General features: G+C 39.9%; 49 protein-coding genes and 1 pseudogene. 34 read left to right on the top strand and 16 right to left on the bottom strand.

Translation table 11 applies throughout. The features are described from left to right. Window positions 1-561: 561 nt before the first annotated feature. Both J8L98_RS21330 and J8L98_RS21325 read left to right on the top strand, forming a co-directional pair. Entirely contained in the window at window positions 562-843 is a 282-nt protein-coding gene (locus tag J8L98_RS21330; RefSeq protein WP_210998113.1) for a hypothetical protein, read from the top strand. Window positions 844-912: 69 nt separating this feature from the next. Further along, window positions 913-1,071 (top strand): annotated as a pseudogene (locus tag J8L98_RS21325) (transposase); the annotation flags it as partial. A 219-nt stretch (window positions 1,072-1,290) separates the two neighbouring features. On the opposite strand, the gene J8L98_RS21320 reads toward J8L98_RS21325, so the two are convergent. Beyond that, a complete protein-coding gene (locus tag J8L98_RS21320) occupies window positions 1,291-2,349 on the bottom strand; it encodes a hypothetical protein (protein ID WP_210998112.1) in 1,059 nt (352 codons plus the stop codon). A gap of 661 nt (window positions 2,350-3,010) precedes the next feature. Here J8L98_RS21320 and J8L98_RS21315 point away from each other — a divergent pair. Then, the gene (locus J8L98_RS21315) at window positions 3,011-3,367 is read left to right on the top strand and encodes an MmcQ/YjbR family DNA-binding protein (protein ID WP_210998111.1); all 357 of its coding nucleotides are present in this window, start codon (window positions 3,011-3,013) and stop codon (window positions 3,365-3,367) included. 342 nt (window positions 3,368-3,709) lie between these two features. Here J8L98_RS21315 and J8L98_RS21310 read toward each other — a convergent pair whose 3' ends face one another. Continuing rightward, window positions 3,710-4,177, bottom strand: a complete 468-nt coding sequence (locus J8L98_RS21310; protein ID WP_192507691.1) for an Lrp/AsnC family transcriptional regulator — start codon at window positions 4,175-4,177, stop codon at window positions 3,710-3,712. A 153-nt stretch (window positions 4,178-4,330) separates the two neighbouring features. On the opposite strand from J8L98_RS21310, the gene J8L98_RS21305 reads away from it, so the two are divergent. Next, window positions 4,331-5,308: a hypothetical protein gene (locus tag J8L98_RS21305; protein ID WP_210998110.1), complete on the top strand. Its 978-nt coding sequence runs from the start codon at window positions 4,331-4,333 to the stop codon at window positions 5,306-5,308. A gap of 146 nt (window positions 5,309-5,454) precedes the next feature. On the opposite strand, the gene J8L98_RS21300 is transcribed toward J8L98_RS21305, so the two are convergent. Further along, window positions 5,455-6,351 carry a hypothetical protein gene (locus J8L98_RS21300; protein ID WP_210998109.1) on the bottom strand — a complete coding sequence of 299 codons (897 nt, stop codon included), beginning with the start codon at window positions 6,349-6,351 and terminating at the stop codon, window positions 5,455-5,457. A 501-nt stretch (window positions 6,352-6,852) separates the two neighbouring features. On the opposite strand from J8L98_RS21300, the gene J8L98_RS21295 reads away from it, so the two are divergent. Beyond that, complete coding sequence (locus tag J8L98_RS21295; protein WP_210998108.1) at window positions 6,853-7,800, top strand: helix-turn-helix domain-containing GNAT family N-acetyltransferase; 948 nt, start codon at window positions 6,853-6,855, stop codon at window positions 7,798-7,800. 281 nt (window positions 7,801-8,081) lie between these two features. Here J8L98_RS21295 and J8L98_RS21290 read toward each other — a convergent pair whose 3' ends face one another. Further along, complete coding sequence (locus tag J8L98_RS21290) at window positions 8,082-8,504, bottom strand: BLUF domain-containing protein (RefSeq protein ID WP_210998107.1); 423 nt, start codon at window positions 8,502-8,504, stop codon at window positions 8,082-8,084. Between the two features lie 224 nt (window positions 8,505-8,728). Between J8L98_RS21290 and J8L98_RS21285 the strand changes: the two genes are divergently transcribed. After that, entirely contained in the window at window positions 8,729-9,952 is a 1,224-nt protein-coding gene (locus tag J8L98_RS21285) for an FG-GAP repeat protein (RefSeq protein ID WP_210998106.1), read from the top strand. A gap of 109 nt (window positions 9,953-10,061) precedes the next feature. Here the strand turns inward: J8L98_RS21285 and J8L98_RS21280 are convergent, their stop codons facing one another. Then, the gene (locus J8L98_RS21280; RefSeq protein WP_210998105.1) at window positions 10,062-10,439 is read right to left on the bottom strand and encodes a helix-turn-helix domain-containing protein; all 378 of its coding nucleotides are present in this window, start codon (window positions 10,437-10,439) and stop codon (window positions 10,062-10,064) included. Window positions 10,440-10,580: 141 nt separating this feature from the next. Between J8L98_RS21280 and J8L98_RS21275 the strand changes: the two genes are divergently transcribed. Further along, window positions 10,581-11,123 carry a nuclear transport factor 2 family protein gene (locus tag J8L98_RS21275; protein WP_210998104.1) on the top strand — a complete coding sequence of 181 codons (543 nt, stop codon included), beginning with the start codon at window positions 10,581-10,583 and terminating at the stop codon, window positions 11,121-11,123. A 176-nt stretch (window positions 11,124-11,299) separates the two neighbouring features. Here J8L98_RS21275 and J8L98_RS21270 read toward each other — a convergent pair whose 3' ends face one another. From J8L98_RS21270 to J8L98_RS21245, 6 genes are read right to left on the bottom strand one after another with little or no spacing between them, the layout of a single operon-like run. Continuing rightward, window positions 11,300-12,415, bottom strand: coding sequence for an alanine--glyoxylate aminotransferase family protein (locus tag J8L98_RS21270; protein ID WP_210998103.1), 1,116 nt, complete (start codon window positions 12,413-12,415; stop codon window positions 11,300-11,302). Between the two features lie 27 nt (window positions 12,416-12,442). Continuing rightward, a complete protein-coding gene (locus J8L98_RS21265; protein ID WP_210998102.1) occupies window positions 12,443-13,969 on the bottom strand; it encodes an FAD/NAD(P)-binding protein in 1,527 nt (508 codons plus the stop codon). Next, window positions 13,959-15,446 (bottom strand): CoA-transferase, encoded by a 1,488-nt coding sequence (locus tag J8L98_RS21260; protein WP_210998101.1) that lies wholly within the window; start codon window positions 15,444-15,446, stop codon window positions 13,959-13,961. The genes J8L98_RS21265 and J8L98_RS21260 overlap by 11 nt, the downstream gene beginning before the upstream one ends. A 1-nt stretch (window position 15,447) precedes the next feature. After that, window positions 15,448-15,852 carry a cupin domain-containing protein gene (locus tag J8L98_RS21255; RefSeq protein WP_210998100.1) on the bottom strand — a complete coding sequence of 135 codons (405 nt, stop codon included), beginning with the start codon at window positions 15,850-15,852 and terminating at the stop codon, window positions 15,448-15,450. Then, window positions 15,842-16,243: a hypothetical protein gene (locus J8L98_RS21250; protein WP_210998099.1), complete on the bottom strand. Its 402-nt coding sequence runs from the start codon at window positions 16,241-16,243 to the stop codon at window positions 15,842-15,844. The genes J8L98_RS21255 and J8L98_RS21250 overlap by 11 nt, the downstream gene beginning before the upstream one ends. 22 nt (window positions 16,244-16,265) lie before the next feature. Beyond that, on the bottom strand, window positions 16,266-16,787 hold the full coding sequence (locus J8L98_RS21245) for an HPP family protein (RefSeq protein WP_210998098.1): 522 nt from the start codon (window positions 16,785-16,787) through the stop codon (window positions 16,266-16,268). Between the two features lie 139 nt (window positions 16,788-16,926). Here J8L98_RS21245 and J8L98_RS21240 point away from each other — a divergent pair, with 139 nt between their 5' ends. The 10 genes from J8L98_RS21240 (at window position 16,927) to J8L98_RS21195 (ending at window position 27,224) form a co-directional block, all read left to right on the top strand. Continuing rightward, window positions 16,927-17,466, top strand: coding sequence for a TetR/AcrR family transcriptional regulator (locus J8L98_RS21240; protein WP_210998097.1), 540 nt, complete (start codon window positions 16,927-16,929; stop codon window positions 17,464-17,466). Between the two features lie 113 nt (window positions 17,467-17,579). Beyond that, entirely contained in the window at window positions 17,580-17,981 is a 402-nt protein-coding gene (locus J8L98_RS21235; RefSeq protein ID WP_348771921.1) for a DUF4267 domain-containing protein, read from the top strand. Window positions 17,982-18,120: 139 nt separating this feature from the next. Further along, on the top strand, window positions 18,121-18,972 hold the full coding sequence (locus J8L98_RS21230) for an alpha/beta hydrolase (RefSeq protein ID WP_210998096.1): 852 nt from the start codon (window positions 18,121-18,123) through the stop codon (window positions 18,970-18,972). A gap of 416 nt (window positions 18,973-19,388) precedes the next feature. After that, the gene (betI, locus tag J8L98_RS21225; RefSeq protein WP_210998095.1) at window positions 19,389-19,979 is read left to right on the top strand and encodes a transcriptional regulator BetI; all 591 of its coding nucleotides are present in this window, start codon (window positions 19,389-19,391) and stop codon (window positions 19,977-19,979) included. 1 nt (window position 19,980) lies between these two features. After that, window positions 19,981-21,456, top strand: a complete 1,476-nt coding sequence (betB, locus tag J8L98_RS21220) for a betaine-aldehyde dehydrogenase (RefSeq protein ID WP_210998094.1) — start codon at window positions 19,981-19,983, stop codon at window positions 21,454-21,456. Window positions 21,457-21,467: 11 nt separating this feature from the next. Next, entirely contained in the window at window positions 21,468-23,135 is a 1,668-nt protein-coding gene (betA, locus tag J8L98_RS21215; RefSeq protein ID WP_210998093.1) for a choline dehydrogenase, read from the top strand. A 188-nt stretch (window positions 23,136-23,323) separates the two neighbouring features. Further along, window positions 23,324-24,541, top strand: coding sequence for a BCCT family transporter (locus J8L98_RS21210; protein ID WP_210998092.1), 1,218 nt, complete (start codon window positions 23,324-23,326; stop codon window positions 24,539-24,541). Window positions 24,542-24,551: 10 nt separating this feature from the next. Further along, entirely contained in the window at window positions 24,552-25,250 is a 699-nt protein-coding gene (locus J8L98_RS21205) for a TorF family putative porin (protein WP_192507669.1), read from the top strand. Window positions 25,251-25,410: 160 nt separating this feature from the next. After that, on the top strand, window positions 25,411-25,830 hold the full coding sequence (locus tag J8L98_RS21200; RefSeq protein WP_210998091.1) for a tetratricopeptide repeat protein: 420 nt from the start codon (window positions 25,411-25,413) through the stop codon (window positions 25,828-25,830). Between the two features lie 401 nt (window positions 25,831-26,231). Beyond that, entirely contained in the window at window positions 26,232-27,224 is a 993-nt protein-coding gene (locus tag J8L98_RS21195) for a questin oxidase family protein (RefSeq protein WP_210998090.1), read from the top strand. A 377-nt stretch (window positions 27,225-27,601) separates the two neighbouring features. On the opposite strand, the gene J8L98_RS21190 is transcribed toward J8L98_RS21195, so the two are convergent. Continuing rightward, complete coding sequence (locus tag J8L98_RS21190; protein WP_210998089.1) at window positions 27,602-28,366, bottom strand: carboxymuconolactone decarboxylase family protein; 765 nt, start codon at window positions 28,364-28,366, stop codon at window positions 27,602-27,604. Window positions 28,367-28,379: 13 nt separating this feature from the next. Beyond that, window positions 28,380-29,150, bottom strand: coding sequence for an SDR family oxidoreductase (locus J8L98_RS21185; protein WP_210998088.1), 771 nt, complete (start codon window positions 29,148-29,150; stop codon window positions 28,380-28,382). Between the two features lie 86 nt (window positions 29,151-29,236). On the opposite strand from J8L98_RS21185, the gene J8L98_RS21180 reads away from it, so the two are divergent. The 5 genes from J8L98_RS21180 to J8L98_RS21160 all read left to right on the top strand — a co-directional run bounded on the left by J8L98_RS21180 (window position 29,237) and on the right by J8L98_RS21160 (window position 34,292). Then, on the top strand, window positions 29,237-30,157 hold the full coding sequence (locus tag J8L98_RS21180) for a LysR family transcriptional regulator (protein WP_210998087.1): 921 nt from the start codon (window positions 29,237-29,239) through the stop codon (window positions 30,155-30,157). Window positions 30,158-30,292: 135 nt separating this feature from the next. Next, window positions 30,293-31,414: a serine hydrolase domain-containing protein gene (locus J8L98_RS21175; protein ID WP_210998086.1), complete on the top strand. Its 1,122-nt coding sequence runs from the start codon at window positions 30,293-30,295 to the stop codon at window positions 31,412-31,414. A gap of 16 nt (window positions 31,415-31,430) precedes the next feature. Further along, window positions 31,431-31,874, top strand: coding sequence for a GNAT family N-acetyltransferase (locus tag J8L98_RS21170; RefSeq protein ID WP_192507666.1), 444 nt, complete (start codon window positions 31,431-31,433; stop codon window positions 31,872-31,874). A gap of 249 nt (window positions 31,875-32,123) precedes the next feature. After that, entirely contained in the window at window positions 32,124-32,627 is a 504-nt protein-coding gene (def, locus tag J8L98_RS21165) for a peptide deformylase (RefSeq protein ID WP_192507665.1), read from the top strand. Between the two features lie 420 nt (window positions 32,628-33,047). Further along, complete coding sequence (locus tag J8L98_RS21160) at window positions 33,048-34,292, top strand: MFS transporter (protein ID WP_210998085.1); 1,245 nt, start codon at window positions 33,048-33,050, stop codon at window positions 34,290-34,292. Window positions 34,293-34,905: 613 nt separating this feature from the next. Here the strand turns inward: J8L98_RS21160 and J8L98_RS21155 are convergent. After that, window positions 34,906-36,123, bottom strand: a complete 1,218-nt coding sequence (locus tag J8L98_RS21155; RefSeq protein ID WP_210998084.1) for a DUF418 domain-containing protein — start codon at window positions 36,121-36,123, stop codon at window positions 34,906-34,908. A gap of 232 nt (window positions 36,124-36,355) precedes the next feature. Here J8L98_RS21155 and imuA point away from each other — a divergent pair, with 232 nt between their 5' ends. From imuA to J8L98_RS21110, 9 genes are all read left to right on the top strand, one after another. After that, complete coding sequence (gene imuA / locus J8L98_RS21150; RefSeq protein ID WP_210998083.1) at window positions 36,356-37,036, top strand: translesion DNA synthesis-associated protein ImuA; 681 nt, start codon at window positions 36,356-36,358, stop codon at window positions 37,034-37,036. Then, entirely contained in the window at window positions 37,033-38,436 is a 1,404-nt protein-coding gene (locus J8L98_RS21145; protein WP_210998082.1) for a DNA polymerase Y family protein, read from the top strand. Before imuA ends, J8L98_RS21145 begins: the two co-directional genes overlap by 4 nt. Then, complete coding sequence (locus J8L98_RS21140) at window positions 38,436-41,498, top strand: error-prone DNA polymerase (protein WP_210998081.1); 3,063 nt, start codon at window positions 38,436-38,438, stop codon at window positions 41,496-41,498. Before J8L98_RS21145 ends, J8L98_RS21140 begins: the two co-directional genes overlap by 1 nt. Before the next feature lie 111 nt (window positions 41,499-41,609). Beyond that, a complete protein-coding gene (locus J8L98_RS21135) occupies window positions 41,610-42,926 on the top strand; it encodes a class I SAM-dependent methyltransferase (protein WP_210998080.1) in 1,317 nt (438 codons plus the stop codon). A gap of 276 nt (window positions 42,927-43,202) precedes the next feature. Beyond that, complete coding sequence (locus tag J8L98_RS21130; RefSeq protein ID WP_247682655.1) at window positions 43,203-44,471, top strand: M24 family metallopeptidase; 1,269 nt, start codon at window positions 43,203-43,205, stop codon at window positions 44,469-44,471. A gap of 117 nt (window positions 44,472-44,588) precedes the next feature. Continuing rightward, the gene (locus J8L98_RS21125) at window positions 44,589-45,029 is read left to right on the top strand and encodes a carboxymuconolactone decarboxylase family protein (protein ID WP_210998078.1); all 441 of its coding nucleotides are present in this window, start codon (window positions 44,589-44,591) and stop codon (window positions 45,027-45,029) included. A gap of 13 nt (window positions 45,030-45,042) precedes the next feature. Next, window positions 45,043-45,834 (top strand): helix-turn-helix domain-containing protein, encoded by a 792-nt coding sequence (locus J8L98_RS21120; RefSeq protein ID WP_210998077.1) that lies wholly within the window; start codon window positions 45,043-45,045, stop codon window positions 45,832-45,834. Window positions 45,835-46,167: 333 nt separating this feature from the next. Next, window positions 46,168-46,893, top strand: coding sequence for a hypothetical protein (locus J8L98_RS21115; RefSeq protein WP_210998076.1), 726 nt, complete (start codon window positions 46,168-46,170; stop codon window positions 46,891-46,893). A 374-nt stretch (window positions 46,894-47,267) separates the two neighbouring features. Beyond that, entirely contained in the window at window positions 47,268-50,105 is a 2,838-nt protein-coding gene (locus tag J8L98_RS21110) for a TonB-dependent receptor (protein WP_210998075.1), read from the top strand. Window positions 50,106-50,264: 159 nt separating this feature from the next. Here J8L98_RS21110 and J8L98_RS21105 read toward each other — a convergent pair whose 3' ends face one another. Then, complete coding sequence (locus J8L98_RS21105; protein ID WP_192507653.1) at window positions 50,265-50,456, bottom strand: hypothetical protein; 192 nt, start codon at window positions 50,454-50,456, stop codon at window positions 50,265-50,267. 544 nt (window positions 50,457-51,000) lie between these two features. Here J8L98_RS21105 and J8L98_RS21100 point away from each other — a divergent pair. Next, window positions 51,001-51,417, top strand: a complete 417-nt coding sequence (locus J8L98_RS21100) for a globin family protein (RefSeq protein ID WP_192507652.1) — start codon at window positions 51,001-51,003, stop codon at window positions 51,415-51,417. 83 nt (window positions 51,418-51,500) lie between these two features. Here the strand turns inward: J8L98_RS21100 and J8L98_RS21095 are convergent, their stop codons facing one another. After that, a complete protein-coding gene (locus J8L98_RS21095; RefSeq protein ID WP_210998074.1) occupies window positions 51,501-52,718 on the bottom strand; it encodes a glycoside hydrolase family 18 protein in 1,218 nt (405 codons plus the stop codon). A gap of 627 nt (window positions 52,719-53,345) precedes the next feature. Between J8L98_RS21095 and J8L98_RS25115 the strand changes: the two genes are divergently transcribed. Then, complete coding sequence (locus J8L98_RS25115; RefSeq protein WP_210998073.1) at window positions 53,346-55,265, top strand: S8 family serine peptidase; 1,920 nt, start codon at window positions 53,346-53,348, stop codon at window positions 55,263-55,265. A 380-nt stretch (window positions 55,266-55,645) separates the two neighbouring features. Then, a partial coding sequence (locus tag J8L98_RS21085; protein WP_210998072.1) for a GNAT family N-acetyltransferase occupies window positions 55,646-56,150 on the top strand: 505 nt, incomplete at its 3' end.

Here is a 56,150-nt window from a genome sequence, read left to right as displayed (position 1 = left end):
GATTCTCAGGCTTTCTCGGGCAAGTCAAAAGTTACAGATAAACAGTATTTGGTTCTTGTTTAAGCACATTTTACATCGGCCATTATAGTAATATGGGACAGGCACAAATTTCTTTACCATCTTCACACTGGCCTTATGAAGTATGCAAAACAGGGTTCTTACGATTTAGCGAAGTGGTTAATTCAAGTGCAGAGATCATGAAATTAGCACGAACGCGTTAGCTGCAGAGCTTACTGAATTAAATCAAAGGGTTAATCTGCTTAAGTGTTTGAGCTATAAAAGTGCGTGCGCGGTGAAAATATCATTGATAAGTCAGCGAAAATTAGCTCTAATGGCAAGATAAAACGTACTGAGTAATGCTGGGATGGCTTAAGCATGAAAGATAAGCCGATAAAATAGGCATAAAACACCTTATGCCACTAAAAGCAAATTCCCATAGCATAAATAACACCAACTCTGACACATCGAGCAGGTAGCGGCTCAGTCCAACAAGCGATTATGTAGCACAAACAACGTGCCGCATAAATACTAAATAGTTATATGTCCTCTGGAGTTTAGAGAATGGAATCAGTCTGGGTATTCAATCGAAACAATGCTAATTTTTCTGGAGGTATATTCAGTCAATTGAATTTAGCAGAAGCGTGGATTATTCAAAATGAACTCACCGGTATCCTTACCAAATATCCTTTAGATCAGGGAGTCCTTGATTGGGCTGTTGCCAACGATATGCATAGTATTAAACCGGAAAAGTTAGCCGAAAAAAGTAAACAGCCTAATTTTGTAGGCGGGTTTACAACTGCTCGCCAAGAGCATTATCATTATGAAAATGGTCAAAAAGTATAGGCCATGTAACAAGAATTTTAAGCGGGACTGCTGTAGAATTTTCTCGTAAGTTAGACGAAGGAGATCTACATGAAAAAATCAAAATTTAGTGACAGCCAAATAATGGCTATTTTAAAACAATCAGAATCGGGCATTCCTGTTCCAGAACTATGTCGTGAACATGGCATGAGTAGCGCTACTTTTAACAATTGGCGTGCTAATTATGGCGAAATGGATGCATCACTCATTGGACTTCCCAGCTTTCACTAGACAGTTCCTAGATTCAAAAGGCAGTACATAAGATGAGATAGCCTAATATGCAGTTGTTTTATGAATATTTTTTAAATTAATGACTACGATCGTTATGATTTGATGAAACAGGCATAAAATGCGATAGACGGGCAAGCAACGACGTTACTTATCTCCATTGGCTTTTCAGATATGTAAGTCGTCGCAATTAAAGATTTATTATTCTTCTAAATGAGATACAGACGTACCACCCGCTGACATTTTATTAATAGGTGCACTGTGGCGTAAAGCAACGGTGTTGGCAGGTGTATTTGCCAAAAATACGGTTTGTGCGCCTTCGGTAAAGCTATCGTTATGGATGCATTGCGGCCGAATGGCAAGCGCGCTGCCGTCTAGTGGAATTTCAAACATGGTAAAATGATATTGCTGTATTGTGACTGGGCGATAGTAACTGTCTTCATGCGTTCTATCTAGCCTGCGTCCGAGTAAAATACGAGAAACCGTGTGATTGCCAAATGCGGGGTCTTTTCCTTGAGCAGGCAACCAAATGTGCGGAAAAGGATGATGTTCGACAAATAATCCCCCCGCTTTTTTTGCACTAAATTGATAGTCAGCGATGTACTGAGGTAGTTTTTGATCGTATTGAATACCCCATAAATCTTGGCTAAAGCCGAGCGCAAATTCTTCTTTTGGTGCCAATAAGGTGCCACCATAATAGGCTAAAGTGTCTAAGTAGGTGTGTTGTGACTCACAGGTAGTACCATACGTTAGTAAAGGGAAATTAAGTTCGTCAACATCGCAGATCAGTTGCCCTGTACTACCAAAAACATTGGCGGATCCGTCTAACCCTGTTATTCCTGCGCCATTTGTCGCGGATGTCCAAAAACCATTTACACACAGCGCTAAGTCGTTACTTGGCGGTATGCCTGTATGCTCATCATGCAGCTTGTTGAGTCTGGTTATCAGATCAGCCTCTGGATTTACAGGGGCTTGCTGACTTTGGATGACTTGATTGGCAGATAAAGGGTCTAAATGGATTAATGTGCCAGTTCTTATGGGGCCAAATAAGCCAGTGGTAGTGAGGAGTAGTTGGTTATTAGCATCACGGTTTAACACTGCGCTATTGATGAAATCAAAGTTACTATCTAAATCAGAATTGGTTATGCCCAGGTTTTGTTTAGCATATTTCCAGCGCGGTTCACTCATTTGCTCGGTGCGGTATTGGTTAAGTGTTTGACCACCGAGGCAGTGTGCTTTTTTATATACAACGTGAGACATTTTTATCTCCTTATTAAACGGTGAGTTTTATGTATTTTGCATCGTTATGTTGCTTTCTTTTATCATCCTCCATTAAGAAAATAATGGACGTACAAATGAAATGGGACAGGCATAAAATACGGTAAGTTTTATACCGTTCCTTTTGTATTTACGATGTATGTTGAAAGTGAGTGTGGCAAATCTCCTTCAAGCTCGCCATTACATATGATTACAGATGCACATAAGAGAAGCGTAATATGACTAAAGGTAGTGACTTTATGGGGGTCTTAAAAGGTGGAAAATGACTTGCTTCATAACACCATACACTTAATAAAAGGCGTATGGCGAAGCAGTCTTAACTCGCTTTAAATATGAGTTATTCGACAGCAGATAAGTATCTAACTTTATATTAATCAGTAAGTTACTCGGATTCTATAGGTCAGATCAATGACTATGACATCATCGATTTACATTAAAGAGGAGTCGCTCTTTTAACCTCAATAAAACCACGTATTCAGCTAAAAAAACGCACAAAACAGCCCTCAAATGAAATAATGAAGCGCACAGTAGAAAGTGACTCAACGATTGAATCAAACTAGGAACTCGGCTAATGTTGAGGCATTAATAAAAAATAATGTTAAAACGCTTAATCTACAGGGTCGTTAAATGTTTCGGAGAAGCCATGCACGTATCTGATGTAAAAAACCTTTGCCTGAGCTTTACTGACGTTACAGTAGCCGAAAGAGGAGAGCCTTCGAATATACTGACATATAAAGTACGGGCGCGAAACTTTGCTTACTTCAAAACAAGTGAACCAGAACGCTGGCGTTTTAGCGTCCGTGTATCTCCTGAAAGGTTTTTGGAGCTAACAGATCAACCTGGTGTAAAACCAGCTCGGTACATGCATCGCTTTCATTGGGTCACAATTGTTAACGTGAGTGAATTTGATCCAGACTATTTATTAGAGCTGATCAGTTGGTCTTATCGTAAGGCTTGCTCAACATTAAGCAAAAAATCACAACGCGAGTTAAACCTATAACAAGTATGCGCCGGATCACAGCCAATAGGAAATACAGTTTTATTTGACTGCGGTGATAGTCAATTTTTTATTACTTAAAAAACCTTTTAGTTTGTCTGATATGTGGCTATTCAGCATTACTTAGTGAAAACCAATAATAGTTACAAAGTAAGATCGAGCAGACATAAGGTAGCGCCGTTTTTACCTGCTTTTCAATCAATGCTCCCTTGATTAGAAGAGGATTAAATTATGGTATTCATCAACGACTGAGCCAGCGGCTAAGCAATTTAAGTGCTCAGCCAGCAACTTGCGACTAGGTTCTTTGTAAGGTTCAAAGCTGTACGTCTGTTTTTAAATTCGCGGTTATGACTCGTCTAAGTTAACCACTGTACTATATTTCACGGTTCTCATTGAGACAGAGCTGTGAAACTTACGAATGTTTAAATCTTTTCGCAGTACTCTCTCAACGAAATTTTCATAGGCTTGAATGTCTTTCACTGTCACTATCAGCATGAAGTCATAGCTTCCTGAAATTTGGTAGCACTGAGTTACTTCTGCCGCATTTAAAATAGAGCGACGAAATATCTGATAGATGTCCCCTCGGTCGCGCTCCATTTCCACAGATACAACCATAGTCATTTTATTGCCTGTGAGATCAGGATTGATGATAGAGACATCACCAACAATCACGCCCTCGCTTCTCAAGCGCTTTACTCGCTTTAAACAGGCTGGCGGGGATAAACCAATAAGCTCAGCCAATCTCTGATTAGGAATTCGATTATTTTTTTGCAACTCTACAAGAATGCGTCTATCTATACGATCTATTTCCATAATTTCTTAAAAGTATCATTTAGCGACCTATAATTTTTAATATTACGACAATTAAAAAATTAAAGGTAACTTTCAAAGATAAATTAGAAATTTTGATTGCACTAATCACGATAAGATGTGCTCATATAATACAAGTGAACCATGGGTGTAATAATGAAATCCATTTATCAATTTTTTAAAGAGCTCTTTAAAGAGATCTTCAATGTCACTTCGACGCTTTTTCGAATTATGATCCCAATCATCATTGCCATAAAGGTTGTTGAAGAGCTTGGAGGGATCGTGATCCTTAGCGAATGGTTAAGCCCCATAATGGAAAGCGTTGGACTACCTAAAGAAGTGGGGCTGGTATGGGCTACAACCTTACTCATTAATATCTATGCGGGGCTGATCGTGCTGATTAATTCCGATGTTCCTTTAACGGTTGCTCAAGCCTCCGTTTTAGGTAGCATGATGCTGCTAGCGCATTCGTTGCCGATCGAGGGGGCGATAGCTAAAAAGGCAGGTGTGAGTTGGCTCGCTACCTTGTCAGTGAGAGTCGGTGGAAGCTTGGTGTTGGCATGGCTGCTCAACCTCAGTTATCAATACGGGGACTTGCTTAACTACTCTGCGACCGTGCTATGGCAACCTGAAGTATCGGGAGACATTAGCTATCTTGCTTGGGCTATTGAACAGCTCAAGAGCTTTGCCGTTATCTTTATGGTGATCTCAGTATTATTACTGCTACTCAAAATTTTAAAGGTACTAGGCGTTGAAAAACTCATGGCAATCTTGTTAAGGCCGTTCTTAAGACTGCTCGGGATCAGCAAGGACGCAACCAACTTAACCATTATCGGGATCACGCTTGGTTTGTCGTTTGGTGGCGGCTTATTGATCAATGAAGCGAAGCAGGGACATATCTCAGCGAGAGATGTATTCACTGCGATCATGTTGCTCAATTTGCTCCATAGTTTAATTGAAGATACGCTGTTGATCATGCTAATAGGCGCTGACTTTAATACGATATTTTGGGGAAGATTGGTATTCTCTGTGCTGGTGGTTGCGTCGATATCACACATTATTAAGCGGATTAATCCAAGTATTTGTGAGCGTTATTTTTATCGGGATGTATCCCATTCACCGCGGCAGACCTAGCTGGGCCAATAATAAGCAGTGCTTTTCCGTTAACCCGTTACTAAAAAGTGCCTCAATACGAGCGTATTCGGTGCACTAGAGTACGCAGAGACAGGCATAAGCTGTGGTAAAGTTATGCCTGTCCCAAGCATGTTCAAGACTCGTTATTAATAGCACGCTATTGAAAGGGTACTCCAAGGGTTAGCGCTACCGTCTGCGTATTTATTACATATGCCTTTTGCAAACAGGTTTTCTAGGTGATAACCAAAACTGGTGAATTCAACAAGATTGCCGAAGAAAGGAAACTTCCCATAAACATGCAACTCTCGAAGCATATTATCTAAGTTATAATTGGTTTGTTCTGCGATAAAGGTGTGGTCTATTTCTTTTAAATTGATGATTTGTGGATCAGGAAATCCTGGGATTACAACATGTAAGTATTCTTCATCGTAAGCACCATCAAAAAATCTCACGTTTTGCAGCATTTCTGTAGGTGATAGTTGATTCATGGCGAGTTTGAAGTCGGTAACTTGCAATTTACTCTGTGTTAGGTTTCGGTTGACGTTTATTTCTCCTGGTAAAATATCGTGTAGTGCGCGCATCACGGCTTGTTCATCATCATTTACAGGCAGTGCAAGGGCGTAGTTAGGAAACCTTTTATTCGTAAAGCGTTCATAAGATTCTTTAACCATCCCGATGAAGAACTCGAGAGTTTGCTGTCGCGCAATGGTATGTGCTTGTGCTTCGCTCACTTCTCGTGACATAAGTAGTGTGGTCTTTTTACCAACATAGAAGCTGACCAGGTTTTGCGTGATTGAATAGACAGCAGCATTTGAAGAGTTTTTGGGATTCCCTCCTTGGTAAATTCGCGTGCCATTGGCATAGTCAAAAATAGTGCTTAAATCAAAGCGGCCATTTTCGTCGTTTTCACGTGTTTCAGCATTCCACTGAAATAGGTCGTGAGAGGCCAATCCTATCACCCCTATGTCTACGACACGGATTGGTTTTTTGGCTAAAGCCGGTACGGAAAAAAGCAGAACGAGCAGTATAGAAATTATTTTCATTTAGTAATTATCCTTTCATGTAAATGAGAATCATTATTGTATATGGTGTTTTTTTGTGAATCAATGTGTTTTTAAAGTTAATAAAAGGTGATTTTTGAATAAGTAGGTTGATTCATTACTTTCATCATACGAACAATTAAATATGAATAACGTGGATATTCATTCTGCTTAGCCCACAAATAGCTTAATGATCTACGTTTCACTTCGCTGTTCATATGTGTACGTGGCGTATACGGGCTATACGTCTTAAATGAAGGCTCAAACCCTACGACTGAATATCTTTATTACCTTTCACAAATCTAGCCATAAAAATAGCTCAATGCGCCGTACCTCATGTTTACGCGAGTTATACGCCTTAGATGAAGGCTCGAACTCTACGACTGAATATCTTTATTACCTTTCACTGCAAATTCAGCCATAAAAATAGCTTGATAGAAAATTCATTTGACAGGCTCTCACACTTGTAACTAATATATGTGTAACTAGTTACGGAGTTTTATCATGAAGCCATATAATGAGTTAGGGCATGTTGCTTTAGGGACCACCTTAAGACACCTTGCCACACAAGTATCCAAAGATGCAGAAAACACCTATAAGCAATTTGGCTTTGAGATCGAACCTAAATGGTTTCCAGTCTTTTATGTGCTTGCATCAACTGGGGCTGATTCGGTCGTGAATATAGCGAAGAAAATAAGTCATTCTCATGTATCGGTCAGTAAGATTATTAAAGAAATGAAAGTTGCTGATTTAATTGACAGTTATAAATCTAATGAGGACTCCCGTATCACCTTGGTGATGTTGAATGAGAGGGCACTCGCTATGCTTCCTGCAATGCAAAACCAATGTGAAGCGATTGATTTTGCGATGAAGCAGCTCACAGAGGAAACGGGAATTGATCTGTGGCAAGCATTAACGGTCATTGATAGGCATTTAAGGTTCCGTCCAATAAGTTCAAGAGTGAATGAAGATAAAGCCGACATTCATATTGTAGATTACGCACCAAAATATCAGAACGCTTTCAAAGCGTTAAATGTTGAGTGGATCAGCCAATATTGGACGTTAGAAGAACCAGATTATAATGCATTAAATGATCCTGAGGGTTATATATTAAATCAATCAGGCGCTATTCTCATTGCATTGGATAAAGGGAGAGCTGTTGGTTGTTGCGCCCTGATAAAAATCGATAATAATAACTATGAGCTTGCAAAAATGGCTGTATCACCAGACGTTCAAGGTAAAGGTGTTGGTTTACTTTTAGGTAAGAAAATCATCGAAAGAGCAATTTTGATGAAGGTAAAGCGCCTTTACTTAGAAAGTAATACAGTATTGGTGCCGGCACTTAAGCTTTATGAAAAGTTAGGTTTTAAACCCATAGAGGGCGCAGTGTCGCCGTACGAGAGATGCAATGTACAAATGGAACTTCACTTACCTCATGTGAAAGCGAAATAGAAAGGGTAATATGAAATATGGGGGAAACCTGATCCAAAGGATTATAGTTCTGAGTTTAATTCACATCGGCTTTATTTCAAATGTACGCATTTCAACTATCGCTATAGTGTGATTGAGTTTGATGTGGTGTATCCAGATGAATATATTTGTCATTAGACACGGGCTCAATGTTAAATGGCGAGTCAGCGGATGATGCGCTGGCTGTAACAAATGATGATTTTATAAAGCGTGGATAAGTCAAGTGTTGTGGCGATCACGCACGAGCGCTTGAAACCTCAGTGTTACGTCACGTTGTGAAGTGCGCCTGTGAGCTCTAACATCATTTTATGGGCGCTTTCACCTGACATTTTATAGGGATTGAAAATGCTACTTTCAGAGAATCGAAGGTTAAGAGATGCTGTTAAACTCGTATCAGGCACATATGACATAGACCAATTGCCAAATTCTCGTTCAGATATCTCTTTATAATCGAGTAAAGTAATATTCGAATGCCGTTTATCGTTTAATATCTTATGATAAAGCTCATTTACATTAGCGCGGGATGACTCAATCGATTGGAGGAAATAATTATTACTAAAACAAAGCATACCGGTGATATCCAGCGTACCGTTATTTTTCCTAGCTTTAGTTAAGATATCCTCAATGTCGAGTGGTTTAAATTGCTCTGAAGCGGTGCTTGCGTATAAAAGTCTAGTAAGAAACATAACTACAATTCCCGAGGTTTTGTTCAAGTATAGTCGTCTTAGATCATTTGTAGTAAGTCAAACCATTAAATAAGGATAGGTATTGTAAGTGCACTTTCATCAGGGATAGACATGCTTGAAATTATGGTAGAAAATTACATAGAGATACATAAAATTTATTACAGGCCGAGCTTAGGTTTATGTCAATTCTGAGCGTACTAATATTTAACACAAGGAAAGTATGGATGACGTTTAATTTTAGTTTAAAAATATTATCTTGTTTTGCATTGATAGCAATCAGCCAAAGTTATGCTAAGCAGCAAAAATTGTTACCTGATGATGGTAAAACAGGCGATCAGTTTGGCTTTAGTGTTGCTATTGATGGCACCACCGCCCTCGTTGGTGCACACAAAGCGGATGCTAAAAGTACCCAAGATGCTGGGGCTGCCTATGTGTATTCCTTGAGCGCTGGTGGTTGGCAACAACAGGCCAAATTAGTCGCTAAGCCAGCGTATGCCAATGATACATTTGGCGGTAATGTGGCATTGAAAAATGATATAGCCATGTTGGGTGTTATTAAAAGAGACGATAAAGGTGAAGATGCAGGCGCAGTGTTTGCCTTTGAGAAAGAAGTTAACTCTTGGTCACAAAAACAAATATTAACAGCGAATGATGGCAAATCAGGAGATGCTTTTGGTCAAAGTATAGCGCTGACAGAACGCTTTCTTGTGATAGGCGCACCACACAGTGATGCACCTGAGCATGACTCAGGCGCTGCTTATGTTTACATGCGAGACAAAGGTGCATGGCGTTTTCATACTAAACTCACAGCAAAAGATGGTGCTGATGGTGATTTATTCGGGATAAGTGTTGCGATCGACGGCGATACGATTTTGGTTGGTGCTGATTTACATGATGAAAAAGCCGAGCAGGCGGGGGCGGTATATGCTTACGTATTTGATGGAAAAAACTGGCATCACCAAGCCAAGCTAACGGCAACAGATGGCGAAAAAGTCGATATTTTTGGCGTGAGAGTGGCCTTGCTTGGCGATACGGCATTGATCTCAGCTAGAAGAGACGACGTTGAGGGCATAGGCACTGATGCGGGCTCGGCCTATATATTTGAACGAGTAAAAGGCAAGTGGATTCAAACACAAAAGTTAGTCGCACCGGACGGTAAAGCGGATGACCGGTTTGCTCGGGGTGTGGCATTAAATAAAGAGACCGCCTTAATTAGTGCTATGCACCATGACGTGAATGGCAGTAATGCCGGGGCGCTGTACGTATTCAAAAAAGAGCGTGGTTTATGGCGTTATAGATCAAAAATAGTGGCCAGTGATGGTGTGCCAGAAGACCGATTTGGTTGGAATATAGCCTTCTCAGATAATACAGCGATAGTGGCAGTGCCTCATCGTGATGACAATGGTGATGCATCTGGTGCTGCGTACGTTTTTGATTTAGGTGAGTAAAACTTCTACCCGATAGAGGTCGGTGGCTACAACCCCACTAGTTGAGTAATGGCCAACGCAATTTGATCACGACATACAGAGTGCTTTATGGTTTCTCAGTGGGTTAAAATTAAGTCGAGCTAACTTTTTTATCATATATTTTTCTTGCTTGCTCAATCTTGGGCTGATGTTTATCCGCCCAAACAACAAGGTCGTATAAAGGCTTTACAATGTCTCTTCCCATTTCGGTTAAAGCATACTCCACCCGCACAGGCACCTCAGGATAAACAGTTCTGTCAACATAACCTTCTCGCTCTAAGTCTCTAAGGGTTTGCGTCAACATACGCTGAGATATCCCTTCAATCCTAGATTTAAGCGCGTTAAATCGTTCTGCACCATCTGTCAAAGCGAATAAAATTAACAGTGACCATTTATCGCCAATTTGTGCGACAACATTGCGTACTGGGCACGCTTCATTATTGTGAAAAACACGTCTATCTGATGCCATTTTAAAGTCTCTTTTTACGATGACTGGTTACCAAAAACTGCCTAACCCAGTTTTTGGTGCCTTCTTGTAACTATAGTTACTCTTAATTACTATGGTTACTAATATATACCATTTTAAGTAAAACAGCCATTGGAGCGACCTATGTTAAAAGTACTTATTCCTTCTATTTTCTTATTTGTGAGCAGCTTGGCATACGGTCAGGTGAAAGAAGGGTTAAATATTGACCTATCAACACTTAAGAAAGAGAGCTGGACAGAACAAGAGTTGTCAAATGCGCAAATACTCACTGATTTTGTGCAAAATCTTATGAATAATCATAATTTTGATTACATAATGGCGCAATATAATAACAGCACTTATGTACAGCATAATAGAAACTTACCTGACAAAGTGACCGGTTTAGTGGATTTTCTAAAAGAATTTGTCGAAGATTATCCTGAGTACGGCTATGACGTTAAGCATATTTATGTTGATGGCAATCATGTCATTTTTCACTCTCACGTTACCCTACATAAAGAGGATAGAGGCAACGACCAAAAAGGCATGAATATCATTGATACTTGGCGTATTGAGGAAGGAAAAATTGTTGAGCACTGGGATTCTATTCAAGCGCTTGATTTGTCAATGAGGATTTATGCACTAGTGAATGGCGGTAATATTGCAAATTCTAATGGTGTTTTCTAAGTGAATTAAGCGGAACATAAAACGATCTGCTACCTGTTATGCGTTCGTTTATTTTAAATATCACGTAAAAACATCCTATCAACTTATCCACGTTATAATACAAGGTGGTAAAAGAAAGTACCGCAAGTGATACTTTCTTTTACCGTCACGATTTACTCATGCAATTCGCTGTGGGTTTATACAAGCACTTCCTTTAATGCCGTCAGCAGTAAAGCGACATTTTGTTCGTTGGCGGTAGCACCCATGAGTCCTACGCGCCATGTTTTTCCTGCAAGCTGCCCTAAACCGGCACCTATTTCAAGGTTAAACTTATTTAGCAAATGTGTTCTCACTTGTGCATCGTCGACACCTTCAGGTATTAAAATTGAATTTAATTGAGGTAACTGATGTGCATCATTCACCAAAAAGCGAATGCCTAATTGCGCTAAACCACTTTTGAGGCGTTGGTGTAATTGTGCATGACGAGACCAAGCTTGTTCTAGTCCTTCATTTTTCAGCATAAGCAATGATTCATGCAGTGCGTAGAGTGAATTGATAGGAGCGGTGTGATGATAACTGCGTTTCCCTTCTCCAGACCAATAACCCATTACGAGAGATTGATCTAAGAACCAACTTGGCACTTTTGTCTTACGGCTTTTTAGGATTTCGACCGCCTTTGGACTAAAACTAACCGGTGACAAACCCGGTACACATGATAGACACTTTTGAGAGCCTGAATAAACGGCATCTATTCCCCATTCATCGACTTTGAGCTCACTTCCCCCTAACGATGTTACCGCATCCACAATGGTGATAGCATCGTTTTGTTTGGCAATATTACATAGGGTTTTTGCATCAGAGCAAGCGCCTGTAGATGTTTCAGCATGCACAAAAACCAGTGCTTTGACATTTTTATGTATTGCAAAAGCATGCTCTACTTTGTCTACACTGACGGGGTCCCCCCAAGTATCTTCAATGACAATCGCTTGCGCACCAACTCGCTCAATGTTTTCTTTTAAGCGGCCACCAAAAACACCATTAACACAGACGATCACTTTATCGTTTGGCTCAATTAAGTTGACGATACATGCTTCCATACCTGCAGAACCAGGTGCAGAGAGTGCGATAGTAAATTCGTTTCTGGTGACAAATGCATATTGCAGCAATTGCTTAATTTCGTCCATTAACTTAATAAATTGAGGGTCTAAGTGGCCTATGGTCGGTTTAGCTAATGCGCTTAAGACTCTTGGCGAAACATTTGAAGGCCCAGGCCCCATTAAAATACGCGGCGTAGGGTTGAAAGTTTCTAGCATAATAGTTTCCTAATTTTTATTATTAAGTTAAACAGCTAAAGCATGCTGAGTGTATGTATTCAAATCATGATGAACACTCTTTGCACAATTATGCGCATGTTTAACAATAATATCTAATGCACTGGTAAATAAAAAGCACCCATGTGTGACTTCACCAATTGCGTATATTGATGCACTGCGTTTGCCTTTTTTATTGAGTAACGCATAGCTGGTATTACAGACATCAATACCACCAAATTTATGGGCTTTTGCGATATTGGTATCTACCATATTACGAATGAGTTCTGAGTCAGATAAATATATATCCCGCGGGCTACCCACGGCATACACAATGGAGTCTACATGTGAAACACCGCCTTGATATTTGACCGATAAGGTGTTTTTCGCACATGTTTCAATTTGTGTATCACCGCCTATGTACTCTAATTGCCCATTGTCGATATAACTTTTGATTTTAGATGCATTTTCATATGGAATAGACACGCGCATAGACATAGCTGCTGACATCATAGTCGTCATAAAGCGCGCTTTATCAGCATCTTTGAGCATTTCCCACACGAGGGCTAAAATTGAGTTTGTGTCATATAAAATCGCTTGCCAACCTCTATTTTGATTGGCTTTTGCCATTTCTGATGAGAGAAACTTGCTGAGGTCTTTAATGGGGGTCGGTGGAAAAACTATATCTTCACTACACTCTTGAGGGTGCATCTGCTGATAATGGCACATTTCTTTTATAAACAATTGGCTCAGTTGTGACAAAGTCAGGGAGGTATAGTGTTGAGTGATAAACTCAGCAGATAGATAGGTGTTTTTATATCGTCCTTGAGTACCTCGTACAAATGGAAATAAATGGCTTCTTGAGAAAAGCGTTATTTTTCCATGATGACCATTCTCAATTAAGCCAATAACAGCATCTATTGCACTTAAGCGAGCACCAATAATGGCAACGCTGTCACTTTTTTCAATGTTACGGCGTAATGTTGAAATAGGGTAGGGGGTATGGTGAATTTGAGAGTTAATAGGCGGCGAAAATGGCGATTTTGAGAGCGTACCACACGCCACAATGACGCTGTTAAATTTAAAGCTCTGCTGGCAAAGTGTTTTCAATGTAATAGGCAGTGGATCAGAGTTTTCAGTTAATTGAATAACTTCGCTTCTTATGACTTTGACGATGATATTTTTCATAAATGCTTTTTTGACGATTCGGTCAAATGCATTTGCCATATACATCCCAAATAATGGGCGAGGGGCATAGCTGTTTTCAGCCACTTGTAAATTGGGATAAAGAGGTTGCCAGCGGTATCGATAGAGTGTTAACCATTGAAAAAAATCACTTGGTTTGTCTTTAAAGATGGTGATATAGCCAGCTTTGGTATTAAGTAAATTTGACTCTGCATCGCCTTGGTACGCATTACCAGGACCTAAGTCTTTTGATTTTTCAAACACCGTAATATGAATCGGACTAGGAGAGTTCGATGTTTGCTTTTCTATAAAGGCATCAATAAAGGCAATACTTGAAGCTCCTCCACCGATGATTGCAATTTTAGAGTTCATGGAGCACCTGCCTGATGTTTATTGTGGTGAGTGATGGAGAAACAGAAATTGGAAAATTTATATGCTGTTGTAAGTCTGCAATACTAAATCCTTTCGAAATTTCCATGACAGTTAATACTTTGTTTTTAAAGCTAAAGGTGGCTCTTTCAGTAATGATGATAACGTCTTTATTACGATATGTAGGGTGAGCTAAGTCGATGGTGATTTGCTGTACGTGTGACACAAATTTTGTGATATTACCTTCATTTTTAATGCATAAGAGGCCGTTTTCTTGCGCTGCATGCAAAGCGCCTGTTGTTAAGGTGCCACACAAAACCAGTTTTTTAGCAGATTGTGCAATATTGATAAATCCACCGACTCCGGTCATTCGTTGGCCCAGTAAACTGGCATTAACGCAACCTTGGGCATCTATTTCGGCAAAACCAAGAAAGGCAACATCTACGCCGCCGCCGTCGTAATATGCGAATAAATCAGACTGGCCTATAATGGCGTCGGGCTCTGATGAATCACCAAAAGACAAACCATACTTTGGTTGCCCGTTAAATATGCCTGATTCAACTGTGAAGCTATTGTCAGTCTGCGTTTTGTTAATATATTTCCCGAGCAGTGCGGGTATACCTATCCCTAAATTAATACAAGCTCTAGTCTGTGGGAGTTCATGCAGAGCACGCTGAACTATGTAGTGTTTAGCGATGTTTTCAGGCTCAGGTTGGTGGTCTGTAGTAGTCAGCTCACCATAGCTGGGTAAGTGGTCTAGCGGGTCTTGAGCAATGGTCACAAAGTCAACTAAATGAGCTGGAATATGTACGTCTTGACATGGCAGTGCCTTCACAAGTTCTTTGACCTGTACAGCGACCTTTCCACCGCTGTTTTTGGCTGCCATCGCTTGCAGCAGTGCATCATGATATGCAACTTCTTCATCCATGCTGATATTGCCTTTTTCATCCGCACGTGTGCCGCGTAAAAGCGAGAAGTCGATAGAAAACGCGGGATAAAATAGGTGCTGTTGACCTTGTATTTCTAATTTAGATATAAGAGAGGGGGCATGGTTTTCGATACAACCACCCCCAATATCTGGGTCGATGTAGCTTCCTAAGCCAATGTGTGTGATGTGGCCTAATGCGCCTCGAGTAATATCCCGAAATAAGTGGCTGATCACTCCCATCGGCCAATTGTGTCCTTCAATCAGACCTTGTCGAGCTGCATTGGTTAACGCAGGACAAAACCCCCAAAAACCCCCAATGGCTTTTTTAATCATGCCTTTAGCTGCGAGTTGGTCTAACCCTTTTCCTTGCTTATCACCGGCACCAGATGCGAATAATAAAGTGAGAGATTTGGGTTTTCCCTCATTTTCATACCTCTGACGTAAGGCATGGGTGTATAAATCAGGGTGTCCACAACACCCAAAGCCACCGGGTATTACGGTGCTATCACTATTTACTTGGCTTGCTACATAGCTAGCTGTGACGATCTCCATGCTATTTATACTCCGTAAGCTGTTTAACCGGTTTATATCTAGAGGCAAGAATCAAACAACCATTTGTCGATGCCATGCTATGGCACGTACCAGGGGCACGTACTATGAAAGAACCTGGCGAAAATGTTTGGCCATTCTCAATATAATCACCTTGTAAAACGAGTACGGTTTCATAGCCCATATGAACATGTCCAGGGACAAATGCCCCTGCTTGATAGCGTAAAAAAGCACAGTCTGCGCCTTCTGGGTTTGCACATGTTTCATCGAACAGCACTGCAATATCAACGCCTTCCCTAAGCCCTGGTTGATAAGGGCTGAAATCAATATCGGCGGGTATCGCGATATCACTAGAAAACCCTAACTTGACAATACGGTCATTAAGCTCAGGTGGTGAGTTAAACTTCATTGTGTTCTCCTTGTTTTTGTAGTCTTGCCGCTTGCGACTGTCCGTTGTAGCCCCAGTCGGTCGCTGGGATCTCTTGGATGGATATGTAATTTGGATTGTTATGTAAGTTAATGAAGATCTCTTCAAACAATTGCCATGAGTGCTTTAACCATTGTGCTTTTTGTTGTGGGTTGTTGGTTCCTTCTGTGATGATAATATTTAAGGAAAACTGAAACTCAGAGGTCGATTGTCCATTGCAGTACCAGCTTCCACAATTTTCATGGATGACGATATTGGTCAAGGCTGGAAGCTTGCCTAAATACATACTGGTGATTGTGACTAATGAATCTGCCAGTTTAGATTTGATTGTGGGTAGTAGAGTTTGATTGGTATGAATGGTTAGAGTTGGCATGTCATTGCTCCTAGTTCGTCAGTTACTGTTGATTGCTTGAGGAGCCATACCAATAGATAGGCCATTTTTTCGTTAAACCAATATTGTTAATTAATGAAGCAATACCGACGAGAAATATGCTGCCAATCAGTACAGGGAAAATTAAAAAGTCAAAGTGATAACTTCCGGCCATTAGAATGACGAGTGGATTTGCACCTGCGGGTGGGTGTACAACTCTGAAAAATTGCATAGCTACAATAGCCAGTCCCACAGATAAAGCCATTACCCAGGGATTTGTGCCAAAAGTCAGCAGGGCAAGGATGCCAATTAATGCAGAAATAAAGTGACCTCCAATCACATTACGCGGTTGCGCCAACGGAGAGGCTGCTGCTGCAAATAAGATGACGCAAGTCGCGCCAAACGGCGCCATAAGTAGCGGGTAGCCTGCAATACTTGTTATAAAGCACAGCCCCAAAATACCAACAAACCCGCCAACAAAACCCCTAAGTAGCTCGATAAAATTTACTTTGGGTGGGAGTGCACCACCGCCGGATAGCTTTTTCATTACATTCTCCAAATTATCAATACTTTTGTAACGTTAACGTTCACAATAATGTGTTATTATCAAGTGTACCGATCTGTACACTCCCACCAAAAGGTACAGATCTGTACACCTTTGTGCAAGCAATTTTTTAGGGTATTAGATGAAAGTAGAACAGCATATTTTGGATGTCGCTGAGGATCTGTTTAATAGAAATGGATATAACTCGGTTGGAGTAGATTTGATCAGAGATGAAGCAAAAGTATCGAAAACAACAATTTATAGACGGTTTGGCGACAAGGTGGGCTTGGTTGAAGCTGTGTTAACACGGCGCCATGATCGCTTTCAAGCCTCATTAGAGGAGGCTGTTTGTAGCGTGAAAAGTAGTGAAGATAAAGTGTTTGCTATTTTAGATTGGCATTTTGAGTGGTTTTCTTTATCACATTTTGAAGGGTGTATGTTTATGCATGCCTTGGCGGAGTTTAAAAGAGTGGATCAGTCGATTAGTGGTATCGCGTTAGAGCATAAGCGTTGGTTACTAGAATTAATACGTCAAGCGCTCGGAGTTGAAACGGAGCAGTATTATGAAAAATCAGAAATGATTATGACCTTTATTGAAGGGCTTATTGTACGGGCTGAATTCGATGAAGTACTGGACAAAAAAGAGTTATACAGGGCTGCGTTGATGAAGATCATAAAATAAAAACAATGACAATATATGAATAATGTAACTAACTGTTAAATCTATAGTGTATATGTATTGATTTTGCTTGATAATAAAAATTACTCTCTTTACGAACGACTGAGGTACTTAAAGTGGTTAAATCTAAAATAGAAGTGATAGCGATAATACTCGTATCACTTATGGCGTTGCTGCAAGGGTTTTATGGTATTTTTTCTTATCTTGAACCATCCGGTTTTGCAACTGTGAGAGGAACTGAGTTGTTTTCTTATTTAGACGCGGACTGGGTAATAATATATGGGTCTCGCACGATTTTTATTACTTTGGTACTTGGCCTGCTTATCATAAAAAAACAATACTCAATTTTAATGTGGTGCGCGATTTTTGGTGTTGTTATGCCTGTCACTGATGGCGTTTTAGCCTATCAAGCCGATGCTCCATTGAAAGTGCTCTATAAGCATGTCGCCACCGTGCTTTATTTATTAGTGACATTTTATGTATTAAAGCTCATGACATCAAGGTGCTCAGCTAAATGAGTATTTTAGTCATTTAAATTTGTAAAGGAGATGTTAGGTAAAGAAACTTTATTGGGATGCTGGCATTATATTAATAATAATTGTCGGTACGTTGGACTATTATTATGAAGATTATTCACGCTTTATATCAGCAAGGGAAATGTCTAATGAACGATATTTAAAATCAGAATTAGGGAGCTCTCGCTATCAAATATATGGAGAAAATAATCAAAAAACGATTATTCTCATTCCGGCATCGAATGGTTATGTTGAGCAATGGGATCCAAATGTAGCTCCGTTGGTCAACGCCGGTTATAAGGTGGTTGTTTACGATTTATTTGGCCGAGGTTTTTCAAGCCGCCCTGATGTTGATTTAACGTTATCGGTGTTTACAGAGCAGTTGGATAGCGTCATACGTGAAGTTGGGGCTGACAGAGTGTCTTTAGTCGGTTCTTCATTTGGCGGCATTATCGCAGCTGAATATGCTAGAAATAAACAAGAAAAAGTTACAAAGTTAGTCTTTGTAGGCCCTGCTGGCTGGCCATCAAAAGTGAATTATGCCCAGAAGATTATCAATATTCCGGTAGTCGGGGAGTTACTCTTTAAGTATTTTGGAGAAATCATTTTAAAGCCGCGGGTTGAAGGGTGTTTTCATCAAGAAAAAGAACATCGTTGGGCCATTGATATGTGGCAGAAGTTCTCACAATCCCCAGGATTTATGCGTACTTATTTATCGACCTTGAGGCACTCTCCCGTTCTTGATTACACCGAAGGGTGGAAGGCGCTTGGAGACACCACGATAAAAACGCTGTTTATATGGGGAAAGCAAGATATTAGCTTTGATTTTGGCAACTCTGAAATAGCGATGACTTTGATCCCCTCAACCAAGGTCGTCGCAATTGACAATGCTGCACATTGGCTGAATATAGAACAGCCTAAGCAAGTTAATAATGCGATGATTTCATTTTTAAATGATGAGCCTAGGAAAGTATCAGAAGGTAGTGAATTATAATATATTAACAACGGAGTGAGCTAAAAAAGCCCAGAAACATGCGCCTGTGCATGATATTTCGCTGTAGTACGAGTTGTCAATTCAAGCCGTAGAGCATTCTGCTACGTGATGACTTTAAATGGGTATTAATATGAACGTTTTGCAGTATGTCTTTTTCGCCAAATCCCATTATTCTAATGACAAACCTTATCGGCGTTTTGGTGCGTTATAAATACAATATTCGATAATATTGGTTTGCTTTCACAATTATTTCACAAAATATATTTGGCAATGAAATAAATAATTATCTATTTTATTTCAATGTATTAGGTGTTTTTTGTGAGGCTTCATACACACATCCGGCACAGGGGAACCTTGAATAATCAGGCCAGTTTGTTTAATATTTATTTTTATTGAACGTTCAATTAATAAAAATCATGCCTAAAGTCGGAATGGAACCTGTGCGCCGTCAGCAGTTAATTGAGGCAACAATCGAATCAGTTGGAGAGCTTGGCTTACAAGGTACTACTATCAATAGTATTAGTAAAAAAGCAGGGTTATCTTCTGGCATTATTAGCCATTATTTTGGTGGTAAGCAGGGGTTAATTGAAGCCACTGTACGTCATTTGTTATCAAGCCTGAAAGATTCTTTGATCTCGCAGGTCGCAGATACCACGACCCCAGAACAAAGGCTGATGTTCATCATTGAAGCAAATTTTGCACTTGTACAGCAGCGTAAAGATACCACCCGCACTTGGTTAAGTTTTTGGGCGCAGTCAATGCACGATCCCGAACTGCATCGTTTACAAAATGTAAATAGTAAACGTTTGTACAGTAATTTAGCCTGCTCATTTAGGCGTATTATGCAAAAAGATGATGCCAAGCAAGCGGCGGAATTAAGCGCTGCCATGATTGACGGCTTATGGCTACGTGCAGTTCTTAGCCAATCAGAGACAGGCCAATTTAAACACAGCGAACGACTTGCAAAACAATATGTAAATTCACTCATTCAGCAGTATGGAACTTAATATGACAACGCCTGTAACTCCTCCTATTTATCAGAATTTTATCCATGGACGCTATCTTGCGAACCAGTCAGGCGAACTTTTTGATGTAATTAATCCTGCGACTGATGAAGTAATTTATCAAGTAGAAGTCGCTGACCACGCAATTCAAGAAGCTGCGATAGCAAGCGCGAAAGCTGGATTTGAAAGCTGGTCTGCCATGGCCCCTATAGCGCGTAGTCGCATTCTTCTCAAAGCCGTTGAACTGCTAAGATCACGCAATGATGAGTTAGCTAGAATTGAAGTACTCGATACCGGTAAACCGTGGCAGGAAGCTGAGTGTGTTGATGTGCAAACTGGTGCTGATGTGATTGAGTATTTTGCGGGGTTAGCACCTGCACAAGTCGGTCAGCAGCAAATGGTGGGGGATGACTTTTATTATACTCGCAAAGAACCGCTTGGCATTTGTGCTGGTATTGGTGCATGGAATTATCCTTTACAAATTGCATGCTGGAAAGCAGGCCCTGCGTTGGCGGCGGGTAACGTTCTGTTATTTAAGCCGTCTGAAGAAACGCCTTTGGGGGCATTAAAGCTTGCTGAGATCTTTATTGAAGCGGGCGTGCCTGAGGGGGTTTTTAATGTTGTGCAAGGTGCTGCTGAAGTTGGGCAATGGCTGACAGCACATCCTGATATCGAGAAAGTGTCGTTCACAGGAGAAGTCGGCACAGGAAAAAAAGTCATGGCGAGCGCAGCGAACACGTTAAAAGATGTCACCATGGAATTGGGTGGGAAATCGCCACTGCTCGTATTTGATGATGCAAATGTCACTGAAGCGGTTAGCGCTGCTATGTTGGGGAATTTCTATACTCAAGGTGAAGTCTGTACTAATTGCACCCGTGTCTTTGTACAACGCGGTGTGTATGACAAATTTATTGAGGAATTGAAAACGCGAACTGAACAAAATATTGTGGCAGGTGATCCTCTAGACCCCAATGTGAACTTAGGCGCATTGATCTCCAAAGTGCATCAACAGCTTGTTCTAGATTACATCAATTTGGGTGTTAAAGAAGGGGCTAAATTATTGACTGGGGGCGAAGTGCTTTCTCCTGCATCAGCACCGAATGGTTACTTTGTTGCCCCAACGGTTTTTGTAGATTGCCAAGACGATATGACTATCGTCAAAGAAGAGATTTTTGGACCCGTTATGAGCATTTTAGTGTTTGATGAGGAAGCTGAAGTCATTAAACGCGCAAATAACACGCACTTAGGACTAGCTGCTGGCGTATTTACTCAGGATATTCAGCGTGCACATCGTGTTATTCATAAACTACAAGCGGGGATCTGCTGGATAAACGCGTATGGAAATTCACCTGCTGAAATGCCAGTGGGAGGTTATAAGCACTCAGGTATCGGCAGAGAAAACGGCATTGAAACTCTGGATCATTATACTCAGACGAAGTCTGTGTACGTCGGTATGAATAACATTGATAGCCCATTTTAATGAGACATCCAATGAAGCAAGAGTTTGATTATATTATTGTTGGAGCTGGTTCGGCGGGTTGTGTGCTAGCGAACCGTTTAAGTGAATGCGGTCAATATGATGTTTTGTTACTGGAAACTGGTGGCAGTGACAAAAGTATTTTTATTCAAATGCCAACGGCTTTGTCTATTCCTATGAATTCAGATAAATACGCGTGGCAGTTTCATACTGAGGCTGAGCCGTATCTAGATAACCGAAAAATGCATTGTCCACGTGGCAAGGTGTTAGGTGGGTCGTCTTCTATTAACGGCATGGTGTATGTTCGAGGACATGCGAGAGACTTTGACGAGTGGCAGCAACACGGCGCACAAGGTTGGGATTATCAGGCCTGTTTACCGTATTTTAAAAAAGCAGAGTCTTGGTATTTAGGTGATAACGCATACCGTGGACATCAAGGACCAGTTGGTGTTAATAACGGCAATGAAATGGAAAACCCATTATATCGCGTCTTTATTGAAGCCGGTCAGCAAGCTGGTTACGCCAAAACAGATGATTATAACGGTGCGCAACAGGAAGGGTTTGGGCCAATGCATATGACGGTGAAAAATGGCCGCCGTTGTTCTGCAAGCCGAGCTTATTTAGATCCGGTAAAAGCACGCAATAATTTGACTATTGTGACAGACGCAATAGCGCAACGGGTTGTGTTGGAGAATAAACAGGCTAAAGGGGTGGCTTATAAAGTAGGCGGCCGCTTGCTTCATGCGAGTGCGCGTAAGGAAGTTGTGCTCAGTGCAGGGCCTATCGGATCGCCACATTTATTACAGTTATCGGGTGTTGGCGACCAAGCGGTTTTAGAAAAAGCCGGTATAGAGGTAAAACATCATTTACCGGGGGTGGGACAAAACTTACAAGATCACTTAGAGTTTTATTTTCAATACAAATGCAAGCAGCCGATCACCCTAAATGGCAAACTAGGGCTTGTTTCGAAAGGGTTGATTGGTGCAAGGTGGATGTTGAATAAAAGTGGTTTAGGGGCAACAAATCATTTTGAATCATGTGCCTTTATTCGATCAAAACCTGGCGTCGAGTGGCCAGATATTCAATACCATTTTTTACCAGCGGCCATCCGCTATGACGGAAAAAGTGCTTTTGCAGGTCATGGGTTTCAAGTGCATGTTGGGCACAATAAACCCAAAAGTAGAGGCTCGGTAACCGTTACGTCTAATAACCCAGATGACGCGCCAAAAATTCAGTTTAATTATTTGGCTCATCAAGCCGATATCGAAGGATTTCGAGCATGTGTGAGGTTGACGCGTGAAATTATTGAGCAAAGCGCGTTTGATGATTATCGAGATGGAGAAATTCAGCCAGGCAAGCATGTACAGACAGATGAACAAATAGATCAATTTGTGCGCCAAGCTGTCGAAAGTGCTTATCACCCATCATGTTCATGTAAAATGGGGGAAGATGGCATGGCTGTGGTTGACTCACAAACCAAAGTGCATGGTATTGATGGTTTACGTGTAGTGGACTCTTCTATTTTTCCTACCATCCCCAATGGCAATTTGAATGCCCCCACCATGATGCTAGCAGAGAAAGCCGCAGACCATATTTTAGGTAAAGTGCTTTTGAAAGCCGATGACACAGAAGTCATTGTCGGCGAGCAATGGCACACAGTACAACGTAGTTCGGAGCTTTAAAATATACAGATAGTTAGTTTGCCAAAACGCTTAGGGTAACTTAGTTCTAGGCGTGTCTTGCAGTGGCGTACAGGGTAAATAGGTTACTCGTGGTTAATTGAATTAAGTTCAATAACATTAAGTATTGATGCAAGAAAATAATAACGGAGAAACAATGAGTTACTTTTACTTGTTTTGGGAGGGTGACAATGACCTTATGGCTTAGTGCTGGTATCATTTTCACCTTTTTAGCAATTGTAGTGATTTTGTTCAAATGGGGTAATTTGCAGTGTGTGGGTGTTACCCCTGTAAAAACCTTTACTTTTATCGCTATCTTATTTACATCTGGGTTAGATGTCGGTTTGATAATGTTTCCACTTACTGAGTTTGCGGGTTACGCAGACATAAAAGCAAGCCCAGAATATGCGTTTGCAAATCCACTGGCCATTGAGTTTGGGTTTTGGGGGTTTTTAATCTGGGGGTTTTATTTCCTTACCTGTTTTTATTTCTGCGTAATAGAGCCTAAGGTGAAGTTTTTCGAAATACCTTGGGTGAAGTTGCTTAACAATATTATTATTATTGGGACATGTGCGTTTACTGCTTATTTGTTGCTTTCTAATTTACCTTGGTACCTCCCCAACTTGGGGGATGGCAGTACCATAATTCCAAGCTTTTACTTGGTGGTATTTGCAGCCATTTGCTTCGCGGTGTACTCCAGTACGAGTTTAAAATATGTGCGCTTTTTAAGCATTACTACAACGTGGATGTTTATCGCATTAATTGCTTTTATGTGGAGCGCGACGTTTATATTTGGCGATAGTTCCGTGTCGAGCTTTACCAATAAATTAGGGCTCATAGGTGAATACTTTACTAATTTAAATCACTTTATATTGCCACTCAATGACTATCATGAGTTTTATTTATTTTGGTGGTTTGCGTGGAGTATTATGATTGGCCAATTTACATCTCGTTTTGTGGGGGGGCTGAAGACCTATCAGGTACTTGCTGCGATGTTGGTGTTCCCATCAATTCCCATTGCGCTTTGGTTTGGGGTACTTTATCACTATCACGATGCAGGTATTTCTACTGAAGGTATTAAAAACTTCGCGATGGTGTTTGTGGGTATTGTGTTCGTGATTAACTCTCTCGATTCATTGATCCGTTTATACACAGACAACCTGAATTTGACGGTAAAACGCTTAGGCATGCGCAATTACATGCTATTCAATATTGCCGCGTTATCATTGCTCACATTACTCTTTAAACTTGAGTTTATTCAAATCCAATGGGTTGGTGCTTTAGTCATTGGGCTATTCTTATCGTGTGCACTGTATATTGGTTACAACAAATTCAAAACAGTGAGCAATATTGACAGCTCACCGAAAGATAACACAATTGATTTCAGTAAAATAGAAACAGCTGGCTAAGGAACTTATTATGACAACGACAAAACATTTACTTTTTACGGCGCTGGCGCTTGCTTCTACCAATGCAATGGCTGACTGGTCAACGACAGTCACTGGCGCATCAGATTATACGTTTAATGGTGTGAGCCAAACACAAGACGACCCTGCCATTCAGGGGAGCTTGGACTATGGCTTTGATAGCGGTGTATATGCTGGTTCTTGGGCGTCAAATGTTGACTTTGCTGATGATACTAATCTTGAGTGGGATTTTTATGTTGGTAAATTCATTACATTGAACGAAAGCTGGAGCATGGACTATGGTATTGCATATTATAGCTATCATGGTGATACCAACTCTAGTGATGGTAACTACCCAGAAGTATACAGTAAGTTTGGCTTTACTAACGAATTAGGTCAAACAGAATTTAATTTTTGGTATAGCTGGGATTACTTTGGTACAGGGGCTGGTCATACAATTGCAATGATCGCACACAGTGTTGAAGTGGCAGAAGGCCATACACTACGCGCCAGTTTTGATGTATCAAACTCGCTTGATGGTGATAAGTATATGTGGGACGCAGGTGATAAGTCATACTATCACTATCGTTTAGCTTATCAGACGAGTGTTGAAGGGTTTAACTTAGAACTAGCAGCAGAAAATACCAGTCTGGATTACAACACCGCAGATGAGCGTATAGTATTTTCGGTATCTCGTACGTTCTCGTTATAAGTTATATTGGTAAACATATTATTTTGTTACTTATGAACAAAGCCAAGCATCATTTGCTTGGCTTTGTTATTTTAAGGGCCAGAGTGTTAGTTTTAGGTGAGACGGGCTATAATGTTTGGCTACTTTTTAGATAAGCATGTATTGCTTACAGGGCTATTAGATGAATACTAAACTATACAAATCTGTACTTTCCATTACTGACCACTTAATGGAGGCGGCTCAAGAGCAAAACCAAGGCACATTTGATAGGCATTATGCTGAGTTAAAGCAGTTGTGTGAACACAATGAAAATTCAGATAAAGACCACCCAGTACAATGGGAGACGTTGGCTGATTTTACAGATGATTTAGCATTGGCTGTGACAATATATGAGCATGCGTTGACAAAAGCTGAAGCCCTTAATTCAAAAGACTTTTGTTCTTCTATTGGCTATTCAATAGGGGCTTTAAAAGCTGAATTAGGTGATCACTCAGGGGCGATTGCGCATTTAGAAAAGGCAAAAATAAGCAGCAATAAGATCATTGATAAGCAATTAAAATCAGAAATTCACGATTTGCTTGAAGAACTGAAAAGTAAATAGTGTTTTTTATCAATGGTTTATGAAAACACGGTGGATTGACGAAGAGGACCCGTACGAGAGGTGCTTTTTTTGTTCGTATTGATTGATGAATTTTGTGCCGCTGTAATTTAGGTCTAAGTTAATGCTGTGAATCAACATGAATGCACGACGTTATGAATATAAATTTCAGTACTATTGGCTTAATCGAGTATAAAATTAAATTTCAAATTTATTTTTATTAATATGCTTATTTCGATGGTAGCTGCACTTCAATGTATTAGTGATTATACCACTAAAAATAGAGCGTCTCGCTTAGGCTGATTATTTGAAAGTTAGCTAGAAATCCGGTAGTGTTTATTTATTATGTGAATAATATTAATGATAAGTAAGTTTTAATAGTCTTTTATCGCTTACGGGCCGTTATGAATGAATCAAACACGTTAGATACCTTGCTTGAAAAATCAAGTAACTACTACCCACTATATGGTGGTGGGCTTGCGACACATCTACCTATGGTGTTGGTTGCATTGAATGGTTTAAGCGCATCAAAAAATAAATTAAATAGAACTTTTGAGGAAGGTGTTCATGACCTAGAGTATATCGGTGATCTGGAAAATATAACGGCTGTTAAGAGTGTAGAGTGTGAGCTAGGCTGTACTCAGAGCTTTAAGCGTTACTTAAAGTATTATCAAAATGAACTAAAATCATACGGTGTAGATAGGGTTTTAAAAAAGTCATTACCACTATTAATGAGTGGTATTGCTGCGTCAGCTTTTCATGCATTGATCCGTTTAGCGTATGCGCTTGAAGCTCAATGCCAAAGTGAAATAGCCATCGCTTTGGCTTATTGGTCAAGTGAATATCAATCATTTGAGTTGAATGTAGAATCGACTGACGAGACTTTAGAACAAATCCTGACAAGGCTTGCTCCTGTAGGTCGAGATTATCAGTTTTCTCCTGGAATCATTGTCAATCGAATGTCAGAAATTGCTCAGCTATTAAAGCAAGAAGCATTGATTGTACAACCAAAACTTCTTGATCTACCGACACTACGGAATTTTGCACTGAAAGTATTTTATTTCAAAGATGACTTTACACTGCTACACACTGTTACCGGCTGCCATGCATTTTCTATCATTATGCCTTATCTCAAAGGTGTGGATATTGCGCTGCAAGAGCTATGGAAGGCAATGCTAGTAGCTTACTTAAGTACGGGGCTTAGTTTCCAAGATAAAGATATAAGAATAACAAACAATGACATTGACTTTTCTTTTGTAATTAATAAGGCATTGGATTCAGATGACTCGCATGTGATTAAGTTAGTTTATACATGCTATCGAGAATATACGGTTTGCAATGATCCTTTGTATTTCGTTATAGCAGAAAGAGCGGTTCTTGATAGCTGTAGTGATTAATACCTGCGAAGGTCTGCTGGGTTATGTTGTAAAGTGATGGAAATTGAAATCTATACAATTGACTTAGTTCATTAATAAATTAAAGGAAATAAATATGAATATCAAACTAAATAAAAAGCATTAAAACCCTCACTAAAAGTAAAAAAGAAATTGAAAATGTAATGACTCCAAAAGTAGGTGGTAGGTATTTAGGTACTTACATGGGGTGTTTTTCACGTAATGGCGAATGCTATACGATGCCTGGTGATTGCTAAAGAAGCTTATTGAAGAAGTGTATTTTTTATTTAAGTAAATATGCTTTTCTATATTCACCGACTGTAAAACTAAATATACATAGGCTTTACGGTCGGCAAATTATTATATTGTTAATGTGATGTCTATTTATACGGATTTTCATGCTTATTATGAGTGGTGTGTTTTCGTACAGATAACGCTAAGTTATAAGCCGCAGGCATACCGCTGTAAAATTGTGTTAGGACTGCGATATCAATCAGTTGGTCAGGTAATAACCCAACAGATAGAGCGGTCCCAACGTGAAAATCCAGTTGTAGGGGGGCATTCCCTAATGCTGTAAGGCAACTTACAGTTATAAGCTGTTTATGTTTTAGGGATAACTTGGGTTGCGAGAAGGCATCTCCAAATATTGGGTAGGTTGTTGCGATTAACTGCGGGGCGAGTTCTGAAAAGGTAGCTGAGATGATGTCATAACCTTTAGGATCTAACTGTTTATACAGCTGTTTACCGACAGAGAATCTGTGTTTTAATGTGTCTTTAGGTAGCTCAATGCTATGTTTTTTAATTGTATTTGGTAATTGCGCCATTATTTCATTAATTGTTACGTACCCAACGTAGCTTGATAGTTGTATGAGCAGAGAGAGTACCTGCTGTTCACTGAGTATTTTCTCATTGTATGATTGTGTTATTTTTATACTGGCTAGTGTACTTTCACGTAATCCAATCAATTGTGAAATATTGACCAATGTAATTTCAAAAGGTGTGAGTTTGACATGCTTAATGACATCTCGAGATGCGCGATTTTCGGCATTTCTATAGGTGTTTTTGATTTGTGTATGACTATTTGCAAGTGTTGATAGTGAGCATACGGCAAATAATATACTTATAATAGCTATCTTGATATTCATTACTTTTTCCATTTTATCGTTGTCCTGGGATGGCATACCCACCATCAATATGAATTGTTTGTCCTGTAATATTGGTTGCATGATTTGATAATAAGAAGGAAACCAAGTGTGCAACTTCTACGCTTGTTCCTAAGCGTTTTAATGGATGCTGAGCTGCAAATTTATCTAATGCGCTTTGATCATGATTGAAGGCCTGGCGAGTCATTTCAGTAGAGATCCCACCAGGACTGACATTGTTGATCCGAATTCCGAATTGGCTTAATTCAATGGCTGCTGGACGGATGAAAGCATCTAATGCACCTTTGCTTGCGGAGTATGTGGTGGAACCAATAAGTGCACCATCAGAAAGCCAGGATGAAGTATTGACAATAGCGCCACCACCACTGCTTTTAAAGTAGTTTGCTTGCGCTTGTACTGCGAGCCAAATTGCTTTGAAGTTGGTAAGTAATGTAAGTTCTAAATCAACTTCACTCTGCTGTAGTAAAGGAACAAAATTACCGAGTGTACCTGCGTTGTTAAATACACCATCAAGATGTCCATAATGTTTTACCGTTTGTTCGATAATATATTGATGAGAGGTATTCAGTGTGATGTCAGCTTGAATAGTATGTGCGTGTCCGCCTGTGCGATGAATTTCACGTTGCAGGGTGGTAAGTTTGTCTTGACGTCTAGCGACTAAGGCAACTTTTGCACCGCATTTAGCAAGCCATTTTGCAGTCGCATAACCGATACCAGAGCTTGCCCCAGTTATCAGTATTATTTTGTTTTCTATAGAGTTATCCATTAATTTTACCATGTGTGTTGATGTTCTGGTGACTATACAATAGAGTTTGTTGTAGATAATCACTCTCTCATAAGGTTATGAATTGCATGGAGCGCACGAATATGCATATGGATGACGGTAGGCTTGGGTTATATGTGACTTTTATCACGACCGTGCAATCAGAAAGCTTTGTTGATGCAGCTATGAAGTTGGACATTTCGGCATCAACATTAGGCCGCAGAATTAAACGCTTAGAATCAGAACTAAAAATACAGCTTTTTGTACGTACTACTCGTTCAATGAATATTACAGAGGCTGGGCAGCAATATTTTGATGCTTTAAGTAATGTGCTCGGTCAGTTAGAAAGTATTGAGCAAGCTCTTGAACTTGACGCAGGCGTGCCATCAGGGGTATTAAAAGTGAGCATCCCAAATACATTTGGGCGTTTACAGATCAGTCCTCATATTGCAGAGTTCCTTACATGTTACCCAAATATTACCTTAGATATTAATCAAAATGACTCTTTTGACGATTTGATGTTGAAAAATTTAGACGTTGCCATAAGGATTGGTAATCTGCCAGACTCGTCGTTAAAGGCTAAAATGATTGCTCCTAATACACGACGATTAGTTGCTTCTAAAAGTTATCTAGATAAATTTGGCTATCCAGTAACACCGCAGAATTTAGTTAATCATCGTTGCCTACATTTCTCACCATTACTTCAAGGTAAAAAATGGACACTTATGAAAGAGGGGAAGTTGGTCAGTATACCGATTACACCTATTGTAAGTAGTGATGATGCATCCACCTTATATGATGCGGTACTAAAAGGTGTAGGTATTGCACAGTTAGCGGATTTTATTGTGCAAGATGATTTGGCTCAGCGCCGATTGTATGAAGTTTTACCTGATTGGATATTGGCCCGTTCTAGTATTTATGCAGTGTATCCAAGTATTGGTTACTTACCACTAAAAACCAGAGTTTTTATCGATTTTTTCACTGAGAAAATTAGACGTAACCTTGATTAATCTATCAATGTTATGGTTCATTTTGCACGTTATTATTATTTCAGGGTAAAGAAAATCGCTACTTAAGTTGTTTAACATAAGGGTTTCGCAAAGTATTATTTGAGGTATTTATTGGATGAGAGGTAGTAGAAATTAATGAATTGGCTGTATAGCTTTGCAATTACGGTGCTTTTTTGTGCAGAATCACTTGCGATATCGGCAGATCAAACATTACATCGCTTAAATCGAGATATTGCAGCGTCTACTTTTTCAGGCGTTGTGTATGCAGTCAATGGTGATGAGATTGTTTTTAACGCGTCTTATGGTTTGGCAAATACAGAGACAAAAACGGCATTTAATGCACAAACTGTACTTGATATCGGGTCTATCACAAAGCAGTTTACCGTGGCTGCTGTACTGAAGCTCGCAGAGCAAAACAAGTTGTCACTTAAAGATTCTCTTGCTAAGTATTTCGTAAATATTCCTATCGAGATGCAGACAATCACATTACATCAATTAATGACGCATTCTGCTGGCTTTGCCTATAGTGCGGGGCCTGTGTATGAGTTAATTAATAAGCACGATTTTAGAAAACGCGTATTTAATACCCCATTGTTATTTAAGCCTGGTTCGCAATATGCTCACTCGAATGTGGGGTTTGGGTTGTTAACGCAAGTAATAGAGAAGGTAAGTGGGCAGGGGTATGAGCAATTTATTCACAGTAATATATTATTGCCTGCGGGCCTTAAAGAGACAGGTTATAGGTTAATTAGCCGTGAAGAAACCGATTTAGCCATTCATTATGAAAATAAGCCTAATGTCTTTGAGCAAATATTTTCAATGACGCCTAAGCGTGATGCCATAGGACATTCATTAGTACATTTTTATGAAAGTTTAGGGCAAAGGTGGAATATAGAAGGCTCTACGGGGTACTTATCGACAGTACAAGATATGTCTGCTTGGTATCAGGCGATACGAGATAAAAAGGTACTCACTAAACAGTCTTGGGATCTGATATTCACGGAACACGTTGGGAATGGCTCTGTGACTAATACACAGCATGGCTATGGCTGGTCCATGGGGGAAACAAAGGAGGGCCGGAGTTATTTTTATCATCAGGGAAGGTACCGAGGCGCTTTATCAATAATAAACTATTACCCTGATATTGACCTATTTGTTTTTATTATGACGAACTGTCGAGATGATTACCCATATGAAATGATTGAAAAACTGACGTATACAATACAGAAAAAAACGTTACAGTTATCTACATTATAAAAATAGAGGACGTATTATGACTATTTCACTTCGACCGATTGATATTCATAATTATGAAGCAGTATGTGATTTAGATGTTGCTGATACACAGCAAAATTATGTTGCATGCAATATGTGGTCATTAGTTGAGGCACAATTTAATCAAGGATATACAACACGTGCTATTTACCGTAATGAAGAGGTTGTTGGTTTTTTTATGTGGGTAGCACAAACAGGGCATAGTGTGTCGATATGGCGATTTATGATTGACCTCAAATTTCAACAACAAGGCATTGGCAGGGAGGCGTTGTCTCTCGCATTAGAACAAATTAAATCATTGACAGATGTGAAGCAGATTGAAATCTGTTATATGCCAAGTAACCCAGTTGCAAAAGCGTTTTATAGCTCATTCGGATTTCAAGAGGTCGGTATGGATGATGAAGGAGAAGACATGTTAGCGGTGATTGAATTGTCTCAGTAATTTTGCACGAAGTGTTGTGGTGTTATTTTTTGTGCCCGAGAAGTGTATGTTTATTGTGGCGTTTTTAGTAGGGTAAATTGAGGTTTTTGCGTTTGGCAATATGCTCTTAAAGTGGCTTCACTTACCTTTTAACTTAAAAGTAAGTTAGAATGTGTCTACTAAATTTAAGCATTCAAAAAGCATATGCCGACGCTTAATGATAGGTTGGTCGCCTAAGCATGTGTTAGCAAGTAAAAATACTGAGGTAAAATGGCTGTTTTAGAGATCCTTAAAGCTCCTAACGAGAAGCTAAAAATTCCCGCAACGCCTGTCACAGATATCAGTTCTGTACAGCAACTCATTGATGACATGTTAGATACGATGTACGCAACAGATGATGGTATAGGCTTGGCGTCTACGCAAGTCGGTCGTAAAGAAGCCATTATTGTGATTGATATTTCCGAAGAAAGAGATGCGCCATTGATCTTGATTAATCCCGAAGTGGTTGATGGTGAAAATGTTGAAAAAGGTCAAGAAGGCTGTTTATCTGTGCCTGGTTACTACGCCGACGTAGAACGTTTTACTCAAGTTAAAGTGAGTGGATTAGACAGAGAAGGCAATGTTGTTAATATTGAGAATGATGATTTCTTAGCCATCGTTTTGCAACACGAAATTGATCACTTGAAAGGCAAGCTCTTTATTGATTATTTGTCTCCTTTAAAACAGAAAATGGCATTAAAAAAAGTAAAAAAAGCAGTGAGCCAAAGTGCTTAATACTGTAACTTAGATAGAGTGGCTCTTTGCGAGTCACGCTGTCTTGTTATTCTAGTGAAATAACGACCGTGCGATTACTTTGTTGTTGGCATTCATCATATCCCTTTTTTCTTTAGCCCGTATACTCAAAGCTTTCTTTAAGCTATTTCTCGTGCAATAAGCATGATATCAATACATCAGTTGTGATAGCGTTAATGTGATTCGCAGAGGTTGGTCATTGCTAGTAAATCCCAAAGGTATATCAATGAATGAGCTTACTAGGAGGTGTTTTTCCTAATATGAAAAATGCCAGCTGGTTGCTATAAGCGTATGACATAAGATTGAAAAAATCTCTAATTATTGTTGTTGAAATGACTTTACCTAAACTTATATTGAGGTTTTAAACTCTAACTAAATAATTCGAAAAATAAAGGAAATGCAGTGGAGCGAGGAAACGTATTATCTCAATTATTACGGTTTACACCCTTAGTGTGGGTGATGTTGTTGGGGAATTTCTTTGTGCGTGCCACCTATTACATGGTGTGGCCTTTTTTATCCGTATTGCTATACCAAAAATACAATTTGAGTGCCACAGAGGTTGGGCTATTGTTGAGTATATCAGCAGTGTTTTCAGTGTTATTAGGTTTTTATACCGGTAATCTAGCCGATCGCTATGGGCGTTTTAAGTTGCTTTATGCCTCAGTATTAGTTGGCATATTTTCATTTATAGCATTGGCATTTGTTGAGTCGCTATGGGCATTCTGTATGGCGGTATTTTTTGCAACTATGCCGCGCGCGTTATGGGATGCACCTAGTAAAGCATTATTGAGTGATGAGCTAAAGGAGGATGGAGATAGAGAGTTGGCACTGCATATGTTGTACTTTTTAGTGAATGTAGGTGCTGCAATCGGACCTCTTTATGGCTTGTGGGCGGGTTTAAATGGCGAGCAATTTAGTTTTATTTATACCGCTGTATCTTATATTGGTTTGTTGGTGGCATTATTGGCAATGCATCGTGGTCATTCTGTTTATAACGCAGGCGTTGCGACGACATTACCCAATTTCTCCAGCTGGCTAGGTATCCTTAAAAAGGATACGGTGTTTTTGTTAGTACTTGCTGCAAACCTGCTTATTTACTTTGTATTTGCACAAGGCGACTCTAGTCTTATTCAGTATTTGGCGAGGGCTGAAGTCTCTGAGCTAGCGACACTTGTTTCTATGCTGATAGTGGTTAATTCGTCTGTTATTGTGTTATGTCAATTCCCATTACTGCACCTGATGCGCCACTGGTCGATTCAAAAGAGGTTGTATTGTGGTGGAGGGATCCTTGCTTTATCGCAAGTGATGATGGCGCTTAACCCTGTTGATTATTTTAGTGGCTGGATTGTGTGCGTATTAGTATGGAGTTTAAGTGAAGCTGTTATGTTTTCAAATATTAATGTACATATTGATAGACTTGCACCAGAACACCTTAAATCGAGCTATTTTGGCGCAGCCGGTTTATGCTCTTTAGGATTCGCATTGGCACCATTGTTGGGGGGAATTTTGCTTGATATTGCCAGTGGACCGGTATTATTTATAGTGACGACGGCGATAAGTGTTGTGGCTTTGATGATATATCGCGTGGCAGAGCGTACTCCTCGAGACGAGACTTTATTAGGGGTAAGTAACCTCAGCTCTGGATAAGCGAATTTGCCCAATAAAGCTATTTTTCTCACTCTCAGCGTTGCTTTCATTTGTAATAGCCCGCTATTACTGCATAAAAGCGCCTTGATATTGAACAAAATATCCTCATTGGATTGGACGTAAGTTTGTTTTCAAAACATTTTCTATTCCAAAACCCTTATCCAGATCTGAGGTTAAGTAACCTCAGATCTGGATAAGCGAATTTGCCCAATAAAGCTATTTTCTCACTCTCAGCGTTGCTTTCATTTGTATTACTGCACAAAAGCGCCTTGATATTGAACAAAATATCATCATTGGACTGTACGTAAGTTTGTTTTAAAACATTTTCTATTCCAAAACCCTTATCCAAACCAGAGGTTAAGTAACCTCAGCTCTGGATAAGCGAATTTGCCCAATAAAGCTATTTTTCTCACTCTCAGCGTTGCTTTCATTTGTAATAGCCCGCTATTACTGCATAAAAGCGCCTTGATATTGAACAAAATATCATCATTGGATTGTACGTAAGTTTGTTTTTAAAACATTTTCTATTCCAAAACCCTTATCCAGAGCTGAGGTTAAGTAGTTAATTGGTGTATGGGCACGTACTACTTTTATAGAGCGTGCCTATCCTACTTCAAGAATGTATTTGTGTTACGTTTTCTTTTACCTTTCTAAAAGGGACCCACTCTAAATATGACCCACATCTCCATAGCCATTCACATGGTCCATATTGGAAGTAATGCAACCAAATTGCGCTTATGCCAATTTGTACCATAAACACCACAGACGCAATGATAAAACAAAGCATGGGGCTAAGCGTTTGATATAGTGATGCACCTAAGCTGGTAAAAAGTAACAAGCCAATAAAACTTTGTAATAAATAGTTACTCAGTGCTGTACGACCGACATAGGAAAAGGGCATAAGGAATTTTTGCGCAATATGTTTGTGCCATAGCCATGCTATGCCCCATAGGTAGCATATGCCCAATGTAACATCACTTAAAAACATCATTTTGAACCACAGTGGGCGTAATAGTTCATTGCGATATAATTGGGTCTCAGGCAACAGCCAAAGAAAGATAACTTTATATATCAAGCCTATGATAGCAATGAAAATAGCCATATTTTTATAATGAAGCGTCCACTCCTTACTTGCGAAAGTTAATCTTGCTTTGCCAGCAGCGATACCTAACAAAAACATTGAAAGGGCAATGGGCCCTAAGTAAAAAAGTAGCATAGGTAAGTTAGCCACATACTCATGCCAGTGCAAAGTGATAATTTGCAAATAATTACCGTGACGCAAAGTATCGATAATTCCCTGTTCAGTATATGCCAATAATTGTTTGTCTAGTTGCACCGGAAGTGCTTGGAGTACTACATGGGTGAGTTGATCATAAAAGGGGAAAAGCAACAATACGCCACTGATACACACTAAGACTTTGCATGAAGCATGAATGAACACTAAACACAGTAAACCCAGGATGGCATACAGATGTACGACATCACCAGACCACAGAAAACTAATATGCGCTAAACCAAACATAAATAATATGCTCATTCGGCGAGTAAAAAAAGCAATGTAAGGTTGTTTAAGTTGTCGTTTCTTTTGCATTTGAGAGGCAATACCAAAGCCAAACAGAAATGAAAAAATGGGGAAGAATTTATTGTAGAAAAACAATTGTAATAGTCGGTTTAGGGTGTCACTGAGCGGGTCTTGAAATTGTACTGAGAACGCATCTTGATTGATAAATAAACAATGCATAATTGTTATATTAACAAAGAAAATACCAAAAATTGCAAACCCCCTAAAAATATCGAGTAGTGGCAGCCTAGGGACTTGTTGAAGAGTCATACTGTTGATTCTTATTGTTATTATTTACTTAAACATGATGCCATTTTGTACTTTTAATTACCACATTTATAGCACGTAAATACAGTGCTTATTTTTATGATGTAATTGCACATAATAAAGCAATGAGTCGCCGAAAGTAGTGTGGTGTATAGGTTGGTTTAAGGGAATAGATCTTGCGGATCTGCTAATAATAATTATACTGTGTTTATATACAGTATTTTGGTGGTTGCTTATGAATGACCTTATTGATTTATTACAGCGTCAGCAATTGGTATGGCATGGAGACGAACAAATTGGCAATATTGAACGTGTTAGCTCTGGGAACGATGACCTTGATGCAGCCTTACAAGGGGGGTTGCCCAAATATGGTGTTGTTGATATTCAAGCGCAGCAAGGCATTGGAGAGTTGCGTTTATTATTGCCATATCTAGTGCAACAGAAAAAGTTGACTATTTTTATTAACCCTCCGGGATATATAAATGGCCATGGGTTGTTTCACTTAGGCTTTGAGACGGCTTTGTTATTGAGTTTATCAGTTGATAATGAGATTGATGCACTATGGGCAGCTGAGCAGTGCTTGAAAAGTGCAGAATGTAGTAGTGTGTTACTTTGGCAAAATAGACTCGCGATACATCATATAAAACGTTTACAGCTAGCAGCTGAACGAGGGCAAGCATTACTATTTTTAATGCGCAGTGCAGAGGGGGTTAACCTGTCTTTGCCTGTGTCTTTATGTTTAAAATTACAAGCTCATGAGCGTGGCCTTGCTATTACTATAAAAAAGCAAAAAGGTAGATGGGATAAAACACACTTTATACTCGATATTTCCAGTTATTGGCCTGCGTTATATCGACCGACAATAGAGAGGAAAGTCGTTTCGTTGGCACAGCATCGCCACAGGTTAATAACATGACTTTGTGGGTATATTTACACTTTAATAGTTTGCAATTAGATAGTTTGTTTTGTGAACAAACGCATCAACCTATCATTATTGTGGAGGGGAAAGACAATAGAGTTGTACAAGCGTGTGCCAAGGCACAAACAGCGGGTATCACCATGGGGCAAGGCCTTGGGGCTGCGGCATCATTGTGTCAGAATTTACAGGTACAGCCCTATAATAAAGAGCTTGAACAAGAAAAATTAAAAGAAATTGCCCATAGCTTATATACGCTGACGAGTGATATCTGCTTTTTTGCGGATGCAGGTTTATTACTGAGGGTTAGTAATATGTTGAGCCTGTATCAGGGGCTGCACGCTTACTGGCAATCTATAAGTACTTTATTAAACCGTTTGGGATTTAATTATTGTTATGCCTGTGGCTATTCACCTTTAGCTGCTAGGTTGTTGGCAAGAAACGGCATGAATAAAATCACGGATGATCATGCACTACTCTTACGTGCAGTGAGAGCTCATGCGTTACATGAAAGTGACTTACCGCATAACATGAGCGAGCAACTAACTCGAGTAGGAGTACACACCTTAGATGCGCTTTTATCTATTCCAATGGTGCAATTAGCAAAGCGTTTTGACGCCGAGTTGGTGCATTATGTGGGTCGTTTACTTGGACATTTTAAGCATCCTGTGAATTTTTATCAGCCGCCCGAGCGCTTTTCGCGTGAGTTAGAATTGCTTTTCGAACTAGAGAATATAAGTTGGTTAAGTAAGCCGCTTAATAAATTATTACTCCAGCTGGAAGATTTTTTATCGAGCCGTAATAAGATTGCGTATCAAATTAATATCACATTACAGCAAAGAGACTGTGAGGCGTTAGTGGTAACCGTACAGTCCAAAGAGGGAGAATATAAAGCGACGAAGTGGTTAGCACTGAGTGAGCTTGCGATGTCAAATGTTCAGCTTGATGCCCCTATACAGGGGCTAAGTTTACAGGCTAAGCGTATTACAGCTTATGAAAATACCAATGGTGATTTATTTTCAAAACAGCAAAAAGGAGGCTCACGCACTGCCTTGCTTTCTATATTGCAAGCTAAGTTAGGCGAACATGCGATACATACAATGCAAGTGCATGCTGATCACCGGCCGGAGAAAGCAAATAGTTCGGTTGCTCTGGGTGCTGAGACACCTGATTTGATACGTGATGCGAGTTTTATACGGCCAACAATTATGCTGCCCTTTCCTGAGATCTTATCTGAAAAAGTAATTATACAGCAAGGACCTGAACGTATTTCAACGGGGTGGTGGGATGCACAACCTATTATTCGAGATTATTTTATAGCGAGAGATCCTAGTGGGCGATGGTTATGGGTATTTAGAGATCCAACGCAGCAATGGTTTGTGCATGGCGTGTTTCACTAATGCGGTACGCTGAATTATTTTGTCAGAGTAACTTTTCATTTTTGCAAGGTGCTTCACATCCTGAAGAGTTGGTAAAACAAGCTGACTTTTTGAAGTATGACGCCCTTGCTATTTGTGATGAGTGCTCAGTTGCTGGTGTCGTACGAGCCCATACAGCAGTAAAGAAATATGGGTTAGGTGTTAAACTGATCATTGGTAGCTTATTACGTTATCAAGACTTAGAGCTGGTGGTTATTTGCCCAAATCGTACAGCATACGCAGAATTATGCCGAGTCATCAGCAATGCGCGTAAGCGCAGCAAAAAAGGGCAATATGAATTGGCTTTATGGGATGTGATGTCAATAAAGCATGGGTTTATTTTATGGCTACCGAGTTTATCTGAGCGGGACAATTATTGGGCATCGTGGTTACAACAATATCATGCTAACCGTTTATGGATTGGCGTACAGCGACACTTACAAAATAATGATGCGGCTTACTTAGCACATTGTGAGTCACTCAGTGCACAGTTTTCATTGCCGATAAGTGCATGCGGTGGGGTGCTCATGCATAGCGCTACTCGACAGCGCTTACAACATGTTCTTCATGCGATTAGATTGGGTACCTCGGTTGAAAAAGTCGGTAGTACTTTGTTATGTAACGCTGAGCGCTCTTTAAGAAGCATTAATAAGTTAAGTAAATTGTTTAAAAAAGCATGGGTGGACAATTCGGTTGTGATAGCAAAGCGCTGTGAGTTTAATTTAGATTCGTTGCGTTATGAATATCCAAGTGAGTTAGTACCTCGCTCTCACACTGCAATGAGTTATTTACGTGCATTAGTTGAACAAGGAAAACAGAGGCGCTTCCCCAATGGGGTACCCGATCATATTATAGGGATTATACATAAAGAATTAGCGTTAATAGAGGAGCTTGATTACGCGTATTTTTTTTTGACGATACACGATGTGGTGATGTTTGCTAAACAACAAGGCATTTTATATCAAGGACGCGGTTCAGCGGCTAATTCGGTTGTATGCTATTGCTTAGAAATTACTTCAGTGGATCCTCAGCAGATTTCGGTATTATTTGAACGTTTTATTAGTAAAGAGCGCAATGAACCGCCGGATATTGATGTTGACTTTGAACATCAACGCCGAGAAGAGGTGATCCAATATATTTATAAAAAATATGGCCGAGAACGAGCTGCTTTAGCTGCGACAGTCGTGAGCTATCGGTTTAAAAGTGCGGTGCGGGATGTGGGTAAAGCGCTGGGTATTGATGCCACTCAACTTGAGTATTTTATAAAGAATATAAATCGTCGTGACAAATCACAACACTGGCAGGCACAAATTGTTGAACTTGGGCTCGCCCCTCACTCTTTTTTGGGGCAACTATTCATTGAGCTTGTGGATGAAATTATGGGATTTCCAAGGCATTTATCGCAGCATGTAGGTGGCTTTGTAATTTCTGCTGGACCTTTGTATGAATTGGTGCCCGTCGAAAATGCCAGTATGACAGAGCGTAGTGTTATTCAATGGGATAAAGACGATTTAGAAAGTTTGGCGTTACTTAAAGTAGATATACTTGCTTTGGGCATGTTGACCGCGATTCGAAAAGCATTTCAAAAAATAGAATTACATTTAGGCCATCGTTGGCAAATAGCCGATATAACACGTTTGCAAGAGGATGCGCAGGTATATGGCATGTTACAAAATGCAGATACGGTAGGCGTCTTTCAAATTGAATCGCGTGCACAAATGAGCATGCTGCCGCGTTTAAAACCTGCTTGCTATTACGATTTAGTGATTCAAATTGCGATTGTACGTCCAGGCCCAATTCAAGGAGATATGGTACATCCATTTTTAAAATGTCGTAATGGTGAAGAAGAAATTAGTTACCCCTCGGAAGCCGTTAAAGATGTGTTGTCTCGTACTATGGGTGTACCGATATTTCAAGAGCAAGTGATTAAACTCGCAATGGTGGCTGCTGGCTTTAGTGGCGGAGAGGCGGACCAATTACGCCGAGCAATGGCTGCATGGAAAAAGTCAGGTGAATTAATGCAGTTTAAAAATAAGCTGATAAACGGTATGCAAGAGCGAGGGTATACTCAAGCATATGCAGAACAAATATTTTCGCAAATTTGTGGGTTTGGAGAGTATGGTTTTCCAGAAAGCCATTCAGCCTCTTTTGCGGTTTTGGCGTATGTATCGGCATGGCTAAAGTATTATTATCCCGCTTTTTTTTATTGTGCATTATTAAATAGTTTACCTATGGGTTTTTATAGTGCGTCACAGCTATGTCAAGATGCTGAGCGTCATAATGTAACAATATGGCCGGTGTGCGTGAATCAGTCGGATTATGATCATAAAGTATGTGAAACAGATAACGGTTTTGTCATTCGCTTAGGGCTTAGATTAATTAAAGGACTTAAAGCAAGCATTGCAAAAACGGTGGTGACTGAACGGCCTGAGCAAGGATATAAAACTGTGGAAGCACTATTTGAGGTGGTATGTGAACACCGTACGATGTCGCATTTGGCCTCAGCCAATGCATTACATACTTTTACCAATGGGCGATACAGTGCCCGATGGGCAATAATGGATAGAGAGTCAACCCTACCATTATTTAGAACGCCAGAATTAGTTGTGGAACAAATACAAAAGAAGAATATAGCTCCAGTAGGAGAAGCCGAAGAGATTGCCACGACGATTGAAGATTATAAATCAACAGGATTGAGTTTAAATAAGCACCCGATCACCCTATTAGACGAGGCAGGAAAGTTAACGCACTTTACGCGCGCGCAGCACCTTATGAACTTACAGCATAAATCTTGGGTAACGGTTGTCGGGGTTGTGACGGGAAAGCAATCACCGGGGACCGCAAAAGGAGTGACTTTTTTCACGTTAGAAGATGATACGGGAAATATTAATGTTGTTGTATGGTCAGGTACTGCAAGAGCACAAAAGCAAGCATATTTAAACGCAAAAATACTAGAAGTAAAAGGGATTATAGAAAAAGAAGAGAAAGTAATTCATGTGATAGCAGGGCGCTTGACTAACTTAAGCGACCTGCTAACAATGTAATGGTGGGCTCAATGACTAGAGTGTATGTGTGTAAGTTGCTGTAATAGCAATTATAGTTATTTTTGATGCATTATGTTGAGAAGGTATACAGAATTACTTGAAAGGATATGTATGGAACATGTGAGTGATAGTGAATATAAAAATGCGGTATTAGCATTACTGAATTCAGAGCCAGATGCGGGGTTAATGGCACCATATATTTCAGTGTTAGTTGAGTACCTTGCTACTACTACGGGGATCAGCGCACATTTTGATATGAATGAGTGGAATGATGCTACCACCGATCAAGGTGTCGCAATATCACCCGTACAGGCTGCGAAGTGCTTACAGGAAACGTTACGCAGTCAAAAATTTATGCAAGGGGTACATTCAGCAATAAAAGATAAAGCTGCTCAGAGTGATGAAACGATTCAAGTGCTTTATGCTGGGACTGGGCCATATGCAACATTATTATTGCCTTTACTATCGGTGTTAGAATACACACAGGTTAAGGCAACACTAATAGATATTCACCCAGAAAATGTAGCAGCGGTAAAAGCGTTGATCACGCATTTTGGTGTTGAAGATAACATTATTGACATAGTGTGCGCTGATGCGACTCAATGGCAAGCCTCAGAAAATAGGTCATTCGACATCATTATTTCAGAAACAATGACCGCATTATTAAAACGAGAGCCCCAAGTTTTTATTTTTGCACATTTATCTCAGTATTTAAAACCTTCAGGTGTACTTATACCAGAAGAAGTATCACTTAAGTCATGGCTAGTAGATGACATTAATCCGGATGTTTTATTGGGTGAGTTTTTTAAGTTAGATCTAGAGCATGCGCTAGATATTTATAAAGGTGATCGCAGTGCGTTTTCTGGTTCTCAACTTATTCCTGAGGGGTTTGAAACAGGATATCGATTTAAGTTAACTACAGATATTAAGGTATATGGAACACATTATTTAACTGAAAATGAGTGTAGTCTCAATATTCCGCTGACCTTTTTACCACACAAAGCGATACTTAAAGGAGGTGATAAAATTCACTATGACTATGTGACTCCCAATAGTGCCGATTTCGTATTCCGGTTTCCTTTAAAGGTAATACCCACATCAGAGCAAGAACTATCTAGTTGGGACGTTACAACAAGCAATGGCATAAAATTGGTCAAAAGAATATATGAACGCTCACAAACAGGGAAGCATGGCGGGGGACTTAGTGTGCCAGACAATGAGTGGCAGGCTCAATTGAGATTAGTAGAATTGCTGGATTTGCCATTACATAGTGTGATGCAAGCATTATTCGAATATGAATCGTTTCCATTATTTGAACAGTGGTTAATTGAGCACTATGAAGGGTTAGAAAACCCCGTTGCAGTTAATACAATGAATGACGCATTGATGGATTGCCTATTATCAAAAAGTGAGAATACACCAGTATAGAGCTTGTATTACTTAGCCTATGGTGACTGAATGAGTATGTGATCATAGGTTATTTATTCTTGCTTATAAATAGCCTATTTTTCACCTTCATACCACTTAACGCAATTCTTTCGTATTTTATTTCATGGCTGCTAGTGTAAGTTATACTAAATCATTTTAGGCACTTTAGTTATGCATCAAAATAATAAAAATCATACTCAGTTGTTGAGTGCTTTATTGTCATTCGCCTTTTTACTTTATAGCTTTTTAAGTCACGCTGAAACGGAATTGGCTGATATGATCTTGCCCATGAAAGCACGTGCACAATGGATTGATAATAATACTCAGGAACGGGTAAAAGCACTTTTACCTCAATTGATGAAAGACACAAATATTGATATGTGGGTATTAATCAGCAGGGAATATAATGAAGACCCCGTATTAAAAACCTTGCTCCCTGCCACGTGGTTATCAGCGAGAAGAACAACGGTTTTGCTTTTCGCACGCAACAAACATGGTCAAGTGGATGCATTGGCTATTGCACCATACAATGTGGGTGACGTGTTTCAAAGGGCTTGGAATAAGTCAGAACAACCCGATCAATGGAAAGCTTTGGCTGAGGTAATAGAAAAATATAAACCAAATAGCATCGCGCTGAATACCTCCGAGCATTGGGCACATGCTGATGGGCTGGTTGTCACTGATAAAGACCAGCTTGTTGCCCATTTACCAAAAGGCTATCAAAAGAAACTGGTATCAGCTGAACCGCTAGCTGTGGCTTGGTTGGAACAACGTACTAAAAATGAAATATTCCAGTATGGTCAGATTGTTAAAATTGCCCATGCAATCATTGAAGAAGGTTTTTCAAGTAAGGTAATAAAAGTCGGGGAAACAACGACAGATGACCTGACATGGTGGTACCGAGAAAGAGTACGAGAATTAAAGCTCACCACGTGGTTTCACCCAAGTGTGTCAATTCAAAGAGCTGGTGTGGAGGTCTTTGATCATGAGGCGAGCTTTACCAATGCCAATGGTGAAAATGTGATCCAACCGGGAGACCTATTACATTTAGATTTTGGTATAACATATTTGCGTTTAAATACAGACACACAGCAGCACGCTTACGTACTTAAAAAAGGAGAGTTGCAAGCACCAGATTATTTACAGAATGCGCTCGCCAAAGGTAATTTATTGCAAGATATTTTGACAGAGCAATTTGTGGTAGGGCGTACTGGTAATATGATTTTGAAGCGAGCTCGTGAGTTTGCTATAGCTCAAAAATTAAAGCCGACCATCTACACGCACCCAATTGGTTTTCATGGTCATGGTGCGGGCACGACAATAGGTATGTGGGATGCTCAGCAAGGGGTTGTTGGCGATGGTGATTATCCTTTACATCTCAATACGGCTTATTCGATAGAGCTTAACAACGCAGTCTATCTGCCACAATGGAACAAAGAGATCCGTATTATGTTGGAAGAAGATGCGATTTTTACCAGGGAGGGTGTGCAATACTTAAATGGACGACAAACACAATTGTTTTTGGTAGAAAGTGCTTCAAAATAACGACATGGAATGGGGCAAAAAAGGATGTTTCTATACATTTTATGTCATGTCGATTTTATTCAATACAGGATAATTAGGTACGCGTTACATTATGGTTTTAATCATAAGGAACGCCACATGATAGCAATTAACTATTATAAATTAGCACCCAATGCGGTTGAAATATTGTTAGAACAAGAGGCATATTTGAAAACCGCATTTGGCGATTCTAAATCTCTAAATTTGTTACTATGGGATTTAATCAAAATGCGTGTGTCACAAATTAATCAGTGCGCTCATTGTATTGATATGCATAGTAAGAGCGCTATATCTAATGGGGAGTCAATAGAGCGGTTATTTGCATTGAGTGCATGGCAAGCATCATCACTTTTCTCAGAAAAAGAGCAAGCCATATTGAAATGGGCAGAGTTAATCACTGCCAATCAGGATATCGACGGTATTGAATTGGTCAATTTACAGCGACATTTGGATAAACGCGCGATTTGTGATTTGACCTTCGCAATTAATGCAATTAATAGCTGGAATCGAATCGCCAGAGTGTTTAAACCCGAAATATAATGGGTAGAAAGTAATGAAAATGTTGCTGCAACAGAGGGATGGTTTCGATTTACGCATCTATTTCCCTCAAGGTAAGTTGACGAAATACGTGCAGGGTATTTGGGTTGCAAATTATGATAGCAACAACATATTGTTGCGGCACTTAAAAGCCAATGCATCTAATTCAATTGTGTATTGTTTATCAGGTAGTGTACTACTGGGGGATGAGAAGAGATCAGCAGGTGTGTACTTATGCCCAACGGCATCACAAGCGCAAAAAATCGCGTTTTATCCAAATACCCGGGTTGTGGGCATATGTTTTCAACCTGGAGGGATGGCGCAATTATCTCCACTGGCACAACCAAATGAAATTACCCCAGCGCAGAGCACTGAGTCTGAAAAACATGATACGTGGGATGCGTTATTACACCTTTCATGTTATAGCCAAAACCCGCAGGCGCTGCTCACTCTTTTGTATCGGAAGTTACTCCCGTTATGTGAGTTAGCGCAAGGGTTTGATCCCGTATTGATAAAAGCACTGTCTCGCTGTAAACAGCCGCTATTATTACAAAATGTTGTAAGAGAATTACCTATTGGTCAACGACAGCTTGCCCGATTGTTTAAACAATCGCTTGGGATCACGGCTAAACAATATCAACGTATTGCTAGGGTTAATGACACAATCGATTATTTAAAAAAGGCGCCAAAATGTAGTTTAACACAGTTGGCTTATGATTTTGGTTACTCAGATCAAGCGCATATGACACGTGAATTTAAATACTTTACTCACCATACTCCCAGTTATTATTGTCAGGAAATGGCGTAGGCCTTTTGTGAAAAAGACAATAACACCCGAAATATCATTAAGATATTACATGTCACTGTAATGCTCTGTAATTGCTGATACTGGTTAATACCACTAACCTATTTGCATTGAACTAAGAGTTGTTAATTATAAGTGAGTGATGAGAGTGAGAGTTCACAAAGGACATGTAAGCCATAAAATTCAAGAAAGTAAACAGCACTTGCTGTCTTACTTTGTTAGTGAGAAAGGGCACTTGGCTGTATGCAATAAAACGGTACACGATGTGAGAATACATTGCGCATGTTCATTGCCTCCACTCGTTATTTGCTTGCACAAAAGCATGGAGTACTTTTAATGGTTAACGTTACGCCGAGTACACTTGAATTAAACAAAGTTTTTGCAGGTGAAAATTTTACTCATGCATGTATATGCTCGCATACGCCACTAAAAAATTGGTTGTTAATAGATTTTGATATTCATCAATTCCCCTTTGCAAAAATCATGAGTCAGCAGATCCTCAAGTGCAATAATATTGATAAGTATCATGAGAGTATCATGGCACAAAGAGCACAATTTGGATTACCGCAAAAGTTATTCTCTCAGGATAATTTATTTTTTAGAGACATGATCATTACTCAAACTCAAGGAAGTGGCTTAATTGAATTATATCATCAGTTTATTAACAAGTTCTTAGCGTACAAGGTTGCTCATGAACTCAGTTTTGATGAACGTCCAGATATACGGGTTCATCTCCCCGGTACACTGCCTGTCAGCGAATTCCATGATGACTATTCTATAACTCATCACTTTGAACAAATTAATATGTGGTTGCCCTTAGTGGATACCGCGGGTACATCAACTTTGTGGTTAGAATCAGATTATGGGACAGGTCAAGTTACACCAATTGATGTTAAGTATGGACAAGTTTTACTTTTTGATGGAGGGATCCTAAAGCATGGGAGTCGCAAAAACGAGACTAACAATACACGGATCAGCTTAGAATCAAAATTGTCTTTATTAGGTGCGGGTTTACGTGCGGATGCCGTTCATTTACTCGATCGTTTCAGTTTTGTGCAATGACCTGATTTGTGGTTTTTTTGTGCACAGCAGCGTTGTTTGTGCACAGCACCCAGAGTAAGTTATTATTCTTCGGCGGCGAGTTAAGCAGTTAAGTTCCCCACTCGTATGTCATACACTCAGTTTTATCTATTACTGAATCTCTAAATCTAAAAACCCACTTTTGTCGTTGAGTATGGCTCGCTGATCATGTCGTTTTTTTACATAATATGTGTATTTAATGTGTGCTTAATGTGTACTCAGTGTTTATTTTGTGTTTTGTGAGTGTTTATTTTTTGTGTTTTATTTGTTTATAATGCGGTTGAAAAAGGTACGAGTGATGAAGTTTCACCCATCACTATCCAATAAAACAATAAAATAATATTCAGGGGAATAATGTGAAAGGACGAAATATAATCGCCATAAGTGTTAAAGTTGCCTTATTGGCATCCGCTGCATCATGTGGTGTAACGGTCGCTGCTGACAAGGGAGATACGATAAAACTCGACAGGATTGAAGTAACGGGTTCAAGAATTAAGCGTACTGAAATTGAAGGCCCTGCACCGATTCAAGTGCTGACTGCGGAAGATATTCAGAATAAAGGTTTTCCTAATATTTATGAAGCAATCCAGTCTTTAACGGCTGCAACGGGGACCATTCAAGGGCAAGGTATTACGAATTCATTCACACCAAATGCAGAAACGGTTAATTTACGTGGGCTAGGGCCAAATAGAACTTTAGTCTTGTTAAATGGTAGACGAGTTGCGAACTATCCACGTGCATTTAATAGTCAAAATAATGTGTTTAATTTATCAACAATACCGACGTCAGCAGTTGCTAGAATAGAAATTGTAACCGGAGGAAAGTCAGCGGTATATGGTTCTGATGCTATGGCGGGTGTTGTTAATATAATAACCAAAAAGAATGTTGAGCACACTACTGTAACAGCACTAGCAAGTACCACAGTTCAAGGCGGCGCAGACAATCGTAAGTTTACGATCACAGGTGGAGCGAGTACAGAATCATTTTCTTGGACATACTCAGTTGATTACTCAAAACAAGATATGCTACTCGGTAATGAAAGAGACTGGTTAGACTCTGTGGATGATGGACCGGCCACTGATACTCAACCACTATATTCACGAGTTAACTCACGAAGTGTTATGGCTTGGACGATTGCGGGCGGCTCTCAATATGTTCACCCTAATGAATTCATAAATGGTGCATGCGATCAATGGACTGAATATGATTTATCTTTACGTCCTGACCGAGGTTATTATTGCGGAAAGGATACAACAGGTGATAGCTCGTATATAAATGAGCGCGAAAATGTGTCGATTTATAACAATTTTCAGTGGGATCTTTCAGATGAGCACCAAGTTTTTGGTGATTTACTTTACTGGAACAGTGACTCAGCAAACCAAGGCGGTTTAGGTCCCAGCTGGCGTTCAGATAACTCCCCAATTGATAATTTAGCATACGGTCGTTTCTTTTTAGATGAGACAGCTGAAAACAGGCCTTTATATTTACAACGTACGTTTACGCCATCAGAAATTGGCGGTGACAACAAGGGGCATTTCGAAGATGACATGTATTTTGTTGCGGCGGGCATGAAAGGCATTGTACTTGAAGAGATAGCGTACGAAGTTGCATTCTCGCACAGTAAATCGAAAAACTCAGAGTCTGAAATATTGGTTGCAGCAGATAAAGCCAGAGACTACTTTTTAGGTGCAAGGCTAGATGCCAACGACCCGCTATATAGTCCTGACTGGCAGCGTTTTTGGCGTCCATTAGATCAAGCAGGGCGAGACGCTATTTTAGAGTCTAATGATTCCACAGCAGATGCAAGTGTTACAACATTAACGGCGAGTTTGTCTGGTGCAATCATGGAGTTATCAGCAGGAGATCTAGGATTTGCGGCCGTTGTTGAGTATGGTTCGGAAGATTATCGAATTTCAGCCCATCCACGAACATTAGATGAAAGCAAAGGATGGGGTAACGGTTTAACAGCTACAGAAGGCAGTGGTGAACGCGATAGGTATGGAGTCGCACTTGAATTTGAAGTGCCAATTATAGAGCAAGTGAAAGCCAATATTGCAGGCCGTTACGACTATTATGATGATAATACCGATGTAGATGGTGCATTTACCTATCAAATTGGAATTGAATATCGACCTACCGATGATTTGTTAGTGCGAGGAAGTTATGGCACATCATTTAGAGCGCCTGACATTCATCAAGTGAATGCGGGCCCATCTGGGTCTTATAGCGGTATAACGGATGATCATTTAGAGCTTTTATGTCAAGACTATATTTCGGCTGGCAGAACCAACGATGGTGCATTAACAGAGCAATGTGATCCAGATAGTGCTGGACGTTTGCGTGCATCACAAACCATTTTTATCGAACGTACGGGTAATACAAAGCTAAAAGAAGAAACTGGGTTTTCCGCTACGGTAGGGTTTGCATGGGAGGTAGCTGAAGGACTTGATTGGACATTTGATGCTTATCGAATTCGTATTGAAGATCAAGTGGAGTCATGGAATTTAACCGATTTTTTCAAAAATGAAGCTGCGTGTCGTCGAGGAACTGCCAATGTCACTGCTGAGCGTTGTGATGAAATAATAAGTCGTGTGGACCGTTTTCCAGGTACTAATCCAACCAACGGCTATAGTGTTGATAAAATACGAACGACATATGTCAATCAATCATTTAACGAACTAACAGGTATTGAAACGAACGTAATATATAAATATGACGCGGGTAGTTGGGGTGAATTTACTGCCAATATGCGTTACAACCATGTTTTAGAAGTGATCCGCCAAGAATTTCCAGGAGATCCCATAAATAAAGAGTATCGAGATGATTTTGATAACGATGACCTACGTTCAAAAGTAGATAACACTTTTACTTGGCATAAAAATGCATGGCGTGTTTCTCTACAACAAATTCGCTATGGTTCAACATGGAATGCAGAAGACCCAAATGGACAAGTTGAAAATAGAGCTGTGCTGGGAGGGCGATTAAAACCGTGGCTGATTTATAATGCTGGTGTGACATATGACATCAACGATGCACACTCATTGAGGTTTGGGGTTAATAATTTACGCGATACCAGAGCACGTAATGATGGCTCTTGGGATTCTGGGAGGCCGTGGTTTAATCGTGAAGTTTACCCGACCACAATTGCTGTGATGGGACGTTCATTCTCGTTGCAATATACCGGTCGCTTCTAATCTAGCTGTATATGATAGCAAACTTTATATACTTCAGTTTTATATCGGGTTTTATATAAATTTTGTTTTATCATTTTAAGTATATGGCTGTTTGCTGTCCTTGTTAGTGAGGATAGAAAACAGCCTTGATTTATATCAAAAGTTGTTTGTACTCGGCCATTAATAGTATTGATATGAGTCACAATGACATTGTGGATCCGCTGTTAGGTCATTGGCGGTGAGCGTGAGTTGCAACTGATTCTGATGATCGTAAACTGTGGCCGTTTTTAAAATCTCATCAATGCCTATGACTTCGACTGGGTGGTTATTATATTCAACCCATTCCCCATTTCTTAACTCTTTTAAGTTCATAATAACAACTTAACCTCAGCTCTGAATAAGCGAATTTGCCCAATATAGCTATTTTTCTCACTCTCGGCGTTGCTTTCATTTGTAATAGCCCGCTATTACTGCATAAAAGCGCCTTGATATTGAACAAAATATCATCATTGGATTGTACGTAAGTTTGTTTACAAAATATTTCCTATTCCAAAACCCTTATCCAAATCTGAGGTTAACTTAAATCTATTCTATGGTGACTAAAGTATAGTGATTGATTTGTTGTGTGGGGATGTTTTTTAATAGTAGAGGTCAAACGAACTTGCACAGGGCTGGAAAAGGCTGATAGCGGTTATCGTATGCGGTATATGTTGAAAAGAGATAACAGCTTTATGGATGCAACTTTATATTGTTGAAGCAATCACAACAACCCAATCACAGGTATACACAGAAACACTAGAATAGTCAGTGCAGAAGTATAAAACCAAGCATGGTATGAAATATAATTCGCGACAATAGCGCTTAACGACTAAATTAGAAGGTAATGTGCTAACTAACTGAATAATTAGGCAGGGCAATGACGATAACGAATAGGCAAAAGCAATTGGTGCAGCAGAGTTTTGCGCAGGTTGAACCCATTGCAGAGCAAGCTGCTGATATTTTTTATACCACCCTTTTCCAATATGATCCATCGTTAAAGCCTTTATTTAAAAATAGCTTGAAAAGCCAAGGCCAAAAGTTGATGGCAACCCTTAAGGTTGCGGTAAATGGTTTAGACGATTTAGATGCATTAATACCTATCTTGCATAAACTTGCTGATAGGCATGTTGCATATGGCGTGCACGCCAAGGATTTTACCCCAGTAGGTAATGCGCTCTTACATACACTTAAAGTTGGGTTGGGTAATAGTTGGACCCCAGAAGTACGTCAAGCGTGGGTTGATGTTTTCAGGATCATTGCCACCGTAATGAAAGCACATGCATTTCGAGAGTAAGCAGTGCATGTATGATTAATACAGTACCAGATAATGTGTGTTAGGGTACAGATTATCTGGTGCGAGCTCAAGCGAAGAAGGGGTTACTGTTGGCTTAACACGTAGTTTTTACATGCACCTAGGTCTTTATATCTGTGCGCATGCCCTAATGTCATCGGTTGTACGCTGTGTAGCGGGCCGCCCGTTACTTGCCAATTTTTCCCTGCAAAGCTTACGGTGTCACCTGTGTTATAAATAGCAGGATATGACTGCCAAGGATCAGCGCAAGGTTGGCATTTGGGAAGTTCTTTGGCAATCACATTTAGCAGCTTATATTGCTCATCTCTCGAGTCTTGATGTAACTCCCAAATAAACACCCCAGGATATCCATTTTCAGCAACGAATTGTGTTTTGGTGTGTATTAAGTTTGGGGTTTCCCAAAAGTATGCATCGTTATCTAAGATATATTGCCCACTGTTATAGTCTATACCGAGCCCTTTGACTAGGTTATCAACAATGTCACGAGATGTGTATCCCGATATAGGGCCATTTTTACCATCGATAAATGTTTTATTGTAAAATGGCAGACCTAGGCTGGTTTTACTTACATCATATTTAGTTATCATACTTTGACTGGCGATATTTGGGTTTACGAGCCCACTATGAATATCGTCCCATGATGCATGATGTTTAATGGGAGAGCCCCCCCAGCCTCCTGTATAGTCATAGGCCATAAAGCGAATGATATCAGCATATTTGTCTAAGTCGGGGTGAAAGTTGATGCCTGACCAACCACCGGCTTGTACGTCGACAGTTACCTCAATATGTTTAGGCAGTGCTGCGCGGAGATCTTTGACTAAATTTAGGAGCCTGTTACTTTCTTCAGGGTTAGGTTGGTTATAACTACTCCAATCTTCCCAGTCAACGTCTATACCGTCGAGATTATGTCGCTTGGCATATTCAACGAGATTAAACACAAGCTGGCTTCGAGCAGCTTCATCCATTGAAAGAAAGTCAACCCCAGCGCCGCCGACCGATATCATCACACCGGTATTATTGGCATGTGCATGACTCACAATATCATCGATGTATTGATCCGCTTCTTGAGTATCAATACTGCCATCAGACTGCGGGTAAGCAAATGCGACAATAATGTGAGTGAGTTGGTCGGTCGCCAAATCTTTAATATCCATATTACCACCGGCAGGGTGATCCCATGTTGCGTAAAACCCTTCAACACGAGGGCAAGACTGCTCTACTGATGCCATTACTGAAAGCGGGAGCACGCTGACTAAGCTGGCCATAACTGTTTTTTTAAACATTATATAATCCTTAATTCTACATGTTGTATATCGTTTAGCGACTTTGTTGTAGCACCAATATTAATTTTATGTAAAGTGAATAAAAATAATGTAAGGGGAAGCACACTTAATTGTTGTGAAAAATAATAATAAGTAATGATGTGATCTATGGGTAAGTGACTTATGTACTTGTATTAAAGAGTCAGAAATAGCCTAGTTTTGGGCACAATATATGTTTTATTTAGACAAAAATTAACATCACAAGGCAATATCTTAGTCGATGGAGGTTGAGTTTTAATTCATATAAAACAAATCTTTAGTTATTTTTTTTTGGTTTTATTTGTAATTGAGAGAGTAAGATGATCAGTCGACGTATATGTGATAGCGCGAAGCGTATTTTGGATCTGTTTTATGGATTGAGAGACAGCGGTTGTAATTATATATTCTTACATTGATGTGTCGTGTAAATATTATCAATTTCAAATAACGAAACTATTTGCTTTTAACCTGTTGTTTTAAATCTATTATTTAATTTTTATGTTGCTTTCGTTAACAATCTTTTACAATCCAGCTTCATTTATCTATGTTAATTTTTATGTTTTCTGATACATTTTTTAACGAAAATAATAACAAATGACAGGTTTAACCATGATCAAGCAACAAAAAAACAACAAAGTACTTTTCAGCGCAACTTTACTATCGCTTGCTGTTTCAGCGTCGTTACAGGCAGCACCAATGCTAGAAGAAGCAAATAAATCGCCTCTTCCAAAGCGTTATATCGTTAAATATAAATCAGGAACAACTTCAGCTGTAATGGGCAGCGAAGGTGAGATGTCACATCTCACTCAATCTAGAATGTTTAACCTAGGAATTAACAATGCACAATTCAAACCGAGTCTGAATGCCGTTGTAACACCATTAACCAGCGCACAGCTGCAAACACTACAAGAAGACAGCGATGTTGAATACGTTGAGGAAGATTTACCACGTCGTCTAATGTCTCAAGATATCCCTTATGGCATTAGTTTAGTTCAAGCTGATCAGGTTGATGATATGGTTGCATCGGCAGCCAGCGGCGGTAAAAAGATCTGTGTAATTGACTCTGGTCTAGATTTGCCACATGAAGATATGGGTTCTAACGGTGGAACTATATCAGGCACCAATGACAGAGGCACAGGAAACTGGTTTGAACATGGTGGCCCACATGGTACACACGTGGCTGGCACAATAGCGGCATTGAACAATGGTATTGGCGTTCGAGGTGTGATTGGCACAGATCCTTCAATGCATATTATTAAAGTATTTAATGCAAGTGGTTGGGGATATTCATCAGAGCTTGTTGACGCAGTTAACAAATGTCAATCGGCAGGTGCTGATGTTGTAAACATGAGCTTAGGTGGGGCAGGTTCAAGCACGACTGAACGTAATGGTATGCAAGCCGCTGCAGATGCAGGTATGTTATTAATTGCCGCAGCAGGAAATGACGGGGTGTTATCTAATCCAACGGATCTAGAAAGTTTCCCTGCATCATATGATTCAGTTATGTCAGTTGGTGGTGTAGATAAAAATAAAGATTTATACACCAGCTCACAAAAGAATAGCCAAGTAGAAATTGCAGCACCAGGCGTTGATGTGCAATCGACTTACCCAGAAGGTGATGGCTCTTCAGTATCTTTAACTGTAAATAGTATTTCGTACGATACCAATGCAATGGAAAACCAAGGTGTTGTTACTGCTTCTTTATATGATTTTGCAACTGGCGAAGCGACTGACAATGGTGCCAATGGTAAGGTGTGTTTAATTCAACGTGGTGCTATTTCGTTCCATGATAAAGTTAAGAATTGTGAAGACAGTGGCGGCGTAGGCGCGATTATATATAATAATGCAGCTGGGAGCTTCAGCGGCACTTTAGGTGATTCAAACCAAACAACGATTCCAAGTTTAACAGTGACTGATGTTGCTGGTGCAGCCATGCTAGCTGATGCAGGTACATCGGCGGCTATTAATATCAGCCCAGGTAATTACGGAAAAATGACCGGTACTTCAATGGCTTCTCCTCATGTTGCTGGTGTTGCTGCATTGGTATGGAGTCATCACCCAAGCTGTACCGCTGCACAAATTCGTACTGTGTTAACAGCAACAGCGGAAGACTTAGGTGCACCAGGAAGAGATGTGCAGTTTGGCCATGGTTTAGTTCAAGCAAAAGCAGCCGTTGATCACTTAAATGCAAATGGTTGTTCAGGTACACCAGGTGGTGACTTACCGGCAATTGATGAGACAACAAATAACATTAATGTTTCGCGCCGTAACTGGGTTCGTTATACGTTTGACTTAGCGGATGGTTATTCAAACTTTAACGTTGCAATGTCAGGCGGTACAGGTGATGCTGATTTGTATGTAACGTATGGCAAAGCATCTACTCGTTCGAAGTGGGATTGCCGACCTTATGCTGGTGGTAATGTTGAAAATTGCGCATTTACTAACCCGCAAGCAGGCACGTGGTATATCGATGTTTATGGTTATAGTACTGCGACAGGTGTTTCTGTGAATATCACAGCAACACCGTAATAAAATCTATTAGCTTAGAGTAGGGCCGCATAAGCGGCCTTTTTTATTTCTCTAAGAATAAGTAATATGCTGTAAAGATAGGCCAATTCGGCTTATGTCATTATAGGGGCTGTTGATCTTTCAGGTTCGTTTTTGCAGCAGTTTGATTGGCTTTTATACAAGGCAGAGGCTGCGTAGCATGATTATTCCATGTGAGTCAGCCGATAACATAGTAGAAAAGCCCATCAAGCGCTGCCTACCGGTTCTTTTGAGCGCCCTTTTCTCTTTGTTGCTTAATATCCGCTTAGATTACTAGGCTACACATTAAGCGCCGTGATAAAAGCACGCTCAAAGAGAACAAAAATAGAACAGCAAAGATCAACAGCCCCTAGGTTAATTAAATGAACATACTCAATGATAATGTCAGGCTTGAGCCGCTTAACCAATCTGATTGGGCGTTATTTTTAGAAATGAATCAATGTCAAAATGTAATGTACTATGTGTACGATTGTTTACCACTGGATGTACTTAGCGCTAACTTCAGTCGGCGTATAGCAAAAACATCATGCATGAGTGAAAGTTGGCATTTTAGTATTACAGATGCTGAAACAGATGAGAAAGTCGGCAATATTGGTATACAGCTCTTAGATAAAAATAGGCGTGTTGGCGAAGTTGGGTTTATGCTAAAGCTACAGGCTCAGGGCAAAGGGTACGCGAGCCATGCCCTGAAGTTGTTAGTTGAGTATGCTTTTGAGACACTTGCGATTCAAGAACTGATTGCAATTTGCGCCACAGATAACATCAGCTCGTATAAATTGCTTGAAAAAGTAGGGTTTACTCGTGTTCGAGTAGTGGCAAAGAACACCATGATTAAAGGTGTGTTAGTCGATGACTATGTATATTCAA

Origin of the sequence: Pseudoalteromonas sp. MMG013 (assembly GCF_018100885.1) — a bacterium.
Classification (GTDB): domain Bacteria; phylum Pseudomonadota; class Gammaproteobacteria; order Enterobacterales; family Alteromonadaceae; genus Pseudoalteromonas; species Pseudoalteromonas aurantia.
This window is presented reverse-complemented; position numbering and strand designations above follow the sequence as displayed.

Coding starts and splice junctions, on each gene's coding strand:
- J8L98_RS21300 (WP_210998109.1), bottom strand. CDS start 6,351: ATGAAAATAATTTCTATACTGCTCGTTCTGCTTTTTTCCGTACCGGCT.
- J8L98_RS21135 (WP_210998080.1), top strand. CDS start 41,610: ATGGAACATGTGAGTGATAGTGAATATAAAAATGCGGTATTAGCATTA.
- J8L98_RS21125 (WP_210998078.1), top strand. CDS start 44,589: ATGATAGCAATTAACTATTATAAATTAGCACCCAATGCGGTTGAAATA.
- J8L98_RS21140 (WP_210998081.1), top strand. CDS start 38,436: ATGCGGTACGCTGAATTATTTTGTCAGAGTAACTTTTCATTTTTGCAA.
- J8L98_RS21285 (WP_210998106.1), top strand. CDS start 8,729: ATGACGTTTAATTTTAGTTTAAAAATATTATCTTGTTTTGCATTGATA.
- J8L98_RS21185 (WP_210998088.1), bottom strand. CDS start 29,150: ATGGATAACTCTATAGAAAACAAAATAATACTGATAACTGGGGCAAGC.
- J8L98_RS21245 (WP_210998098.1), bottom strand. CDS start 16,787: ATGAAAAAGCTATCCGGCGGTGGTGCACTCCCACCCAAAGTAAATTTT.
- J8L98_RS21145 (WP_210998082.1), top strand. CDS start 37,033: ATGACTTTGTGGGTATATTTACACTTTAATAGTTTGCAATTAGATAGT.
- J8L98_RS21200 (WP_210998091.1), top strand. CDS start 25,411: ATGAATACTAAACTATACAAATCTGTACTTTCCATTACTGACCACTTA.
- J8L98_RS21250 (WP_210998099.1), bottom strand. CDS start 16,243: ATGCCAACTCTAACCATTCATACCAATCAAACTCTACTACCCACAATC.
- J8L98_RS21260 (WP_210998101.1), bottom strand. CDS start 15,446: ATGGAGATCGTCACAGCTAGCTATGTAGCAAGCCAAGTAAATAGTGAT.
- J8L98_RS21210 (WP_210998092.1), top strand. CDS start 23,324: ATGACCTTATGGCTTAGTGCTGGTATCATTTTCACCTTTTTAGCAATT.
- J8L98_RS21275 (WP_210998104.1), top strand. CDS start 10,581: ATGTTAAAAGTACTTATTCCTTCTATTTTCTTATTTGTGAGCAGCTTG.
- J8L98_RS21295 (WP_210998108.1), top strand. CDS start 6,853: ATGAAGCCATATAATGAGTTAGGGCATGTTGCTTTAGGGACCACCTTA.
- J8L98_RS25115 (WP_210998073.1), top strand. CDS start 53,346: ATGATCAAGCAACAAAAAAACAACAAAGTACTTTTCAGCGCAACTTTA.
- betI (WP_210998095.1), top strand. CDS start 19,389: ATGCCTAAAGTCGGAATGGAACCTGTGCGCCGTCAGCAGTTAATTGAG.
- J8L98_RS21320 (WP_210998112.1), bottom strand. CDS start 2,349: ATGTCTCACGTTGTATATAAAAAAGCACACTGCCTCGGTGGTCAAACA.
- J8L98_RS21095 (WP_210998074.1), bottom strand. CDS start 52,718: ATGTTTAAAAAAACAGTTATGGCCAGCTTAGTCAGCGTGCTCCCGCTT.
- J8L98_RS21265 (WP_210998102.1), bottom strand. CDS start 13,969: ATGAACTCTAAAATTGCAATCATCGGTGGAGGAGCTTCAAGTATTGCC.
- J8L98_RS21130 (WP_247682655.1), top strand. CDS start 43,203: ATGATCTTGCCCATGAAAGCACGTGCACAATGGATTGATAATAATACT.
- J8L98_RS21255 (WP_210998100.1), bottom strand. CDS start 15,852: ATGAAGTTTAACTCACCACCTGAGCTTAATGACCGTATTGTCAAGTTA.
- J8L98_RS21315 (WP_210998111.1), top strand. CDS start 3,011: ATGCACGTATCTGATGTAAAAAACCTTTGCCTGAGCTTTACTGACGTT.
- J8L98_RS21230 (WP_210998096.1), top strand. CDS start 18,121: ATGTCTAATGAACGATATTTAAAATCAGAATTAGGGAGCTCTCGCTAT.
- def (WP_192507665.1), top strand. CDS start 32,124: ATGGCTGTTTTAGAGATCCTTAAAGCTCCTAACGAGAAGCTAAAAATT.
- J8L98_RS21310 (WP_192507691.1), bottom strand. CDS start 4,177: ATGGAAATAGATCGTATAGATAGACGCATTCTTGTAGAGTTGCAAAAA.
- J8L98_RS21180 (WP_210998087.1), top strand. CDS start 29,237: ATGGAGCGCACGAATATGCATATGGATGACGGTAGGCTTGGGTTATAT.
- J8L98_RS21290 (WP_210998107.1), bottom strand. CDS start 8,504: ATGTTTCTTACTAGACTTTTATACGCAAGCACCGCTTCAGAGCAATTT.
- J8L98_RS21205 (WP_192507669.1), top strand. CDS start 24,552: ATGACAACGACAAAACATTTACTTTTTACGGCGCTGGCGCTTGCTTCT.
- J8L98_RS21100 (WP_192507652.1), top strand. CDS start 51,001: ATGACGATAACGAATAGGCAAAAGCAATTGGTGCAGCAGAGTTTTGCG.
- J8L98_RS21120 (WP_210998077.1), top strand. CDS start 45,043: ATGAAAATGTTGCTGCAACAGAGGGATGGTTTCGATTTACGCATCTAT.
- J8L98_RS21240 (WP_210998097.1), top strand. CDS start 16,927: ATGAAAGTAGAACAGCATATTTTGGATGTCGCTGAGGATCTGTTTAAT.
- J8L98_RS21115 (WP_210998076.1), top strand. CDS start 46,168: ATGGTTAACGTTACGCCGAGTACACTTGAATTAAACAAAGTTTTTGCA.
- betA (WP_210998093.1), top strand. CDS start 21,468: ATGAAGCAAGAGTTTGATTATATTATTGTTGGAGCTGGTTCGGCGGGT.
- J8L98_RS21330 (WP_210998113.1), top strand. CDS start 562: ATGGAATCAGTCTGGGTATTCAATCGAAACAATGCTAATTTTTCTGGA.
- J8L98_RS21190 (WP_210998089.1), bottom strand. CDS start 28,366: ATGAATATCAAGATAGCTATTATAAGTATATTATTTGCCGTATGCTCA.
- imuA (WP_210998083.1), top strand. CDS start 36,356: ATGAATGACCTTATTGATTTATTACAGCGTCAGCAATTGGTATGGCAT.
- J8L98_RS21280 (WP_210998105.1), bottom strand. CDS start 10,439: ATGGCATCAGATAGACGTGTTTTTCACAATAATGAAGCGTGCCCAGTA.
- J8L98_RS21270 (WP_210998103.1), bottom strand. CDS start 12,415: ATGCTAGAAACTTTCAACCCTACGCCGCGTATTTTAATGGGGCCTGGG.
- J8L98_RS21175 (WP_210998086.1), top strand. CDS start 30,293: ATGAATTGGCTGTATAGCTTTGCAATTACGGTGCTTTTTTGTGCAGAA.
- J8L98_RS21195 (WP_210998090.1), top strand. CDS start 26,232: ATGAATGAATCAAACACGTTAGATACCTTGCTTGAAAAATCAAGTAAC.
- J8L98_RS21105 (WP_192507653.1), bottom strand. CDS start 50,456: ATGAACTTAAAAGAGTTAAGAAATGGGGAATGGGTTGAATATAATAAC.
- J8L98_RS21170 (WP_192507666.1), top strand. CDS start 31,431: ATGACTATTTCACTTCGACCGATTGATATTCATAATTATGAAGCAGTA.
- J8L98_RS21305 (WP_210998110.1), top strand. CDS start 4,331: ATGAAATCCATTTATCAATTTTTTAAAGAGCTCTTTAAAGAGATCTTC.
- betB (WP_210998094.1), top strand. CDS start 19,981: ATGACAACGCCTGTAACTCCTCCTATTTATCAGAATTTTATCCATGGA.
- J8L98_RS21155 (WP_210998084.1), bottom strand. CDS start 36,123: ATGACTCTTCAACAAGTCCCTAGGCTGCCACTACTCGATATTTTTAGG.